Here is a 50981-nt window from a genome sequence, read left to right as displayed (position 1 = left end):
ACAGCCAAACGCAAAAACGCGGCTTATTACTTAGGTTTATCATCTTTATGGCATGGGTTATAGGCATTGGCTTACTAATATCATTAGTAGCTTGCCAGCAAGTAAAAGCGCAAGGGGTAACTTATGAGCAGCGATAACCCTAAAACATTCATGGACGCTCAACTGGCCTATGCTAAATCAATACATGGCAGGGAACAGAAAAGGCGTGATAAAGAGATGCAACGCTACCACCAAATCAAACGGGCAGCGGACAAGATACAGCAATCATATGTTGATGACGGCAAGGAGGGTGACAGATGACCACACCACAAACCGACAGCCAAGAAAAAACCCGCGGCAAGGCGGGCTTAGTTAGCATTTTAGGTGAACATCAACCAGCAACGGCGCAAACGCTACAAGATGACGAACTGCTAAAGAAATTACACGATATTTTAGAACCTAACAGGCTATTAGATATTAAGACTAATTTATCAGTAAATCAAGGTGAACTACTAACCACTGACATGGTGGGCCTAGTATTGCATAACAAAGACTATGAGCCGGTAAACTTGTTATGCATGCCACCAAACGGCAAGCCCAAAGACTATGTAGTGACTGATCCTTTTGAAACGGCCGCTTTTATCATTGGCACGATGGACAGCGCTCACGAACGAATAGCCGTTAATAGCATAGCTGATGCCGTAGAGCTGTCTTATCTTTTGTTAGGCGAACCGGTAACAATACTAGCTAGCCGTGATGAGTGGTCATTTAATGATATGGTTAAGCATTTTTCACAAGATGCACCGGTTACCGTGATGACCACTTTAGATATTAAAGATAAGGTTACCAAGCCATTAATAGGCTCAAACGTGAGGGCCATTATTACCAGTGACAGAACAGTATTAGAGCATTTAGAATATGGCAACTTAACTTATCAGTCTATATTAGCCCTTGATGATACAAAGATAATCGACCTTAAAACCGTAGCATGGCCCACACCTGAACCATTATCAAGCGACCCAAGCAAACCGACACGCTACCCAATCGAAGCATGGCCGCCAATATTAAGAAAGCCAATAGAAGCGATTGCTTACTATACGCAAGTACCGTTAGCAATGGCAGGGCAAGCCGTTTTAGGTGCAATAGCCCATATAGGGCAAGCGCATATTGATGCACCGATGGGCAGCGAACACAAGCCAACGAGCCTTATTATCATTACAGAGGGCGAAAGCGGTACAGGCAAAACACAAGTAATGGGCCTAAGTCACTTTAAGATAGATCAGCATGAGAAGCAGCTATATTCTAATTATTTAAGTGACGTATCATCATGGGAAAATAATTTATTAAGTCTAAAAGGTAAAGACAGAGCCGCTTTTTTAGATGAAAACCCAAAGCCGCCTAACCCCGTTACTATGTTTGATGATGCAACGATTGAACCGCTTATTGATCGTTTTGTTGATGGTGAGATGTATAACGCCAGTTTATCCACTGATGAAGCAGGCCAATTTTTTAATGGCCACACTATGAAAAGTGACACCGCTGGCAGCGCGTTAGGCGCGATAACCAAGCTTTATAGTAGTGGCGTAGCAGGACGCACACGCTCACAAAAGAACGCTTACGCCAATCCAAGAACCAAAGCTTATGATGTGCGTATGACTTTTTTACTACAAGGACAGCGCGTAGTCTTAGAGAAAGCATTAACCGACCCACTAATGAGCGGACAAGGATTTTTAGCACGGGCTATGATTGCTTGCCCTGAGGACTTAAGAGGTAAAAGAGTATGGAATGATCCAAAGCGTAGGAATGACAGGCCACATGATAACCCTTGCTTAATAGACTACTGGTCACGCTGTCAAAGCTTACTTGACCCACTGCCAGCCAATCTACCAAACGACAGCACAGGCGCACCTAGTCGCATTAAAATGCAATGGGCAAGCAATGAAGCATTACAGGCTTTTGAGGACGGTATGCAAGCGATAGAGAACCGCCAAGCAAGCGGACAGGTTTTAGAGTATCTCAAAGCTTACGCCTCACGTATGGCAGAAAATGCCACGCGCATAGCCTCACTAATGGCATTCTTTGATGGACGCAAAACCGTTACCACTGATGATATAAAACGCGCCTTTATGTTAGTGGAGTATTCAACTACTGAACGCTTACGTTATCTTGATGCAATGCCCACAGGTGAACAGAACGACAGCGAGAAGTTAAGCAACTGGCTAGTGGATAAAGCAAAAGGTAAAACACCGCATAAACTAGGTAGGACTTATATATCAAATAATGCACCTAGTCCGATGCGTAAGAATACTAAGCTATTGCAAAATGAGCTTGATAAGTTAGAAGCCGCTGGACATATCAAACAAGAATTAGAGGGCCGCATGAAAGTTATCTCTATTAATCCAAAACTTTATAAGTAATGTTTGATACCTAAGAAACCTTGCTTAAACTGCTTAATTAGCCTCTATCCTTTATGGTTAGGGGCTTTTTGTTAAGACAGCCAAATCTTAAGCTTGCTTAAACTGCTTAAACTGAACTTAAAAGGCATTATTTAAAACGAACTTAAGCAACTTAAGCAGACTTAAGCAAACGCCTATCTTAAGCCAATCGCTTACCATTCATACGTTACAGCCAATTTAAGCAACTTAAGCAGCTTTTGATAGGGTATAAAGTGTTATTGCAGGCATGACTATCATCTAAGTATGGAAAACATGAGGTTAAATATATTCACTATGCTATGATAAAGATGAATTTACCTAATGATTTAGATAACAATTAGAGATCATCATGCCAGCCATTGCCACCACTCGCAGCCTTAGCGACTATTCAAAGATTAATATCTCAACATATCGCCAACAGATGAAACAAGCGGCCGAACCCTTTTTAGATATTAATTATCAATACCGCGGCAAGGCTTATGACTACTCTATCCAAGTATCAAAGACCCCATGCAATTATGGCGGCTATCGTCATTGGTTTTTATGCCCGTCATGCTCAAAGCGTACAAGCGTTTTATATTTTGCTGGCTTGTATGTTTGCCGTCATTGTATTGGTGCAAATTATGGCAGTCAGCTACAGCAACCAATAGACCGCTTATTCAGTCGCTTACATACGATTAGACAGCGTTTAGGCTGGCAAGCAGGGATTGCCCACGGCATTGGTGAACGTCCTAAAGGCATGCACCACAGCACGTATAACAAGCTGGTGAACGAGCATGAGCAGCTAACAGCTAAGGTATGGCAATCAACACTTGATAAACTAAATTGCACCCATTGAGGCTAAAAGATGCGACTACCTGACATTAACGACCTGATACAAGATTTACAGTTAGCCAAGCAGATAGCGATTGAGGATAGAAACCCAAACGCCTTAATCATGGCAACCATTAGCCAAGCAAAGTTACTAGGATTAGATAAGCCAGTGATTAGAGATGTTAATGCCGATGCTGTGCAGTCAATTAGTGACCTGATGAACGAATTGGCAGACGATGAAACTACAAGGGCGGTAACTTATGAAAGTAACGATTAATGACTTAATAAAAGAATTAGACGATGCAAGGCAGACAGCCAAAGAGAACGGGCAAGCATCTGCTATGGTGGCATCAATACTAGCTAAGGCTAAATTACTAGGACTTGATAAAGCAGACAGCGAACTTAATAACGAACCACAGCCAGTACAAATCATAGTTAATGTTAAGAACGCTCGCAAACCTGATAGAGTGTGTTAGTTTTCGGACACGTTAGAGGGGGGCTATAAATCGAGATTAAACAGGCAAACCACATAAGAGCGCCACTATTCACACGCTCAAGAAAAAAACCGTTTCAAAAAGAGGTTAACACACCAAAACATAGCTGAACCCTTACAGGTCATAGCCTAATGCCTACAATTAATTGAAGTGGCTGTGTTAACAAAGTTAAAAGAGGTTAAAGCAAAGAGCAATAGCTAAACTTTTAATTACGCGAACGCATAAAAATCACTTAGGCAGCGGTCACCACTAATAAAGACCTAAACAATTATACCGCCCTATGGCTACAATCAAGCATAGGTAGCTATAAAAATGGCTACCAAAATGGCTACCAATTTATACCAAGCGTTAAAAATTTATATTAAAAACAATCACTTATACATATACAAAAGACTGGCAATAGCCAGTCTTTTGTATATCAAACGATTAAAAGTTAAGCAGGTTTCTGTGGCTTCTTTAGATCCAGACCAACAGTACACTGTTGCAGATCTTTTTGCATTGCCTTCACATAAGGCAGGCCAGATGGATCCTTTTTATCTTGTGCGTAGCTTTCTATTTCCCACATCTGACCGATGGTCATGTTACTACGTACGTCAATAGTACAGTTGCACAGTTTGGTCGCGTTGCTTTTGTCAGCGACCTTGTATTTGACTGCGCCATCGACACATGAGTTGATATTTTGTTGCTTAATGTCGGCGGCGTTGGCTTGTGGCATTGCAAATAGGGCAGCTAAGGCTAGGGGTAGTACTGGCAACAACTTCATAGATTTCCTCTTACAGGTGGCGTCAATTTTGTGTATTTTGTTCAATGCAAAGTCAACTCATTAATATATGAGTGACTAATATTGTTATATACATCGTTCGATAGATACAATCGTCCATACGATAGCAAGTATGTCGATTAAAATACAAGAACGACATGCTGTGTTAATGCAAGCGAATGTTGCGCAAATGTTGACGGGCAACATCGCTGAATGCAGTATTTAACGTTAGCGTGTAGTTTGCTCAATATAATCTGGATACAAGGAAGGCAAGTAAAGGTACCGTAACTAGCCTAAGCGCGCCTGATAGCGTATCCAGTTTATATAGGATTTACCCAAATTAATTAAGATTGATAATGAGTAGGGTCGGTTACGCCAGCTTGGGCAAAGCCCTGACGACGCAATGCGCAGCTGTCACAAACGCCGCAAGCAAGACCATCGGCATCTGCGCGATAGCAAGAAATTGTCTGCCCGTAATCGACACCTAACGATAGGCCAAGCTCGATCGTTTGTGCTTTTGACAATTGCTGTAATGGTGTTTGAATCGATAAACGATGACCAGTAACGCCTGCTTTTGTCGCAAGGTTGGCCATATGTTCAAAGGCAGCTATATACTCTGGGCGACAATCAGGATAACCAGAATAGTCAACTGAGCTGACACCGATGACGATATGATTGGCATCAGCCACTTCGGCAACTGCTAACGCGTACGATAAAAAGATAGTATTACGCGCAGGCACATAAGTATTGGGGATAGCGTCGTTGTCAATTTCATCGCGTTTTTTGCTAGGGAATTTATCTGAATCCCCATCTGGCACGATCATGCTGTGATCTGTTAGTGATGAGCCGCCCAATTGTGCGATATCAATATCAATGATTCTATGATTGACGCCTGCTGTATCAGCGATGGTCTTCGCGGCGACAAGTTCACTATTATGACGTTGACCATAGTCAAAGCTAACGGCTGTCACTGATGCATAGCGTGATTTTGCCCAATATAAGCAAGTCACCGAATCGAGACCGCCTGATAAAAGGACAACCGCATTTTGGCTTTTGGTAAGAGCTGCTAAGTCAGCATCTGATACTTGATCGGAGGTATTTTGCAAAGTAACGTTAGTCATAGTGTTGTCTATTATTGGTTTACGAAAACGGTTATTTTAGCAAAAATACGTCTATTACAGAACCATGAAGCGACCAATCACGCGTCACTAAGCTGCCAAAGCCAATTTAAACAGTATCGTCATAAAATAAAGTTTGTATTACTGCCATCTTTTCAATCTGTTAGCAATATTTGTTATAATCGCAGCTTTTAAAGCATTGGTCATCTGATACCGCTGACAATGTCTTTAAATATTTATCGTAAATCGCTTTATAGTAAAATCACCCTTATAAAGATATTGAGTAACTTATGACCGCAGCAACCTTATTTACGCCAAATACTCCTTCTCAAGCTGATGATGCATCTAACGCAATGAGCTCTGATAGTCAGGCTTTAGACCTCGATACTAATAGTAAAGAGTACGATGACATCTCTGAAGATGGCAGTGATGAGGACATGATTGACGAGCAGTATGCTAATGCGCAGTCACCTACCGAATCAGCGTACTTTCGTAAACTACAAAAGAAGCTACGTCGCCAAGTTTCTTGGGCAATCCGCGATTTTAATATGATCGAAGATGGTGATGTGGTGATGGTCTGTGTTTCAGGTGGTAAAGACAGTTATACCTTACTTGATATTCTATTATTATTAAAACGCATTGCACCAATTCATTTTGATATCGTTGCGGTGAATCTTGACCAAAAGCAGCCAGGATATCCAGAAGATATCTTACCTGCGTATCTAAACGAGCAGGGCATCGCTCACTATATTTTAGAAAAAGATACGTATAGCATCGTCAAAAGCGTGGTACCAGAAGGTAAGACTTACTGCTCGGCTTGCTCACGTCTGCGCCGCGGATCACTATATGGTTTTGCTAAACAAATTGGTGCAACTAAGATCGCTCTTGGTCATCATCGTGACGATATGCTTGCGACGTTCTTTTTGAATCTATTCCATGGTGGTGCACTCAAATCAATGCCGCCCAAGCTATTGAGCGATGATAAGCAAAATATGCTGATTCGTCCATTGGCGTATGTTGAAGAAAAAGACATTATTGAGTACGCTAAATTAAAGGAATTTCCAATTATTCCTTGTAATTTGTGTGGCAGCCAAACCAATCTACAACGCGCTATCATCAACGATATGCTGCGTGAATGGGATGATGCTCACCCGCAGCGTTTGGCGTCTATTTTTAAGGCAATGCAAAACGTAGCGCCATCACAGTTGGCTGATCGCGAGCTGTTTGATTTTGAAACACTCAGCCTTGACCGTGATAATGATGAGCGTTTATTTGAGGGTGATAATATTCAGGCTGGGCAGACGGATAGTCTTGCTGAGATTGGTTTACCTGTAACACCAAAGACGCAAACGTTTAATCCTAAGTTTGCTAGTGACAAGTCTTATTCAGTAGAGGCGGACGAAACTGCGCAAAACGAGCGAAAATCCCAAAAAATCCCAACGATTAATCCAGTAATTTAGTAGTTTGTGAATTAGGGTGTGTTGAATAAATTTTATTAAATAGCATAAAAAAACCAGCCACTCATAAAAGATTGGCTGGTTTTTTTATGTCTACATATTATTGATAGCGTTAACTCTTAGCGAAAACTGGTAGTGGGTCAAAGCTGACCTCTGAGCGAGGTAGTTTTGCAACATCTTGCATGCGCCAATCATCTTTACCATCATTGCTAACCTGTAGATAATACTTAGCTTTTACAGGATCAATATCAACTTGCGCACTGTATTTATTGCTCTCAACATGCTTAAGTACAACGTCGCGGTCTTTTTTGATATCTGTTGCGTGAGAAATAGAAAGCTCTAACGTATCAGGATAGGTGAGCGGTGTGCCATTTAGCAGCTTGCCTGACTGGAGGCTTTGCTCAGGATAGTTGAGATAAAATACAATATCGCCATTTTCTGCAAATTGCATTTGTCCATGTAAGTCTAGGTCATAGGTGAGTTTGTCACGAGACACATCATGATAGAGCGTCTTACCATCCATATACCAATCGTCACGTACCACGCTATCACGGATTTGGTAGGAGTAATAAACAAACCAAATACAAGCAATGACGACTGCAGCTGGCATGCCAATCACAAAGATAACGACCATGTAATTTTTATACCATGGCTGCGTATCTTGATGTTTAAAGTTCGGTGTTGGAGTAGACATAAAATACCTATGCATCAGATACGTATTCAATAAATATCTATTAAATAGACATCTATAAATTGCATCAACGGATAATTTGGCGGCTAAACGCTGCCAGTTTAATGATAAAACATTTATTCGATAGCCTTTAGTTAGAATAACTAGCTATAGACTACCGAATGACATACATGAAGTTAAATTACGGGTGTTTTAGTCGTTTACTGACCTTGAGTCGTAAAGATATTTTGTTTACTTACCTTATACTCATCATTTTCGCTGTTCACATTTAGCGTTATAGGTGTTTGGCCAAATTCTATCACATCAGGGTCACCATAAATACTAACTGGCATATCAAAGCTTTCACCCGCTTCTAATGGTACATCATTAAAACGAAGTTCTAAACTCAACCCATCTTGCGGCGCAAGCGTTATCTTATAGGTATGAGCTTCTTGTGTTTTATTGGTTAGCTTGACGATATAGCTGTTTTCGATCATACCTTGATTATTGATAGAAGACAGCTGATTGCGATCGCGGCGGATATCAATTTCTAATGGTACACGATCGGTCAACGCATATATGACGCCGCCACATAGTACGGCCAACAGCGTTAAGTATGCAAACAGTCGTGGACGCAGTACGCGGCTCGGTTCTTTTTCTGCTAGCTGACGCTCGGTCGTATACCGAATCAAGCCACGCGGATAGCCAACCTTGTCCATTATATCATTACAGGCATCGATACAAGCAGCACATTGGATACAGGCAACTTGCAGGCCATCTCGAATATCGATACCAGTAGGGCAAACCTGCACACACATCGTACATTCAATGCAGTCGCCTAAGTGCTCTGGATTGGTGCCTTTTTTACGTGCACCGCGCGGTTCACCACGCTCATAGTCATAAGATACGATCAATGTATCTTTATCAAACATCACACTTTGAAAGCGACCATAAGGACAAATCTGTACACACATCTGCTCACGCATGTAGCCTGCATTGGCGTAAGTAGCAAAGGTAAAGATAAACATTGAGACCCAGATCCATGTTGGCCAGTCAGGAAAAGGAATCACGCCTATTGATTGCCAACTATGATATAGAGAATCTGTCCCTGCCACATAACTAACAAAGGTCGCCGCTGTAATCACAGAAAGCAAAAACCAAATTGAATAGATAATTGTGCGTTTGAATATTTTGCTCGCACTTAACGGTGCTTTATCAAACTTGTTACGCTTATTACGATCGCCAATCACCCATTTTTCGACATATTGATACAGATGCGTCCATATCGTTTGAGGACAGGCGTAACCACACCAAACGCGCCCTGCATATACTGTCACCATAAACAGCGTAAACGCAGCAATAATCGCAAAAGCTGCAATAAAATAAAAATCTTGCGTCAAAAACGTCATGCCAAAAATATAATAATGCTGCGATGGCACATCAAACCATATTGCTTGTCTATCATTATAGCGCAGCCATGGTAGAAGTAAAAAAGCCGCCAAAAGAGCATACATCGTGATGACGCGAATATTTTGATAAAAACCTGTGACGAACCTCGGGTGCACGCGATGCTTAGTTGCATCAAGATCGACTTGTTGTACAGGAATTTTATTGGGTTTTTGTGCTGACATAAACGTGCCTCTTTAAAAAAAGAATCAGTCTGCTGGCATGATGAACAAACACCTCTAGTGTCGAGGTATAGGGTTTTATGATGTTATCAATGTCAGTAAATAGCGGATAGAAAATTCGATAGGAAACCTTCTAATCTGCTTACCAAATGATCGATTGTAAATATAGTCGGTTCAACAGAGTTTCGATACAAAGGAAGAGGGGTGAAGGTACTATAAGTAGTAGACTAAACGCGCCTGTATCTGAGTTATGTGAAATTGACTATTGCTGTGTGTAATAAAGTCATAGCTATATAAAGCAATGACCAATAGACTATTTTAAAAAATAGCTATTTTAACATTCTCCTTTCTAATAATGGGTTGATAATCCTAAAAAGCAATAAATATATGAGAACGATTTCTAGTTGTTTATAGCCGCTCAGCATTGTTATTTCTAAATGAAAATCAATACCATTATATGCAAAAAGGAGAACTGCAATAACAGTTCTCCCTTCATTAAATCTCACCCATATTTAGTGCAGGAGCAGCGTTTTAGTTAGCAATTGCTTCTTCAGTTGCTACAGGCTGAGTAGCTGCAGCAGTAACAGGCGTTGCGCTTGTTTTATCTGATAGTGAGTAGATGTAAGCGGCAAGCAGCATAATGCGCTCATTACCTAGCTTAGTTTCCCACTGAGGCATAACACCAGCACGACCATAACGTAGTGTCTCACGAATAGTCTCGCGATCGCCACCATACAGCCAAATATTATCAGTTAAGTTTGGCGCACCTGCTGAAATCATACCTTTGGCATCAGGACCATGACAAAGAACACAATTGGTCGGTTCATTGAAAATAACTTTACCTTGAGCCACTTTAGTTTGATCAAGCTCATAGTCATTTTGGTTGCCAGATATAGCTAAAACATACTCAGCAACGGCACGAACACCATCTTCACCAATTTGATCACGCCATGCTGCCATACCGCCAATACGCCCATTGTGCAGCGTGGTCAGAATATTGCCAGCTTCGCCACCATATAGCCAATCATTATCAGTTAGGTTAGGGTAACCAGGTGCACCTTTGGCGTTAGAGCCATGACATACAGAACAGTTCTGTAAGAACAAACGGCTACCAACTTTTAGGGCATTTGGGTTTTCAGACAGTTTTTCGACGTAAGGAGCAAGTTCTGTTACTTTCTCGTCGATTTGAGCCTGCAAATCTGCTGGTGGATTTTCACTACGACGCATAGTCGCTTGCAACTCGTTTAATGTTGCCAAAGTCGTCGTCGCGCCTGCAGCATCTGCTTTTACCAGAATACTTTTTTCAAAGTTATCGGTAAATACTTTATTATTACTTTCAAGCTCACTGAACAACTCGTTTTTAGAGGTCCATGGTACAGTCTCACCGTCAACTTCTACGGTAGCGATACCTTCCCAGTGTTTAGGGAACATAGCTGGAAAGAATACCCAGTACGCGACACCCCAAACGATCGAGCCAAAAAATATCACCAACCACCATTTAGGAAGCGGCTTGTCGTATTCTCGGATACCATCATATTCATGACCAGTGGTACCGTCTTCCTCAACGTCTGGTTTGTATTTTAGTACAAACAGCAGAACGCCAAGAATAAAAAGCCAGCAACCGAAACTGATTAGCGTGATCCAAGAACTCCAAAAAAATGTCATCATTTATCCTTATTGCGCTGCTCTTCAGACAGAGATTTTATATCCTCGTCATCAAGCGCAAGTTGTGCATCTTCTTCGAAGCGTTTTTTGTTTTTTGGCGAATACGCCCACCATGCAACGCCTACGAAGGCAATAAAGGCAGAAACGGTCGCAATTGTTTGTAATTCACCAATACCCATTAGCGCTGTCCTTCCATTGCGGTACCTAACTGCTGTAGATAGGCGACCAAAGCGTCAAGCTCAGTAGCACCAAGCACTGCATCAGGAGCACCTTCAATGTCTTCTTCAGTATAAGGAACACCGAAGCGATCGCGGAATAGACGCATTTTAGTTTGAACGTTTTCGCCATCTACTTCGTTAGTAGCCAACCAAGGGAAACCTGGCATCACTGACTCAGGCACTAGTGAACGTGGCGCAATCAAATGCTGCTTTTGCCAGTCTTCAGAATAACGGCCACCAACACGTGCTAAATCTGGTCCAGTACGTTTCGATCCCCATAAGAATGGATGATCCCACGTTGACTCAGCGGCACGTGAATATGGTCCATAACGTTCAACTTCTGCACGTAGTGGGCGAACCATTTGAGTATGACAAACGTGACATCCTTCACGAATATAGATATCACGTCCTTCAAATTCAAGCGCTGTCCAAGGCTCCATGGCAGGAAGGGGCGCATTCACGCCACCTTCTTCAGGACCCTTGTTATCATAGATCAATGGTACGATTTCGACTAGCGTTGCAAAACTAATAGCAATCACAATACCAATGACTAACAAGCCTGTATTTTTTTCAATAATTTCATGCGGTGAACCAGCCATGATCGCTCCTTATACGTTAGCTGTCGAAGGTTTTTCGACACTAGGTTCATGATCCGTTGGATCAGCGACATCTACAGGCTTACCTTCTGGCATTTTGAGTGTTTTATAGCAGTTGTAAGCCATCACAAACATACCCGATACATATAAGAAGCCACCAAATGCACGACCAATATATGGAAAATGTGAGAATTCAACAGTATCAACGAAGCTATATACCAAAGTACCGTCTGGATTAGTAGCCAGCCACATCATGCCTTGGCCAATACCTGATATCCACATAGAGACGATATAGAAAATCGTTCCTGCAGTCGCTAGCCAGAAATGCGTGGTGATTAAGCTGATAGAATACATCTTTGGTTTGTTATAAATACGTGGTAACAGTACGTATAGCGAACCAATCGTAATCATACCAACCCAGCCAAGTGCGCCTGAGTGTACGTGACCAACCGTCCAATCAGTGTTATGCGATAGTGCATTCACTGTCTTGATAGACATCATTGGGCCTTCGAATGTTGACATCGCGTAGAACGACAATGCCACAATCATAAAGCGAATGATCGGATCAGTACGTAGCTTATCCCAACTACCTGATAGCGTTAGTACACCGTTAATCATACCACCCCAAGATGGTGCGAATAGGATGATTGAGAAGACCATCGCAAGAGACTGCGTCCAATCAGGAAGCGCTGAATAATGCAAATGGTGACCACCAGCCCACATATATGAAGCAATTAATGCCCAAAAGTGAACAATAGATAAACGATAAGAATAGATAGGACGGCCAATCTGTACAGGAACGAAGTAATACATCATTCCAAGGAAAGCTGCCGTTAAGTAAAAACCTACCGCGTTATGCCCGTACCACCACTGCACCATCGCATCAGTTGCACCGCCAAATAGCGAATAAGATTTGAACGCACTAACAGGAATCGCCATGCTGTTTACGATGTGTAGTAGTGCAATCGTAATAATGAAGGCGGCAAAGAACCAGTTAGCCACATAAATATGTGAGGTTTTACGTTTGATGAGCGTACCAAAAAATACAATGGCATAAGAGATCCATACCAAGGCAATTAAGATATCGATAGGCCACTCAAGCTCAGCGTATTCTTTTGTTGAGGTTAAGCCTAGAGGAAGGGTAATAACGGCGGATACAATAACCGCCTGCCAGCCCCAAAAGGTAAACCAAGCTAAGTATGGCGCAAATAAACGTGTTTTACAGGTACGCTGAACGATGTAGTAAGACGTTGCGAACAGGGCTGAGCCACCGAACGCAAAAATCACCGCATTGGTATGCAGTGGTCTTAAACGACTAAAGGTCAGCCATGGAATGTCAAAGTTGAGTGCTGGCCATGCTAACTGTGAAGCAATGAACACACCAAGACTCATGCCGACGATGCCCCAAACGACAGCCATGATCGTAAAAAATCTTACGACAGTAATTTCATACTCACGGTCAACTGGGGCGACTGCTGTGTTTTGTAAACTCATTGGATGATTCCTTTACAGCCCGAATTATCAACAGAATTAACCAACAATCTATGCTGTCTGCACCATAAATACTCTCAAATTCATATTTATACTAGCGCCAACGCATGTTGTTTTTTGACTTACTTAACGCAATGATGTCATTAATTATCAATTTAAACCTTTGTTATCTATCAGTTGATACTAATAAATAGAAATAGGCACTTCATGCACCTTGCTTAAGGTCAATCGATAGTAGGATTGTTAATAGGTCATCAAGGTAAGTAAGAATACGCGCCGTTTTCAGCATCAAACATCTTATAAGGCTAAATATGTATCTTAATTATTACGAAAAAATCTGTACTAATGAAGATAGATACCCATATCTATAGGGCTATTAAAACGCATTGACCATAGATGTATGCTAGCGGCGGCTGACAAAAAACACGATTATGTAATGTTTGGTTAAAACTCCCGACTCTGTTTAAGGGTATTGTAACGCAATCCTAATCAAATATCATCAGAACTGTGTGCCAAAATACAAACTCTTTGGTATAAATGTTAGCGAGCAACTTATTATTGCTATGCTACTCCTCTATTTTATACACAATTTTGTCACTATTCTAGATGCTCACTTTAATTCAATAGGGGAAAAGGTCTTTAGACATAAGCGCAGGCCTGCAAAGAAGTTTTGTAACAATAATATTGCTGTGCTAATAAATAGGTTTTACTTCTTATCAAGTCGCCATTTATAATGAGGTTGAACGTCATTAATGGCTATGTGTTGCATAGATCTATTGATAGCAATCATTTTAATAATTCTACATTTTAATAATTTTAACAGTCAGGCTAATTGTATATTGAATAGTATTGGTCTGACAGAGTATCAATTAAGGATAATATAGTATGGCAGTTTTTTTGACAGATGAATGGTTTGAGCAAGTAGAAACAATGGGCAGCGAAGCAGGTGAGTTAAACTTACCACCAGTACTGGCAAATATGGTCGTTAATCTAAAAGTAGCTGAAGCTGATAAAAATATCGAAGCCAACTTTGCAAATGGCCTGTTGCATCGCGGATTAAATGATAATGCAACGACGACATTGCTATTAGATCGCGATATTCTACAGTCTATCATTACTGATTTTGATACCAATCAAATCATGGGTGCCTTTATGAGTGGTAAAATCCGTGTTGAGGGCGATATGTCACAGTTGATGGCAGTACAGACTGCACGTCCAAGCGCAGAGCAAAAAGAGCTATACACTCGCATTAAGTCAATGACGACAATGGCTTAATCGCATATTCATACGACTTTTACGTTACGTTTTTAACTATAAGAGTTCATAAGATATAAAAAAGCCCCTAATTCATATTAGGGGCTTTTTTAATGGATAGAATATGTTATGCATGTATTGGGCAGGCCAATTAACTGGCTTTTGATTGTTGTGATGTGTCTTTCTGGTTTTGTTTGTAGATTGCTGCTTGCAGCCAGACGTTTGCTTGCACATAGTCGTTTACTTTAATGGCAGCAGTCTCTGTAGTATTGAGTGCACCAATGCGCATCACAAATGGGTCTGCATCTTGTTCACGCAGTACCACCACGTCGAACAGAATAATTGATTTGCCGTTAAATACAGTGTCTTGCTTACCGAGTACTTGACCTTGACACCATGCTTCATCTTCTTGTCCTAGCGTATCGCCGAACAAGTAAGCGCACATATGGCCTAAGTTAATCTCAACAGGTGCCATTTGCTCTTTAGTTTCAGGTTTCCATTCACTGATTTGCTCTTGCAAGTCATCAGGGATTTTTCCATCATTTGCTGCCACGATGTCGTTAAAGGCGCGGTGATAACGGATAGACTCTTGGTCTTCGACCATGATGACTTCGTTTTGCTCGCTTGGCTTAATTTCATGCGCCCAAGCACTAAAGTTCACATAGTAAGAAGTGTCGCGTTGATACAAATGACGGTTGGTTGTGTAGAGTTGATCAAACGCATAAATGATACTGCCATCAGCGGTACGTAAACGTAAAACAGCATCATGCGAGTTGTCATTGGCAATGACACGCTCAATTTTACAGTTCAATCCATAAGGACTATCGACACAAGGGTAGGCATTAATAAAGCATTCAGGCTTGCCATCTTTCATTGCGAGCACTTGATTGATATGACAAGGCTGATCTTCTGATAGAAGCAAACAGCTGTCTTGTGCGCTAACGTTATTGTTCAGGCCTTTGGGCATTGCAGCGACTTCGATCATCTTTTGTAGCCATTCAGGCACATCGTGACTCATATCATCGGTCAGAATGCGCCAGTGATCAGCGTGACCTGCAGACTGCTCATCGGTCAACGTAATCTTGGTGGGAGATTGAATGTTTTTGTATTGATAATTTATGGTCATGAAAATACTCAGAATTAAGTCAACGTGAGGTTTTTATCTAGTACTGTATTTGCTTATATACTATCCAATATTTTAAATGATTAGTTTATGATGGTCAGCGATATTATCAGTAAATAGTGCGTAAACCTCAATGAGGGGTTAATGACAATTGTCTTTAGCATATAATATATAGGTATTGGTACAGTTAATAGCAAGCCCCCTATAAAAAATAATAACAAAACCCAGTTTTTTGGTAAAAAATACTCTCTGTTGTTGCTAATGACTGGCACATATCAGCTAGTTTGTGTCAAACTAGCTCCCTTTTGACAGCTGTTATTGGCTCGTCTGACACCCTGTTTTTGTGTTTGATTTATATGTGAGTAGGGGTAACTGTATGATGCATTTACTGCTGCTCGTTATGCAACCTATATAAAGTCGCACGTAGATAAGATAAAGAGTTTGAATATGTTTCGTCCTTTAGCGTTATTTATCGGCTTACGATATACCCGAGCAGAACGTAGTAATGGCTTTATCTCCTTTATATCACTCATCTCGATGATTGGTCTAACGCTTGGGGTTGCCGTATTGATTACGGTGCTATCAGTCATGAATGGTTTCGACCGTGAACTGAAAACCCGTATTTTGGGGATGGTGCCACAGGCTACAGTGGTCTCATCAGAAATCATTGGTGACTGGGAACAGCTAGCCGATGAGATTAAAGAAGACCCAGAAGTGGCTGCTGTGGCACCTTTTATTCAACTGCAAGGGATGCTGACATCAAACGGTCAGGTCGCAGGTATCATGGTGACAGGTGTCGAGCCTGAATATGAAAAAAACGTCTCCATCATCAATGAGCATATGATTGAAGGTAGCATTGATACCCTACAAAGTGGTGATTTCAGTATCGTGTTGGGCGAAGAGATGGTGCAGTCTTTGGGCTTGCAGATAGGGGATAAAGTGACGCTTGTATTGCCAGAAGCGTCACCATCGCCAGCTGGTGTGATACCGCGTTTTAAGCGTTTTACTTTGACAGGTATTTTTACGATCAGCCCAGAAGTCGACAGCCTCATGGCGTTTATTCCGATGGGAGATGCGGCAAAATTACTACGCTTGCCAGAGGGTGCGCAGGGCGTACGCATGAAGCTTAATGATATCTTTACTGCGCCGATAGCTTCGGAAAAAGCGGCTGCTATAGCACCTGAGAGGTTATATCCAAATGATTGGACACAGACTCATGGCAATCTATTTGGTGCAATTCAAATGGAAAAAGCGATGGTCGGTCTATTACTATTTTTGATTATTTTAGTTGCCGCTTTTAATATTGTCTCAAGCCTAGTCATGTTGGTTACCGATAAAAAAGCGGACATCGCAATTCTGAAAACTTTTGGTGCGTCTCCTCGTTTGATTACTCAAGTCTTTATGGTACAGGGTGTGGTCATTGGTGTGATTGGTACTATCGCCGGTACGATATTGGGTGTGATATTTGCGCTTACGGTTAGCGATATTTTAGGTTTTATTAATCAAGCCTTTGGCCTGAACCTATTTGATGCGTATTTTGTCAATTACTTGCCATCGCAGTTACGTTTGTTGGATGTGCTATTAATTACAGGTGCGTCGTTTGTATTGAGCTTTTTGGCGACGATCTATCCAGCGCGCCGGGCGGCTAAGATTCAGCCTGCTCAAACGCTACGCTATGAGTAATCCCAAGCGCCTAAATATCGAAATAAATACCGACACAAATAAAATAAAGGAAGCGTTATGTCTGCCATTTTAGAGGCGACCAATATCAACAAGATATATGATGAAGGCGCGGTCAGTACGCAAGTATTGACTGGTCTTGACCTGACTGTTCACGCGGGCGAGCGCATCGCTATCGTTGGAACCAGTGGTTCGGGTAAAAGTACGCTGCTACATTTGCTGGGCGGTCTAGATACGCCAACCAGTGGTGAGGTTTGGTTGCATGGTCAGTTATTGAATAGCATGAATGAAACTGAGCGCGGGGCAATGCGTAACAAGCATTTGGGCTTTATTTATCAGTTTCACCATTTATTGGCAGAATTTACTGCAATCGAAAACGTCGCCATGCCGTTACTGATGCGTCCAAAAGTATCAACGACTGATGCTCGTAAGCAAGCGGTTGAGATTTTAGAAAATGTTGGCCTCGAGCATCGTTTGATGCATAGACCCGGTGAGCTATCAGGTGGTGAGCGTCAACGTGTAGCGATTGCACGCGCGCTAGTCACTAAGCCGTCGCTTATCTTGGCGGATGAGCCAACAGGTAACTTGGACTACGACAATGCCCAAAGCGTCTTTGGCCTATTGTCAGAGCTACAAAGCACCCTGCAAACGGCGCTACTTATGGTGACGCATGATCGCAATTTAGCAGCGCTTGCTGACCGTCAGCTGTTGCTACGCAATGGACATTGGGAACAGTATTAATTTTATAAGGATGCGTAAAATGAGTGAAGATGACAATCCAATTGCGGCTTTTGGCAGTGCCGAAGAGGGTGATGAGCCGTTAAAACCTTACATCGATCCAACTTTGTTTGAAACGCTTGATAGACAGGCGCAAACCGAGTTGCTAACGCCTGTGTTTGATGCCATCACTTTGGCTGGGGTGGATTATGACCTGAAAGTCCAAGACAGCGCGGCAGGCAAGCGTTATACACTCTGTAAAAATGATGAAGTCATTGAGATCGTGCCGATGGATAGCAATTTCACTGACAAAATCTTAAATGCTATAGAGAATAGTAAAAAAGAATGAGCTGTGCTGGCTAAAGTGTAAGCGTTATAGCAGAGTAATAAAATCAGATGAATTTATAGTTTCTCAGATTTTTCAGAAGTCTTTGGCTGTCGCTTCTGCCAGCTCGTCACGGTCTTGTAACGCCAAATGGCCTTAAATGCCAAGCCACAAATAAGACTGGTGACAACGGCCAAAATGGTTAGCCCTATACAGAATGCAGCAAGCGATACTGTACCACGATAAGTAATAAACGGATTGGCACCGTTGGATAATGCCCATAAGCTAAAATCAGCAATCATTCTACCGATAAAACGCAAGCTAATCATGGGCGCATCAATAATCTTTGCACCGATATAGTAACCAGCATAAAAGATGGGCAAGCTAGTGACTGGGTTGGTAATCCATGTTAGACCGAGTGCCATAGGAACATTGGCGCGAAAAATAAGCGAGCCAATGAGTGCCAGTAACATCTGTCCTGGCAACGGAAAAAATGCACTTAGTACACCGATATAGACGGCCTTATTTAGGCTGTGTCGATTGAAATGCCATAACCTTGGATCAGCCAAGTGCGGTGCAAACAGCTTTAAAGTTCGACTTTCTAAGATTTTCTCTGGTGTAGGAAGTAGGTCTTTTAGACGTTTTTGGGGCACAGGATCGCCTTTAATCATTAACTACAGTCTACTCAATGGTGTTGAGAAGCTGGTATAGAGTAATATATGGTGAGTAGGATAAAGGTTAGAATACACAGAATGGTGGTGTCAGATAGTTACCACTTAATACGTTGCTTCAGTATAGGGTAATATAAATATAAATGCTATTGCATCACGTGTCATTTGCTATGGTAAGTAACCATATCTGGTAGAATAATATGTAAGTCATCAAGCAAGGAGTGCTGGTGTACTGGTTAATTGGTAGCCTCATAATTATAGTTATGATGGGTGTATTGGCAGCCTCAGATAATGTGAATTTGCCAACTGATCTATCCTTGCTAGATATGGTTAGTACGACCAGTCTGTCTTTGGTGCTTATTGTTTTTGCCACGATTCTGATTGCGTCTACTCAATTCAGCATACCCTCGATAGGCCGCCACAACGCTGATAAAAATACCTCTAATGGTACATTTCGTCGTAACAAATTTCCTTTCCGAATTATTAGCTACTTGGTCTTAGCTTTGTTAGCAACTGTGCTAGTAATAGGTAGTGCACTGCAAGCTTTGATTACTCATCAACAAGCAGAAACCACTGAAATTACTGTGCCTATACGTGTGCAAGCGCTCGTGCGTATCGAAGGGTTGAGCGACAGTGTCTACGATGCCACTACAGATAGCAGTTATCGACAAGTAGCAGTAATAACGAATATCGCTCCATTGGTCGCTGAGCTCACACCGACAGAGTTAGCGGCTAAAACCTCCGACTACTTAGATGTTAATAAAAATAGCCTAAGTATTAATAAAAATGTTAATTTCAACGAAATTGGTATCAAAGTCAGCGAACACCGAATCTTACTTAACGCCTACCCAAGAAAGTCTACAAATGATAACCAGCTTTCATCCTTAAACGATTTGCAGCCCGGTGATGAAGTATTCATGAGCCTTGCACTAGCGCCGTTGGCTACTTCTAAGCAAGCATCAAACAATCCTACTGGTTTTGACAGTTATCGTTGGTTACGAGGTCGGCACATTGATGGTGTTGCAAATATTTTGGCTGTTAGTCCTACATTGGTAAATAGCAATGAAATCAGCAATGAGAAACAAGCCAAGCAGTCTCTAGATTCTGATTCGTATCTTCAGCGCTTCCGTACTTATATTGATCAAGGGCGTTGGCGATTACGACAGCATTTCTATCAAGACTGGTCAGCGCATACGACAGCAGAGCAACAAGCAAAAGCCGTTACATTAAGTCTGCTCACGGGTGATCGTAGCTTAATTAATCGTGATACTAAGGATTTATATCAACTGGCGGGCATTTCGCACTTGCTCGCTATTTCAGGCACACACGTACTATTTTTAGCGATTGTGCTAGCAGGTATAGTCGTACTGCTGTTTGATCGTAACTATTCAGCGATTTATCGTCGCACTCCGCGTTGGCAAGTGCGCTGGTGGGTGATGATTGGTGCTGCTTTTATTTATGCGCTATTTACTGGTTTTGACGTGCCGGCTGCTCGTACGGCTTGGATGTTATTAGCGATTGGATTTGTCAGATTAACATTGCTTCCTATCAGTACGATGCGCGTGCTATTGGCACTGGCTGTATTGATGGCTTGGCGTGACCCGTATGTATTATGGCAGGCGGGGTACTGGCTGTCTTTTATCGCAGTGGCTCTACTGCTCAAGTATGACGATAAATCGTATGAGCACCAGACTACTGCTGCTACGACTATATATGATGATAAACAGCGTACTCATATTAGTAGCGCACTATCTAGCCGTATTTGGCAAATGGTCAAGCGTGTATTTAAACTACAGTTTTGGCTGTTTTTGACTTTACTCCCTGTTACGTTGCTTTTATTTGGTAAGGCATCGCTATGGGGGATTTTTATCAATTTATTTGCCATTGGGCTATTTGGCTGGGTGATTGTACCGTTCAATTTATTAGCAGGGCTGTGTTACCTTTTGGTGCCGAGTATCGCTGATATTCTTTGGATTATTATTAGTACGATTGTCGGTCATCTACACGATCTGATGAGTTGGCTGACGTCATTGCCAGCGCTGTCGGATGCGTGGCTCTATACACCAGTTAATATCGCGTTACTATCGATGGCTTTGCTAAGTGCATTGCCTTGGCTGATGCCACGAGGTTTGCTCAGTCGTTGGTTAACGTTGCCACCATTAACGTTGCTGATGATGACGGTATACGCCAATCATCAGTCATTTGTAACGGTACCGACTCTATATATTTTGCCAACAGGTGATTCGTATGTAACAGCGGCATTGCTGCAATATCCTACCGTCAATGAAGATAGTACCAATTGGTTGTTCTTAGCCGATCATAGACCAGCTTCTACACGAACGATGCCAAGCAGCCTGATAGCCGACAAGTTATCTGAAAATTTAAAGCAGCAATTAGGTGGTTTATCTGTCAAAAAATTAGAGAGCATTGTCGTACAGAGTAGCAGTGTCGGCCTGACTGATACGTTAACTCCTAACAATAAGAATATTGCTGCTGATACTAGAGCTTCTAACTTACTACCGATGACCGTTGTACAATTAAACAAGCAATTGCCTATTAGCCAATATTGGCAAGCAGGGCGCTCTGATCGCTGGCCTACATTTCAGCAAGCTTACAAAACAATCAGACAATCTGAAAATAAGCCCACTATCAGCGCCCAACATTGCAAGCAAGGAAAAATATGGCAGTCGACTAACGATGAATTGTCATTACAGGCCATCACTGGTTGGAGCGAGATAGGCGATGCCAGCGTTTGGGACTGTACGATTGCTCTTGATACCAACTTGCCTATACGAGTTCTAAGATACAATGCAGCAGATCCACTCAACTCGTTACCTGTTAGCCCTCAAGCGCAAATAGCCACTAATCAGGTAACTGGCAAACAGTTAGAGTCCTCCCAGTCACGTTTGATTTTAAATACGGATACTCATCAACGCGTTTGGCAACTGTGGTCATTATTATGTTCAGCTGAATCGAAACATGAGGACATACTATTCAAAAATACAAGGTGGCTTGGTCATAGTACCTCGCAAATTACAGCTGACGTTATAAATAGTCAGAGAGTCGACGAAGTTATAACTTATGACAACAAACCTTCAGGGACGGCGTTATCGCTAGACAACATTGATAGTATTCGCAATGCTGGAACTGCTAACCCTTAAAAGTAAGGCTTATATTATCAGCGTTACAATATAGTGATATTTCACAGTTATACTATTGAACCATTATCGAAATACCACCATACTTAGCAGCCTGTTAATACAGGTCATTGACTATTAATATAGTTAGCTGATTATTAATACAAGTCACTGGTACTGTGAGAAAGTGTCAGATACAAACCACCGTTCTAACTGTATTTCTCGATAACCTCATTTTATTGTTTTAGATTGTTTTTAACTTAGGAAGTTATATGCCCAACTGGCCACCAGACCCTAACAAACGTCCTGATAACTCGGCAAATCAGCCAACGCAACAGCAGCAACCAAGCCCGCCAAGTGGACAAGAATGGAAAGTGCTAGAAAACACATTGTTAGCGAGTGTCGTTGAGCAGCGCCGCGCCCGTCGCTGGAGTATCTTTTTTAAACTACTGACCTTTGGTTATATCCTATTGATATTTTTGACCCTTGGTCGTGGTTGCAGCAGTGCACCAACAGGTATGGATGCAGTCGATACGAGCACTCCGCATTTGGCAGTGGTTGAGCTACAAGGTGTCATTAGTAATGACGATGTGGCCAACGCATATGATGTTAATGAAGCTTTGAGAGACGCTTTTGCAAACAGCAACTCAAAAGCAGTAGCATTAGATATCAACTCACCTGGCGGTTCACCAGTACAGTCTGATGAGATTTGGCAGACCATGATGGACTTACGCCAAGAGTACCCAGAGAAGAAGCTTTATGCTGTCATTGGTGATATCGGTGCTTCAGGCGCTTACTATATTGCGTCTGCTGCAGATGAGATTTATGTCAATCCTTCGAGCTTGGTTGGCTCTATCGGGGTCATCATGCCAAGCTATAATGTTGAAGGCTTGATGGACAAAGTTGGCGTAGAAGACCGTACCATTACAGCTGGTGAGTATAAAGATATCTTAAGCTTGTCTCGTCCATTGACTGACTACGAAGAAAAGCACGTTGAAGGGGTGCTTGCCAACACGCATAAGCACTTCATCAATGCTGTCAAAGAAGGTCGCGGTGACCGTCTGAAAAATCCTGAGCAAAACAAACTGTTTTCAGGGTTGTTCTGGACAGGTGAGCAGTCTATTGAACTAGGTTTGGCAGACGAAACAGGTAGTATTACAAGTCTGGGTAAACAACTAGACCTTGATACTATCATTAGCTATAGTCCAGCTGATCCGTTCCAAATGTTTATGGATCGTTTTGCAGTGAAGTTAGGTGCAGGTATCGGCTCTAGCGTTAGTCTTGATGTATTACCACAAGAAAGCAACACTGGACAGATGCGTTAAGCGTTTTATGTTTTAAATATAATGTGTATGATTGTTAAGGCTGAGCATATAATTGTGCTCAGCCTTAATTGTATGCAATACCAAATAAAAAAATCTTGGTCTGTGTGTTAGTCTGATTAAATTGGATATACATCTATAACCATCAAACACAGTCGTCAAATTTGCCATATAAACATGGTTGGTTTTGAAGAGGTTAGTTTTGATGTTATTGATTTTAATAATGGCAAAAGGTTCAATCATTAAAAATAATATATAACATAAACGATCCCACGAGAGTCTGTCATGAGTGATGAAATAAATTTGCAGTCCTTCACTGCACTACCTGTCTCTAAAATAACCAATAAACCTGTGCTGCATTTTGCTCATGCTAATGGAATGCCAAGCGCTGTATATGAGCCGTTTTTCGAAGGCTTATCAGAGTTTTTTACGATTGAGTATATTGCGATGTTGGGTGATACGCCGGATTATCCAGTAGATGATCATTGGCGTAGTCTGACGCAGCAAATCATTGATAGCGTGAAAAATGCCTGCGAAAAGCATGGCGTCGCACAGGTAGTAGGAGTGGGGCATTCGCTTGGGGCTATGTGTACGATGCAGGCCACGTATCGTCAGCCTGAGCTATTTGCACAAGCTGTGCTTATGGATCCGCCTTGGGTTTATGGCAAAGTCAGCTTGTTGTGGCATTTGGCAAAGACAGCAGATAGATTACCGCTGATGAATAATCGTCTGATGGACAAACTATCACCAGCTGGCGTGTCAAAGCATCGCCGTGATGTGTGGGATAGCCGCGACGATGCGTACGAAAAAATGCGACATAAAGGATTTTTCAAAAACTTTGATGAGCGTAGCTTTCAAGGATATATCGATCATGGCCTACATGAGCGTGCGGATGGTAAAGTGACGCTAGCTATCCCTAAAGCCAATGAGGTCGCTGTGTTCCGTACCAATCCGTCTTGGTATTGGCTTGCACCAAATCATGGCCCTAAAGTGCCTGTGACTTTAATTATTGGTCAAGACAGTATCTTTTTAAAACGTCGCTTTCCGCAGCAGATAAAATCGCGTCTGGGTATTCCTTACGAAACTCATGAAGGAGGACATATGTTTCCACTTGAGCATCCAGAATCTGTCTCAACGCAGGTTTTAGGATTGATTAAGCAGAAATTGTCCAAATAAACGCAACATACCCTCAGTAATGTTTGTAATATATATGAGCTGCCAGAGCATTTTTAAGTGATACCTTTATGCCAAAAAACGTAATTGCTCCATCTAGTGCAACCGCTTCACCTAAGCCTATGCCGCTATTTTCACGCGTGGGTACATTCGTGCTAACCGTAGGGATGGTACTTGCATTTTTTATCAGTCAGTTGATAAGTATTTATATCGCTGGCAAGCTGGTGTTACCTGCCGATGAAAAAACATCGATAGGGCGGATATTCTTTTTTGGTAGTAATGATGGAACAGTAGTGAGCCTGTCTATACTCATTGGCAGTGTATTGCTAGTGGCAATTAGCGTACTTATCATTCGTTTGAAAGGTGGTAGTCTGCGTCAATATCTAGCCTTAAAGCCGTTCTCACTATCGGTGGGTATAGGAATGCTTGGGTTACTGCTGATATTTATGATTGCCAGTCAATCGCTGACGTATGTACTTGATATGGCGCCGTTGGTGTTCGTTGATCCGCTCTATCAGTCAGTCAGTTCGGTTTGGCTATTAATCTTTGCAATGGTCGTCGTCGCACCTATTTATGAAGAGATGGTCTTTCGCGGTATACTGTGGTCTGCTATCGCGGAACAGTTTACAGCACCATCATATTCAGAAAACTATGGTGCGATTGTCGCCAGCATTGTGACAAGTTTGATATTTGCTGTTATCCATGTGCAGTATGGTATCTATGAGATTAGTACCATCATGGTATTGGCATTGATATTTTGCTATGCCCGTATCAAGTCAGGCTCGCTATTACTGCCAATCGTGCTACACGTTGTTAATAATGGCGCAGCGATGTGGCAGTATATTGCGCAAGTCGCATAGATGAGATGCTAGTCATAACGACGGCTGGCATGTAAATGCTATCGAGCCAGTCAGATACCAAATTTGGCTATGTATCAGAATTACGCATCAGGATTTAGCGATAACACTTCATCAGCAGCTCGTTTAATATCATCGATTGTCAGATGAGGTTTACCGCTTAATGCTTGGCGCCATTTACGTGCGCCCATCAAGCCTTGGAATAGTCCTAAATAATGCCGTGTCATCGTCGGCAACGCTTCGCCTTTTCCAATTTGTTCTTCGAGATATGGGTAAAGCTGCGCTAAAATCTCCGAGCGCTTTGGTATCGTCTCAGGGTTTGCCTCTCTCCATAAGCTATTGGCTTCTGCTAATAGATATGGGTTGTGATAAAACGCCCGACCAATCATAACGCCATCGATGTGCTGCAAGTGCATTTTTATATCTTCAATTGTATCGATACCGCCATTGATTTCGATATCTAATTCAGGAAAGTCCTGCTTTAGACGGTACACATCATCATAACGTAGCGGTGGTATCTCGCGGTTCTGCTTAGGGCTGAGCCCTTGCAACCATGCCGTACGCGCATGTACGATAAAGCGGGTACAGCCTGCCGCTGCGACTGTCTGCACAAAATCTACCATAAACTCGTAACTATCAAAGTCATCAATACCAATACGATGTTTGACCGTCACTGGAATATCGACTGCGGCTTGCATATGCTTGACTAAGTCAGCAACGATTTTAGGCTCAGCCATCAAACAAGCACCTATCTTGTTGTGCTGTACGCGATCTGAAGGGCAACCGACATTAATATTGACTTCGTCGTAGCCATACTGCTGAGCAAACTCCGCGCACTGCGTCATCTCATTGATATCTGCACCACCCAGCTGCAATACAAGAGGATGCTCAAGCGTATCAAAGCGCAAATGCCGTGCTCGATTGCCATGTATCAATGCACCAGTACTGATCATTTCTGTATATAGATAGGTGTGCGGATTAAACAGCCGCGCAAAATAGCGATAATCTGTGGTAGTCCAATCGATCATCGGCGCAACTGAGAGACGTTTGTTGGTCATATCAACCATGGTGGTTAAGCCTTAATATTTGTGTCTTAAATAAATGGAGAAGGTGCAATGGATGAGACATACCATTGCACCTTATTTTCAAGAGTTTCAAGCGCTTCAAGCATTATGCGAAGCGGTAATTGATCATTTACCTATAAAATAACATGATCAATCTTTTTCAATTCAGGTAAATTATAAAAATAAAGCCCCATGATAATACCGATAAAGCCAATGAAGGCAATGTACAGTGCTGGCGAGAAGCTTATTAAAGTTGTAGCGTAACCAAGACCAAAAGGTATCAAAACGCCAATAATACCCTGTGTGACATTATTGCAAAAAGCGACGCCGGTGAGACGTACATTAGTCGGGAAAAGCTCTATCAAGATAGCAGGAACCATACCAATCACGCCAGCACAGAAGCCTAAAATTGCATACATAATCAGGATATAGTCACCACCTGCTTGCAGATGATAAAAGAACGCCAGCATTTGGGCAATCAGCAAAATAGAACCGATTACCAACACTTTACCAAAATTCTCATGATTAGAAATCATCCCATAAAATATACAGCCAAAAATTATAAATATGATAGCCAAGCTATGAGAAAATCCGAATATATCACTGTCCAATGAGAAGTTGATCTCTATTAAATCTGGTAATAGTAAAACGATAACCGTAGAAATGCTAGAGATGACTAGTGTCAAAACCATACCAATGAAGATTGAATGTTTACAGTGTTTAAAAAGTAGGGTCAGCGGTTTGCCTGAATTTTTGCCCGTCTTCGGTTTTACGAGTGCCAAGAAAAAAGGCGTCTCTCCAACCATCCGCCACACTAATAATGGCAAAGCACTTAGTACAGCAGCAACTAAAAATGGCAAACGCCATCCATATTCAGTTAACTCAGCTGTCGTCATAAAACTAGAGAGCCACATAAAAAATGTATTTGAAAACAATACGCCGACAAAGAAGCTGGCTGTAACATAGCTACAGGCTACTGATAGATACTGCCTGGGCACATGCTCCGCTACAAACACCCAAGATAAGGGGACATAGAGTCCGTATGCCATTCCCTGTATTATTCTCAATAAAATGAACAAAACAGGGGCAACGATGCCCCATTGTGCATAAGTTGGCAAAAATGCCATGGCTAGAAGACTGCATGCGGTGACTATTATACTTAGCAATAAAACTGGTTTTCTACCTTTTATGTCGCCATAACGACCAAAGAGAATGCCTCCAATTGGACGCGCTAAATAACCAATGACAAAAAGCCCCATCCCTTGCAGCTTAGCAACTCTAGGGTCAGCATTAGCAGGAAAAATTGCTGCTGTCACAATATCTGAGATGTACAAATAAATCAAAAAATCGAAAAATATCACAGCGCTGATGAGGCTAATGAACATCACTGTGTTTCTGTCTTTAGTAGACATCAAGGCGTATTGAGAACGAGACGGCATAATAAATCACATATCCACAGAGTAAAACGGTTATTAGGACGATCATCATTTGGATAACCGCCCATGGTAAAAACGGCAAATCAAGATATATAAAAGATGATTTGCCGAAACAATAGGTTGGGTGTCTTAAATAAAATTCTTTGAGTGGTACTTTGCTTACTTAATACAACTGAATTACAAAATTAAGTGTTCTAGAGTTTTTTAAATTAAAAAACGGAGTATTTACAGCAGCCAGTCAATAGGTAACCAAGACATAATGGTCAACCAAACATGGTCACTCATATCTACTCGTGGCTCTGAGTCGTAGACTACTTTTTCACCTTTTTCCATGGTATGCCATTGCAAGTAACCATTTTCTAGTAGCTTGACTTCATACGCTTGGTTTAACAAGTTATCGCTCAACGCGCCGTGTAGCTGCCTCGCTAGCTCGTCATCATTGATAATCACACCCATTTCGGTGTTGATGTTGGCAGAGCGTGGATCAACATTGTATGAACCAATAAAGACTTGATAGTCATCTACTGCGAACGTTTTCGCGTGTAGGCTAGTCGATGATTGACTACGTGCTCGCCACAATTTGTTGTCACGTTTTTCTTCAGCAGCGGTTGATTTTAGTTCGTATATTTTGACGCCTGAACGAAGCAGGCGTGGTCGCCACTGGCTATAGCCAGAATGAACGGCTGTCACATCGGTCGCATCAAATGAGTTAGTCAATATCTTAATATCAACACCATTTTCAGCCAGCTTAACCAATGTATTAACGCCATCTTTGGTCGGTACGAAATAAGAAGAAATAATTGTCAATTTCTTGGTTGGGCTACCAAGCAGATTGCGCAGTTGATGAACCAAGTTAGTATTGGTAGGAACTGTTTTGCTTAGTTTGCCGACATCATCACTCAAAAACTGCATATCTGTCCAACGAAAAGGTACACGCTTATTGACCAAGTCACTATCTATCGTAGAGTCTTGAATTGCAGCTTTATAAACTGTCAAGCTGCTACCTTCGTTGTTTTTCTCATCTAGGCCGAGCTTATCTAACGCCTCTATAAAATCAGGTGTGACATCGCTATCGAATTTAGCTAAGGTTTCGATGTCGAATGATAAGGGCGATGACCAGTAGCTATCAAAACTATTGTCGATATCTGCGACGACTTTACCAATTAGTAAGACATCCAAGTCTGCAAATTGACTACTTTGGTCATTGCTGAGATATTCGTTGCCGATATTACGGCCACCGATGATGGTAATCTGCTTATCAAAAGTCATGCTTTTATTATGCATACGGCGATTGATACGTGGCAGACCAGTTACATAGTTCAACGTTGGGAACTTACGATGCATCAAAGGATTTATGATACGCACTGCAATGTTAGGATGGCTGGCAAAGCGTAATAAATGCTGATCGAACTTGGCACTATTATTAAAATCGTCTAACAATAAACGCACAATAACGCCGCGCTCAGCCGCGTCCCATAAATCTTTCAATAGAAGCTGTCCAGCCTGATCGTTATGCCAAATATAGTACTGTGCATCGATATTGCGTGTGGCCATATCCGTCAAGATGCTACGAGCGGCAAAAGCATTCGCTCCTGTTACGATTGGATGATAACCAGATAAATCAGGGTGAATATCTTTTTGCGCACTAATAGCCGAGACTAGATCAGTGCTACTGGCTTTAATAGTCTCATCTTGCGTCGTCTGCTCTTCTGAATATAGGGCTTCTACACGTGCTGATAGTGCTTGGCTTTCCGGTAAATGCGGCTTTTTGGGCAAACTTTGGCAAGCACTAAGACCTAAAGTCAGTCCTAGTGTTAGACTCAACGATAAGCTGCTTGGTTCTATACTGAACATCGACATAACAAATTTACCTTAAGGAGCCTAAATGTACTGATAAATAATCATTCTAAGTGTTCAACTCACTCTTTTTAGATGAATTGCCAGACTGTTGTTGTATTACGCGAGGCAAAATCTAAATCGTCGCTAAGCTTAGCAGCTGTTATGATATCTGCCTATTATAAATACGTTATTTTTGTTAGATTTGATGCACGAAATCATTGTTTTTTAAGTATTGTTTAAATGTATATGTGACAAATTTTAAGTAGTCAAATTGGCATATCTTTGGTATTCAAAAATAATATTTGGTCGCTATTTGAAACCAGCTGTATGGAATAAGTCGTCATGATATGATAACGCTGATGAATTCGGTCAACAATCAGAAGAATAAGCAGTCACTTTATATCAATTAACATAATAGCAATTAACATACCAACCAACGTAATGGAACGTTTATGAGTCAGTCGAAAAACCATGATGAGAGTAGTTTGAACCAAAAAAACCCAAATGATGGGTTAGATCCAAACTGGCGTAACGATGCCTTAGATTTAGGGCTTGATTATGGTATGCAGACCATTGCCGTGCGGGCAGGTCAACATCGTACAGACGAGGGCGAGCATTCAGAACCTATTTTTACCACCAGCTCTTATGTTTACCGCTCAGCTGCTGACGCTGCTGCTCATTTTGACGGTACAAAAACAGGCAATGTCTATTCTCGTCATACCAATCCAAGCGTACGTACCTTTGAGCGTCGCTTAGCCGCACTAGAAAACGCTGAACGTGCGGTTGCAACGGCTTCTGGTATGGGCGCTATCTTGACCATGTGTTTGGCATACCTCAAAGCGGGCGATCATTTGCTAGCAGCCAACCAGTTATTTGGCTCATCTATCGGTCTGTTCAACAACTATATGGCCAAATTTGGTGTGGAAGTTAGCTATGTGGATTGTTTCGACAATGAGGCATGGGCCAATGCCATTCAATCAAACACTAAGGTGATTTATTGTGAAAGCCCAAGTAATCCATTAGCGCAGATTTGTGATCTTGGTTATCTGAGTCAATTATGTAAAGCCAATGATATATTACTTGTCGTTGATAATTGTTTTGCGACACCAGCACTGCAGCGCCCTCTGGACTTGGGAGCTGATGTAGTGATTCACTCTGCGACCAAATATTTGGACGGTCAGGGTCGAGTGTTGGGCGGTGCGTTGGTTGGTAGCGACAAGCTGATGCAAGAAGCATTTACCGTGGTGCGCTCAGGCGGTATCAGTATGAGTCCCTTTAATGCTTGGGTATTTACCAAGGGGCTTGAGACACTCAAATTACGTATGCAAGCACATTGTCAAAATGCCAACCAAGTCGCAGAATTTTTGGTCAATCACCCTAATGTGAGTACTGTACATTTCTCAGGACTGAGTGATCATCCTGCGCACGAACTTGCCACACGTCAGCATCATATGAAAGACGGTTACGGTGCTATCATGGGTTTTGAAGTCAAGGCATCTGATAGCCGTGACACAAAAGAAGCGGCGTGGCACGTGATTGACTCGACACAAATGGTCTCTATCACCAATAACTTGGGCGATGCCAAAACGACAATTACCCATCCTGCAACCACTACGCATTTCCGTCTAACTGCTGAGGCTCGTGCCGAAGCTGGTGTTAAAGATGGTCTGATTCGTCTGTCGGTAGGTTTGGAAGATGTGGAAGATATTATTAAAGACTTAGCATGTGGTTTAGACAGTTTGTAAAGATAACGGTATAATTGCAGTTAGCGCTTTATATTAGCAAAATATCAATCATTTATTATTAAAAAGCAAAAGAGGTAGCTATGAACATTCAAGCATTGATGCAACAAGCACAAACGATGCAAAAGAAAGTAGAAACGAACGTTGAAAACGCTAAAAAAGAGCTTGCTAATAAAGAAGTACAAGCAGAGGCGGGCAGCGGCTTAGTTAAAGTAACGATGACAGGTCGTCACGTGGTTAAGCGCTTGACCATCGATCCTAGTCTACTAGAAGACGAGCCAGATATGATCGAAGACTTGATTGCGGCTGCTATCAACGATGCGGTTCGCCAAGCAGACGAGTTGTATGAAGAAACTATGGCTGGAGCGACTTCAGGTATGGGTCTGCCACCAGGTATGCAAGGCATGTTTTAAGCGGTAAATATGTCATACTGAAGACAAAAATGGGGTTGTTATCGACATGATACGACCCCATTTTTATAGCTACGATTTATAAATTCAGTTAGATAAAGTCAACTAAAGGAAGCTACTTTGCTTACAGCCAAATTTGATCAGCTGGTCAAACAGCTGCGTATATTGCCAGGCGTCGGTCAAAAAAGTGCCCAACGAATGGCGCTACATCTGCTTAGCAAAAAACGCCCACAAGGCATGGCACTCGCACAAGCACTAGATGAAGCCATGCGTGATATCGTCGAATGTCAGAGTTGCCATAGTTTCAGCGATGAGGCAGTTTGTCCGCTATGCCAAGATGTTAGACGTGATGACAGCCTGTTATGCGTGGTCGAGACGGCAGCAGATGTCATGGCTATTGAGCAGACAGCGGGCTATCGTGGGCGTTATTTTGTGTTAGGGGGGCATTTATCTCCCATTGATGGTGTTAGCGCCGATGACTTAAATATTGATCAGCTGGTATGGCGAGTGAAGCAAGAACCCATAGAAGAGCTAATCCTAGCAACGGGCACGACAGTTGAAGGCCAAACTACCGCACATTTCATCAGTGAAGCGGTCAGTCGTCATGTCAATAAAGTGACGCGATTGGCTCAAGGTGTGCCGATGGGCGGCGAGCTTGAATATCTAGATAGTATGACGCTCGGTCAAGCTATGCAAAATCGTTCTTTTTTATAACGTTTTGATTGCCTCAAAGTCTTACCCAATTCATTTCTTGAAATTGTTATAATTACTTTATTATTGTTTTCTCTTTTAATTTTATTAAGGCGCGGTTTAGCGTTTTATTTTCTTCTATTAATGCAGGTATCTGCCCGTGTCCAACAACGTCTCAAACCCATCAGCTCAATCAAATGCTCCTGATATCAATGATAGCTCATCGCAAGAAGCTGCTAATATTGAGCCAATGTCAGTAGCAATACCCTCCGAGCCAGCTACTAATACTCCAGATGTTGAAGTGCCTGATATTGAGGTGCTAGGTACTGAAGTATTAGATATTGATGCACTGTTGGATACTGCTGATGACGTTGCTATTACATGGGTGCGTAAACAAAGCGAGTTAGATGAAGTCATCGGTGACTTAGCGACTTGCGGACGTGTGGCATTAGATACTGAGTTCATCAAGCGTGACACGTATTATCCGCGCTTGGCACTCGTACAACTAAATACTGGCAATCATGTTTATCTGCTGGATGCACCGCAGCTACAACTGGATGAACTGTGGGAAGCGCTACGCAAAGTAGATGTGGCTATCTGGCATGCTTGCGGCGAAGATTTAGGTATTTTCTATCTATTGTCTGGCTGTCCACCGTTGACCAATATCTTTGATACGCAAATTGCGTTGTCTTATTTAACGGGTCAATTGCAAATGGGGTATCAGCAAGCATTGGCTGATCAGCTAGACATGCATATCGATAAAGAACACAGCCAATCTGATTGGCTCCAGCGCCCGTTGACAGATGAGCAGGAGCAGTATGCCATCGATGATGTGCGTTATTTGCCAGCGCTGTATCTCAGTATCGAGCATGCGCTTAAGGCGCAAAGCTTATACGATTATGTCTGGGCTGATTGTCAGCTCTATGCCAGTGATCTCTATGACTCGCAGTACGTCGAAGATGAAGCGATGTATCTCACGATGGCAGATTATCGTTATAACTCGCAAGAGATGGCAATACTAAAAGGGGTGGCCACGTGGCGAGAAGAGCTGGCACGTGCGACCAATCAACCGCGCACCTTTGTGATAAAAAAACAAGCGGTACGTGAGATTGTCACCGAAAAACCGAAAAGTATGCGAGAGCTGGCACATAAAACGACCATGCACCGTAGTATGTTGCGACTCTATGGTGAAGAGCTGCTGAAAGTAATCAGAGATGCCAAGAGTCTACCGCCTGCTGAGCATCCAGACTGTCTTGTACCGCCGTATCGCTCGAAAAACAAAGTGTTGTCAAAAGCAGTACAAAAGGCGATTGATGATCATGCGCGCGAGATCGGTATACCTGCCAGTGTATTGATGCGTAAAAAATGGCTAGGGCAATTGTATGAAGTGGTTGCTCTTGATAAAGACGTTAGCGAACTGCCGCAAGGGCTAAAAGGCTGGCGTAACGACTGGGTTATTAAAACTTTAATTCCAGTTATTAAAAAACATAAAACCGAACTGCAGCAGGGCATGGGTATCCGTGTTCAATAAATAAGCATTCAATAAGGTAATACCCGATAAGATATAGAGCTTACATTAAAGCATTTATGTCACTGCTAGCGTTTAAATCGTCCATGCTCTAAAAAGTATCGAGTCTGCTCGGCGACATCTGGATTCACTAGCATGCCGGTGTGCGAAACTGGCATGACGATATGATCAGCTGCGGCTTCTATTTTTGTTTCTTCTATATAAACTGTTCCATCATGTGCAAGCTGCTCGTTGAGTAGCGGCTTGTTAGATTTGCGCAGTTTGCGATTGTGATATTGCAAAAATAGCTGACCCAGACCATAAGGTCGATTACCAGCGATGATGCCTAGCGTTACATGTTTGGGCAATGGCGCAACTGTGCCATCTAGTGCGTCGACATATGAGCGACCTACGACAGCAGGAGTTAATCGCCAGATATAGTCGGCACAAACACTGCCTATATGCGGTGTTCCTAGAGTCACGCAACGTCCGATTTGCCACTTTGGATACTGAGCAACAAAATCACGAATGATTAAACCACCCAAGCTGTGTCCAACCAAGTCTATAGGATGATCTGGGTGGTGGTTTGTTTCTAGCCAGCTATTTAGGCGGGCGCTATTGGTTTTGATACCATCACGCATACTACGATAGCCATACTGATGGGTATCAAATCCTGCTGCTTGTAAACGCTTGGCTAATGGTCGCATGATCCACGGGGTTTGATGCAACCCATGTATTAGAATGACGCGAGTTTTCTGTTTAGGCGCTTTGTGTTGCATAGCAGAATCCAAATGATGACTGTAGAAATTTGAGATAAGTAGCTTATTGTTGATATGTGTTTTTATCGCACTAATTTCTTATCGTTTATTTTATTTATAATATTACCTGCTAATGTGATAGATAAAAAGTCAGCATAATAAAAACCTCCAAGTCAGCTACTGACTTGGAGGTTTTTTACTACAGAGAATAACGATCGAAAATGATGATTACATATAGTTTTCGATACTTGGGCAAGAGCACATTAGGTTCTTATCACCATACGCATCATCGACACGCGCGACACTTGGCCAGAACTTATTTGCACGAATGTAAGGAAGTGGGAATGCAGCGGTATCACGGCTGTATGGATGCGCCCACTCTTCACTAGTAATCATAGCAGCAGTATGCGGTGCATTCACCAATGGGTTGTCTTCTAAGGTCCAGCCGTTTTCACCAGCTTTGGCTTGTAGGGCTTCAGCCTTAATAGATTTTAGCGCACTGATAAAGCGATCCAACTCTTCTTTTGATTCAGACTCTGTTGGCTCAATCATAAGCGTACCAGCGACTGGGAAGCTCATCGTTGGTGAATGGAAGCCATAATCCATCAAGCGCTTAGCGATATCGCTTTCTGTGATGCCAGTCTCTTCCTTTAATGGACGAATATCGATGATACATTCGTGAGCCACACGGCCGTTTTTGCCCGCATATAACACAGGGTAGTGACCTTTTAGTTCGGCAGCCACGTAGTTAGCGTTCAATAATGCTAGCTCCGTCGCTTTTAGCAAACCATCACGGCCCATCATAGCAATATACATCCATGAAATAGGCAAGATGCTCGCTGAACCATAAGGTGCTGCTGATACTGCTGAGCAGTCCTTTTGTGCATTGTGCACAGGACTCAAGGTATGGTTGGCCATAAACGTTGCCAAATGCGCTTTCATCCCGATAGGACCCATGCCTGGACCGCCGCCACCATGTGGAATACAGAATGTTTTATGCAGGTTCATGTGCAATACATCAGCACCAACGTCTGCAGGCTGCATCATGCCTACCTGAGCATTCATGTTTGCGCCGTCCATATAGACCTGACCACCATGCTTGTGAGTCAAATCACAGATATGACGGATGCCTTCTTCAAATACACCATGCGTCGATGGATAAGTGATCATTAGCGCACCTAGGCGATCGCTATATTCTTCACATTTGGCCGTTAAATCTTCGATATCAACGTTACCGTTTTCATCCGTTTTGACCACGACCACTTTCATACCCATCATCATCGCAGTAGCAGGGTTGGTACCGTGCGCCGACATTGGGATCAAGCAAACATCACGATTGGTTTCACCCAGTGACTCATGATAACGGCGAATCGCTAACAGACCCGCATATTCACCAGAAGCACCAGAGTTTGGTTGCATAGAAACATCATCGAAACCAGTAATGGCTTTTAATTGATCCTGTAGGCTATCGATCATTGCGATATAGCCAGTGACTTGGTCACGCGGTGCAAAAGGATGCACATTGGCAAACTCAGGCCAAGTGATTGGTAGCATCTCACTAGTGGCATTCAATTTCATAGTACAGCTACCCAGTGAAATCATGCTGCGGTTCATCGCTAGGTCTTTGTCTTCAAGCGACTTTAGATAGCGTAGCATTTCATGCTCGGTGTGATGCGAGTTGAATACTGGATGGGTCAAGATATCATCCGTACGTAAGTGTGCGCTATCTAGAGAAATACGAGCAGTTTCAGGTAGATCACGTGACTTATTAACAAACAATTGAGTCAATGTGTTGAAGTCTTGCTGATCGCTGGTTTCACTGAAAGCAACGCTCAATTTGGTATCGCTTAGACGCCATAAATTGTAGCCAACGTTGTCTGCATTTTTAAAGATTTGCGTAGCCAATTTCTCTGAACCACAATCAACTACGACTGTATCGAAGAATTGATCATGTACCACGCTCAAGCTGCTGTCGTTAGATTCTGTGATGGTATCAGAAAAAGCAGTAGCAAACGCATGAATACGAGTGGCAATACGCTTCACGCCGCCTGGTCCGTGATACACAGCGTACATACCAGCGAGGTTAGCTAGCAATACTTGTGAGGTACAGATGTTTGAGTTAGCTTTTTCGCGGCGGATATGCTGCTCACGTGTTTGTAGGGCCATACGTAGTGCTGTATTGCCTTGTGCGTCTTTTGATACGCCAATGATACGACCAGGCGCTGAACGCTTGGCTTTGTCAGAGAAAGCAAAATAAGCGGCATGTGGACCGCCGAAGCCCATTGGGATACCAAAACGCTGAGTACTACCTAGTGCTACGTCAGCACCCATATCTGCTGGTGATTTTAATAACACCAAGCTCATGATGTCACTGACGACACTCACGTAGGTTTTGTTTTCTTTTACTGCACCGATGACGTCTGTTAAGTCTTTAACATCGCCTTCAGCACCGACATACTGGAATAGCGCACCGAAATAATCTCCTGATTTAGCCGTTTCAAAATCACCAACGACGACTTCCCAACCGAAGTATTTAGCACGAGTATTGATAACATCTAGCGTTTGTGGATAGACACGCTCATCGACGAAATACTGCATTGATTTGCTTTTGCTCACACGCTTTGACATCGCCATGGCTTCTGCTGCTGCCGTCGCTTCATCAAGCAATGACGCACCAGCCAGCTCAAGACCAGTCAAATCGATACATACTTGTTGGAAGTTGAGTAATGCTTCTAAACGACCTTGAGCGATTTCCGCTTGGTAAGGCGTATAAGCAGTATACCAGCCTGGATTTTCAAGAACATTGCGCTGAATGACAGCAGGCATACGAACTGGAGAGTAGCCTTGGCCAATATAGCTTTTGTTGACAGTGATATCGTCTGCCATCGTACGCAATTTGGCAAGCGCAGCGTGCTCACTCATCGCTACTGGTAAATCCAACTCTTTGTGCAAACGTACTGGCTCAGGCACAGTGTCATTGATAAAGCTTGGCATATCTTTATAACCAACAGCGCTGAGTAGGTCAGCTTGCTTGGTCTCATTCGAACCTAAGTGGCGATAGACAAATTCAGCTTCGTTGAACAATCCTTGAAAGGTATCAAACGATGGGTTTTGAGAGATAGTCATGACAATCCTTGGTTAAGGGAGTAATAAACAAAATAGCAATTAAGGGAATAGTGTGAGCGGTACGTTATACGTAATGCACAAACTGTGTTTGATCAAAACGGAACTGGGTGTTGTAAACGCCATTGTCAGCACGTTCACCTGCGCCAATCATCATAATGATATGCTGATCGTCACCCAAGCCTAGTAGGCGCTTCATAGCAGGCTCATCAAAGCCGCCCATGGCACAGCTGTCAAACCCATGAGCACGAAATGCTAGCATAAGGTTTTCGGCGGCAAGTGCGGTGTTATTGGTCGCCCAGTTTTTGGTGTCTTCAAACGTATAATAAGGTGATTTAATTGGGCCTTTTACGCGTCTAACTACCTGAGTTGCACCCCATTTTGCAGCCGAAACTACGTTGGCTGGGCCGCGCAAAAAGTCCATCGTGACGACTTTGTTGTAGTAGTCTTTCACTTTTTTTGGAACTGGCTGATCAGGGTACTCGCGCAATACTTGCTTAGCGTGATCGTGCCAAACATCAGTACGAGCAACGATGGCAATCAAACGGGCTGATGTTTTAGCTGCGTTTTGATTCATGCAGTTTTTGACGGCACGTTTGCGATTGTCAGCGTCATCGATAACATAAAATTCCCACGGCTGTAGATTGCTAGAGTTCGGCGCTAGCATGGCCAAACGTAGACAATCTGCCAACACGTCGTCAGGGATGGGCGTGTCAGTAAAGCGGCGCACTGAACGGCGTGATTCTACGATATCGCGAAACGCTTGTAGCTGCGGCGTATGATTTGGCGTAGCGATGGGGTCTTTATTATCGGTGTTGGCATTCATATTAGGATCCATGCTGAAAATTGGGTTATCAGTTTGAGTCGTTATTGATGACACGTATTCATTGGGATTCGAATAGGTGATCAATACGAGTCAATGAGATAACGCTTGGAAGCAATAACATCGAACGATAATGATTGTTGGAGATCTACATATAAAGCTACTTTCAAATAACAAGCATGGTCAATGAGCCAGTACTTTTAATTAGAAAGGCTTTTAAGTCGTTTAAATAGAGAGTATAGATACCAACTGCCGCCAGTATCTATGATGTTCAGTCGGGGCTAATACTTTGTTCTAGCTGAGGTCTTACAAGTTCTAATGTCTTACTAGAGCAGGCTTAGCTTATAAGTCGCTTTCGTACTCGTCAGCAGTCATTAGTGCTTCGTAGTCAGCGATATTGTCAGGCTTCATTCTGAAGAACCAACCTTCGCCATACGGGTCAGAGTTGATGATTTCAGGATCATCTTCTAGTACTTCGTTGATAGCGATAACTTCACCTGAAATAGGGGCATAAACGTCAGAAGCAGCTTTTACTGATTCAACAACTGAGATTTCGTCATCAACAGCGATGATATCACCCACATCTGGTAGTTCAACGAATACCACATCACCCAATAGATCTTGAGCATGGTCAGTGATACCAACAGTGACCGTACCGTCGTCTTCTAGGCGTAGCCACTCGTGACTAGCAATATATTTTAGCTCTGCTGGGATGTTGCTCATGGTCTCTCTCCTAAGTGATAGAGGTTAATTAACAAAAGTAATAGAGGGTAGGCGTGTCGTTATTTTCAGAGTTATTTGTAAAATAACAACGCGCCCTAATGATAGAATTTATAAGACCTAAGAGTCAAACTGTTGCTTGCCGTTACGGACAAAAGGTAGCTTCAATACGCGTACATCGACGAATTTACCTTTACCGCGTAGATCGACTTGTACACTGTCATCTTCTGATAAGCTAGCAGGTACACGAGCAATTGCGATTGAATTTTTTAGGCTAGGGGAGAATGTGCCGCTGGTGATAATACCAGTCTGCTCGTTGTCTGTGCCTTGATTGATAGTCACCGTCATGCCTTCACGCAAAACGCCACGTGTGGTCAATAGTAGACCTACTTGCTTCATAGCGGTGTTGTCTTCTTTTGACTGCTTACGTTTGCTGACCAATGCTTCACGGCCGACAAAGGCGCGGTCGTCTTTGAGCGCTAGTGTCCAACCCATGTTGCACTCATAAGGACTGATGGTCTCGTCCATATCATGACCATAGAGGTTCATGCCTGCTTCCATACGCAATGTATCACGCGCACCAAGACCAGCAGGTTTGATGCCATTCGCTTTTAGCTGCTCAAAGAAAGCAGGAGCATCATCGGCATGCATAATGACTTCGACGCCATCTTCACCAGTATAGCCAGTACGAGCCACAAACCAATCAGTGCCTTCGATATCGGTCAAGTCAGCACCAACGAAAGGTTTTAGTCCTGCTAAGGTATCTGCCCAATCTGGTTTGGCTTGAGCCAGTTTTGCAATCGCATTTGGACCTTGGACAGCTAGCATGGCAAGCTCAGGACGCTCGGTAATCGTAATATCGAAACCTTCAGCGACTTTATTAAACTGCGCTAAGTCTTTGTCACGAGTGGCTGCGTTAGAGACAATACGGTACTCAGTTTCTTCTGCATTCATTAGGTAGACGATCAAATCATCGATGACGCCACCTTGCTCGTTGAGCATGCCAGAGTACAGCGCTTTACCAGCGGTAGTGAGTTTATTGACATCGTTTGCGAGCAGTTTTTGTAGCCATGCTTTAGTATCAGCGCCTTTGATATCTGTCACAACCATATGTGAGACATCAAACATACCGGCATCTGTACGTACCGCTTCGTGCTCTTCGATTTGCGAACCGTAATGAATTGGCAATTCCCAACCAGAAAAATCGACCAGTTTGCCCTCACTATCAATATGAGACTGGTAAAAAGGGGTGCGCTGAGGGGCTTGGTTTTGGGCGTTTTGAGAAGTGATGTCTTGAGAGTGGGTATCAGTCATAACAAATCCTTATGTGTACATCAGTCATACTTGGTAGAGTAGGAAATGATGCGCAACGTAAAAGTAGCGAGAAGCAATATCGCAAGGTGCAAATATCACATCAAAGGGTGACACAGAAAGCAAAGATAAAGACGTAAGCCAAACAGACGCTGAACGTCGGTTTGAGCTAAGCCCTATCTGTCCTGTGACCTGAGATTTTCAATACGAATCATCATTTTTGAGCAGTTATATGAGCCCTATTATTGATAATAGCGTATTTTCTCCCCTTCGGTGGGTAAGACGTCGTCCGTTCTTACCACTCTCCAGATTTGTTATGCCTTATGTCTGATAAAGTATGTGCTATGAGCGTGATGCTACCACACGCTATCAAACAACAGTGGCATGCGTTTTTCAGTCCTTTTACCTGAGCGATTGGCAGGGTAGATGCGCCTTCGGTGGTTATCTAGCAATTGCGAGTGTTGTATAACCAATAGGGTTCAATACAAAATCGATGCCGTCAAACTCTCTCCTGAAAAACGCTTTTATTATGAAAGGTTCAAAGCGCTTTTACAAGTCATCAAAGCCATTAAAATGAATAAATTTGGCAAAAACGATGTTTTGATAGATGAGTCTGCAAATAGACGACATTTTAAGATAGTTTTTTTATTCTCTATATTAGCGTTTTATCTGTGTTTTTGGCAAAAGTTACGATAGCAAAACGCAAAGCGACTACTGGTGTTTGCTTGAAATATGCTAACCTACGCGCATAGTTTCTGATAGGTGGTTTTTATGCATTGCGATATTTATAAGTTTCCCAAACATGATGACATGTATATCTACATTGCGCGTCCTAATTATCCTGATGATACTGACGAAATCAAAGACTGGCTTGGTGTATTACCAAAAGATTTTCGTGCAGGTTTAGGCCGTAGTAAGTTCGTCATGCATTTGGACTTGGCGACGACGGATAAGCTTGCTCGTGTTGATAAAGAAGAAGTACTGACAAAACTACAGTCTCAAGGCTACTTTGTGCAGTTGCCGCCGCAAGACGTTATGCGTCGTCAAGCAGAGTTGCGTGCTCGTGAATCACAGGACAGCATCTATAATTAATAGGCTTGTTGGCAAGTAAGTGTGGTAGGAGGTATCAGTATGCTACCTATAAAATAGCGTCGATAAAAAACTAATGACACATTTGCTCACATGCATTTGGGTAGAAAGTCATGATAAACTGACACCCTACGTAATGCACACACAAGCCTACATAATGCATAAGTTCGTTATGTACTTGGGCCCATTCTAGTTCTACAGAACGCACATATACCGCTAGACACAGATGGTGTCATCGGCGATAAACGCAGGTAAATAAACACGCATGGACTGGTTAAAAAGTATTTTATATAGCTTACCGCTAGAGTCTATCAGTGACATTCTCGGTGAGATTGCCATTTGGTGGGGCCAAATGGTGAAGGATGTCCCGCCCGCAGATTTGCCAATGTATGCTTATCTTGGTGGTGTTGTTTTGGTATTAGTACTATGGATACTCGTTGCTCGTGTAATGCCAAAACCGCTAGGCGGTATGAGCTGGATGGTTTTGTTTGCGGTATTGGTAGCACCAGGTACAGCGCTTGGTGATCCGAGCGAGCTTGCACCAGCCAGCATTAGCGTAGTCTACGCTGTGCTGATGAAAGATTACGCAGGCGCGGTTGCCAGTATGCTGCCAATATTGGTGATACTGGTCGCAGGATTGTTTGTTGGTTTTTTATGGCAGCTGATACGCAGCGCATTTGCATCGAGCTTGGACAAAGCCCGTAGCCGTAGCGCAGAAGATACGCAGGCAACACTACAAATGACCACAGGCAGTTATTTACCAGAAGGCGCTACTGTAACTGAACAGCCTGACACTAATGTAAGCCTGAAAAAAAGCAATACATTGGCTAAGAAACCGGATAATGATACATCTGATCAGTGATAAAAATAGGCTAAGCATTGAGACAAAATTATTGTCTTAAAAACTATTTGATACCCAAATAAAAAGACACCGCTGCGTGTCTTTTTTTGTGCCAGATTGTTTATTGGGCCTATAAATAATTGTTCACTATCCACTACACATAACAATTGTTAATAAATGCGAACGCATGAGTATTTTGGCAATGCATCAGGCTGTGCTAATCTAATTTATTCTTTACTAATTTATTCTTTACTAATTCATTCTGTATTAATCATTTATGTTTTAGACCTATCCATTTATAACAACTCATCTATAACAACAATCGAGATCTGATTATGACCACAGCTGATAATACTAAGAAAAACTTTACTGGTACCAGTAGTTATATTGCTACCGATGATTTGCAACTGGCAGTAAATGCTGCCATGACTTTACAAAAGCCATTATTGATCAAAGGTGAGCCTGGTACAGGTAAGACGTTGCTCGCCGAAGAAGTTGCTGAGAGTTTGGGTATGCCGCTGATCACTTGGCACGTCAAATCGACGACTAAGGCTGAGCAAGGACTGTATGAATACGATGCGGTATCGCGCCTGCGGGATTCACAATTGGGTGACGATAAGGTCTATGACATTGCCAACTATATCAAGCCAGGTAAGCTGTGGGACGCTTTTACTAGTACAGAGCGTAGCGTACTACTGATTGATGAGATTGATAAAGCCGATATCGAGTTCCCAAATGACTTGCTACATGAGCTTGATAAGATGTCTTTTTATGTTTACGAGACGGGCGAGACCATCACAGCAGCGCAGCGTCCAGTGGTTATTATTACCTCAAACAACGAAAAAGAGCTGCCAGATGCATTTTTGCGTCGTTGCTTCTTCCATTATATTGACTTCCCTGAAGAAGAAACCATGCGTCAAATCATCGAAGTACATTTTCCAGATATTCAAGAAAAACTGGTCAATGATGCATTGGATATTTTCTATAAGCTGCGCGGTATCCAAGGTCTTAAAAAGCCGCCATCAACGTCTGAATTGGTCGATTGGTTAACCTTGTTACTTGCTGATGATATGGCTCAGGATGAGCTAGAAGAAAATCTGCGCGGTGAAAAGTCTATTCCGCCATTATACGGCGCATTGCTCAAAAACGAAGCCGATGTAAGTTTATTACAGCGTTTTGCTAATATGATGCGTCGCTAATGTTTGTAGCTTGCGTTGACTTTAATTTCTTATGTCCAATATTGGATGTTTGATATAAAGCCAATACAAGCGTTTAGCCTATGACGGTACAATGAATGATATCAGCAATATCACCAGATAATAATATCAGCCAATAAGTGATACGACTCTTATGTTTATCAAACTATTCTACACCTTGCGTACTTACGGCGTGCCAGTTAGTACGCGCGAGCTGCTCGATCTCAATGCCGCGCTAGATAAAGGGCTGATGATGCAGCCGCATCCTGAAGATCCAGCGTTGACTACTTTTGCCAGCCGCGAAGATATGTATCGGCTGATTCGACTGTGCATGGTCAAAGATGAGCGCCATTTTGATAAGTTCGATCGGGCCATGGCAGATTATTTTGAAGGTGTCGATAGTCTTGATATGGATGAGCTATTAGCCAAGCTAACGGACGTACCTACAGAATGGCTAGATCTAAAGCTCGATCCAAAAAACCTAACCGAGGAGCAAAGACGCCTACTGAAAAAGTACGGCTCGCTTGAGGAACTGATGAAGGCGCTAGAGGAACGGTTAAAAGAGCAAAAAGAGCGTCATCAAGGTGGTAGTAAATGGGTGGGTACGGGCGGCACTTCGCCATTTGGTGCTTATGGTGACCATCCAGAAGGCGTGCGTGTCGGCGGTGAATCTCGTAAACGTAGTGCGGCAAAAGTCTGGGAGCAGCGTAAATACCGCAATCTTGATGACGACAATCAACTCGGTACTCGTCAGATTCAAATGGCGTTACGTAATCTGCGTCAGTTTGCGCGAACAGGCAGTGCTGACGAGCTGGATATTCATGAGACGATTAAGCGCACGGCAAAAAAAGGTGTGCTCGATATTCATATGCAGGCAGAGCGCCGTAACCGCGTCAAGGTTCTGATGTTGTTTGATGTGGGCGGCAGTATGGACATCCATGTCGAAGCGCTTGAAAAACTGTTCTCTGCGGCAAAAAATGAATTTAAAACCTTAGAGTTCTTTTATTTCCATAACTGCCTGTATGACTATGTGTGGAAGGACAATAATCGTCGCCATAGTGCACCGATGCCAACGTTTGAGCTACTCAATACATATGGTCGAGAGTATCGCGTTATCTTCGTCGGTGACGCATCGATGTCGCCCTATGAGCTGATGACGGTCGGTGGTAGCGTAGAGTATATGAATAATGAAGCGGGCGTTGTATGGTTGAAGCGCGTACTTGAGCACTTTGATAAAGTCGCTTGGCTCAATCCTGAAAACTCGAGCTATTGGCAATATACGCAAACCATCGTTGAGATCAAAAAACTGTTTGAAAACAAAATGTATCCGATGACCTTACATGGTGTTGAGGAAATGACCCAATATATGGCAAGGTAATTTTAATATACAGCCTGATTGATGAAGCCTGCTAATACAGATTGAATCCTTATAATAACAGCTGTTATGACGACATAGCGGCTGTTTTTTACTAAAGAAGATACGTTCTATATGAATACTATATTGGTCTGCCTAGTAAAGTGTGTTAACATTCATTTTAAATGAATGTTATAAGTGTTTCTGAATTGGTTAGCTAAAAGTATCGATGACGATGGTAAAAAGGTTTGATCATCGTTGCCAGTTTAGACGAATCATTTCTAACATCTCAATTTATCAACGTAGTTAATGATTAAGAGAAACAATATGGCCTCACCAAAAACGTTAGAAATCGTTACTGCAACCGTTCCTGTACTCGAAGAGCATGGCGTTGCAATTACCACGGTGTTTTATAAAAATATGTTTAATGAGCACCCTGAGCTGTTAGATATTTTTAATGAGACCAATCAAAAACTAGGAAGACAGCAAACAGCACTAGCGATGACGGTATTGGCTGCTGCCAAGCACTTGGATAAGTTGGCTACGTTATTGCCACAAGTGACTCAAATTAGCCACAAGCACAGAGCTTTACAAATATTGCCTGAGCATTATCCTATCGTTGGCAAGCATCTGATTGGGGCGATAAAAGAAGTATTAGGTGAGGCGGCTACTGATGACATTATTGATGCTTGGACAGAAGCTTATGATGAAATTGCCTCGGTATTCATCCAGATTGAACATGGCATGTATAAAGAAGCGATGTGGCAGGGGTTTGCACCCTTTAAAATCACTAAAAAAGAAGCAGTTGCTACAGATATCGCAGCTTTTACCGTGATACCAGTCGATAAGAGTGCGCACAATACAGGCAATGATTTAGCAAATACTCAAAATATTGATTTGAGCAAGTTGACCTTAACGGCTGGTCAATATATCACGGTGAAAACAGATCCAAAAGACAGCGACCATATAGCATTACGTCACTATTCTTTATATTCTGTCAGTACCGATGCAGGTATTCAGTTCGCTGTCCGACGTGATAACCGTCATGAGCATCATGGTTTGGTTTCTAACTATATGCATGATCAACTAGAAGTCGGTGATACGGTTTTACTATCGGCTCCAGCTGGTGACTTTGCGCTCAATCAAGAGCTGGTACAGCAAAATGATGTGCCCTTAGTATTAATGAGTGCAGGGGTCGGGGTTACGCCTATACTATCTATGCTAGAGGCGCAATTATCAGCCAATGCTAAACGTCCTATTATCTGGGTTTACGCCTGTCAGAACGTCGCTCATCATGCCTTTGCAGATCAAGTTAACGAATTACTCGGACAAGCCGCGCATGTAGAAAAGCATATATTTTACTTTGAGTCTGGGCAAATATTAGATGAAACATGGCTTGCTACTTTGCCTAACCCTGCTGATATCTATGTGTGTGGGTCGATGCCGTTTATGGAAAGTATGATTGATGGGTTGGTAGCATTAGCGCACGGAGTCGATAGCGTTCACTATGAACCGTTTGGCCCTAAAATGAGCTTGGGCGGCTAGTTTTTAATTTTGTTTAGTTAGCTAATTTTTACTTATTGCCAGTAATAAAAAAAGCACTTGGCTGACAATGTCATTTCCAGTGCTTTTTTATGCAACATACTATGAGAAAAAAGAGATTGAGCTAAAAATATAGATACGTATTACTCTTTATGTTCGACCAGTCCGATCATCACACCCATCTCCTTTTTATCTTGTTTATCGATACTAGGCGCATACAGTGCTGAGGCAATACCACCATCCAAAAATAGCGCATTTGGACAACCTAGCTCATCCTTGAATAGTTCTGCAAATTGATAAAAGGTCACAGGCTCATTGCTATTTACGAGCTGTATACTGCCGTCACGACAAACGCCTGCACCATTGCGTAGTTTGACTGAGCTACTATTAGGATTGAACTGTGGGTGTATTTCGTTATCGATGACCAACATAGGGCCAGATTGTGTCGCATACCAAGGTTGCACATCACTATTGTTCAGCTGCTCATTTAACGCATTACTTTCAGTAATTTGCACTTTACCAGCTTTGTCCCACCACATAACCCCATTAGGTAACAGATGAAAATTACCGCCACCTTCTTTTGTATTTAGCGATTTAACTTCTTTGCCTTCGATGACGGTATAGCCCATCGGCGCATAATTTTCATTATACATGCCTGCATTCACCGCAAAGTTCAGGCTCTCATTGTTTGGTAGTGTTGCCAATAACGCATCAAAAGTTAGCAGAGGTTTGTTACTATCAGAAGATTGCCAAAATAGTTGTAATGAATAACGCTCGCTCGTTAAAGCAGTAGTATCCACACGGCAAATGCTGTAGGTAAAAGGCGTGTCTTCAGTCTGACATGACCAATTGTCGGTATCGCTATTAGCTACGTCATTATTTGTCTGCTGGCAAGCGCTTAGGCCTAATGTCAGCACCATCACTGTTAATGGTAAGGTAAAAGTAGAACTTGGCATCAATCACGCGTCTTTTAATGTATAAGTTATCTGAGGTTGGGTACTATCTATTGGTCAATCGCACATTCATCACTACTTTTTAGGTACAACGATTCAGGCGCTGAGTCAGTCACTAGTAGGCGGGAAGTCACGGATTGTATTATTCACATTACCAATTAAGTGTCCACCATTGGCAGTTGATGGCTCAGAACCATAAGCTGCGCTGTGCTCTGTTGGCGCATTTGTCTCTTTGCCTTTGTCGCGCGAGTCCTTGTTATAAGCAATAAGCGCATCATTATTGGCTAAAAAGCTATCAGGATTTGCCATGACCCACATTTGGTTAAAGATGTCAGCGCGTGCGCTATGATCAAGTAAAGCACCTTCATCAGCAAAATAGAAGAATTTGGATAATAGCTTGATCTGTCCGTCGTCTAAGCGGCGTGCAATATGGTATGGCTGCAATTGGCTAGGATGCTGCAAACCAACCGAGCCTACGATACTGGCAAGCGATTTTAGCGTGTTTTTGTGAAAACTTGCAACACGTTCAGCTTTACTCGGAACATCGAGCGCCTTTTGACGGTAAGGATCTTGAGTAGCTACACCCGTTGGACAAGTGTTGGTATGACAAGAGCGCGATTGAATGCAACCGACCGCAAACATAAAGCCACGTGCTGAATTACACCAGTCTGCACCTAGTGCAATCATCCGTGCAATATCAAAGCCTGATACGATCTTGCCACTGACACCAAGCTTAATTTTGTCACGGATGCCTGCACCAACCAAGGTGTTGTGTACCAGCAAAAACCCTTCGACCATTGGCATGCCGACATTGTCCATAAACTCGACGGGCGCTGCACCTGTGCCACCTTCTGCACCGTCAATAACAATAAAGTCAGGATAGTTATCTGTCTCTATCATGGCTTTGACAATCGCCATAAACTGCCATGGTTGACCAATACATAGTTTGAAGCCAACTGGCTTGCCGCCTGATAAATCACGTAGCTGCTGCCAAAAGGCGATCAACTCGCGCGGGGTGCTAAATGCGGTATGCGAAGAGGGCGAGATGCAGTCTTGACCCGTAGGCACTTGGCGCGTGTCGGCAATCTCTTGCGTGATTTTGCTAGAGGGAAGGACGCCACCTTTACCAGGCTTGGCACCTTGTGAAAGCTTGATTTCAATCATTTTAACTTGAGGATCAACGGCTTTTTCAGCAAAAGATTGTGGATCAAAATTGCCCTCATTATCACGGCAACCAAAATAACCTGTACCCAACTCCCAAATTAAATCACCACCGAACTTGCGATGATAAGGGCTGATTGCACCTTCGCCTGTATCATGAGTAAAGCCGCCTAGTTTTGCGCCTTGATTAAGTGCCATGATGGCGTTTGCTGATAGGCTGCCGAAGCTCATCGCAGAGATATTAAATACCGACATATCGTGCGGCTGCTGGCAACGCTCCCCGCCGACCATAATACGAAAGTCTTTGTTTTCTAGTGGTGCACTGATGGCTGATTGCAAGAACCACTCTTTACCATGAGTATAGAGGTTATCTAACGTACCAAAGGCGTTGGTATCACTGACATTCTTAGCACGTTGATATACGAGCGCGCGCTGCTGACGTGAAAACGGTACTTGTTCTTTATCGTCCTCAAGCAAGTACTGGCGAATCTCAGGACGGAAGTCTTCCAATACATAGCGGATATGCCCAGCCACAGGGTAGTTGCTCAATATCGCGTGCTTAGACTGAGTCAGATCATAGATACCAAGTGCCACAGCCAAACCACCGATAACAATCAACCACCAACTTGCCAATAATAAACCCGCTAATAGAATTAAAATCGCCGCGCCAAACGTGCTGTACCGGAGTAATAATCCGATAAAATACGGCGAGCTGGTTTTGGGTTCAGGGTTTAGATTGGTACGAGATTCAGGCATAACGAGGCTCAATAGTAATGATTGATATAGATAAAATGCTTACGTTTATCGCGTACATCATACACGTATGACATCATTACGTCGGTATCAATGGGTAACAGGAGAGTAGTAATACTAGGACGTGTCCTTAGTCCTATCAAAGTCCTGTTAATCACTATTTGTGAAATAAGGATGTCTCTTTATAATTTTTAGCAGACAATTAGTACTAAAGTTTGATTGTTATTTATAGTGTTAAAAGTAATTTTAGCGGGCAAAAATTATTCAAGCAGCCATACTTGGGTTTCGGCATGTTGTCTGATGATTCGTGCGGTAAGTTCACTGCTACCACCGATGGGTTCAAAGCCTGCTTGCAAGCATTCGATCGATATTCACTTGTATACCAAATAAAAGGGTTTAAAAAATACCGTATGACGCATATTTTTTAAACCCAATAAAACGGTGCTCTTGATAACTAAGTACTTGATAGTTAAGTACCTAGTGTTTTAGTGCTTAATTATCACTGGCCTAGCTGTTGAATTTTTTCGCTATCAGATCTTTGATAAAGGCAATAACAGTTGCGCTGTGCTCAGAGTTTTTGATCTCATCTAATAGCTCAGTTTTTGACATGCTTTGGTATCTTTGGATGTCTTCGCTACTGATATCTTTTGCGCTATTAATCAATGCTGATAAGCCATTGTTGTCAGCATTATCACCGCCAGTTACAGCGCCTAACATATCGTTCATGTTTATCATTGGTATTTCCTCATACAAAAATAATTATTAAATGGTTCAATGTGAAAGTGATTTATCACTCACACTTTAGTTTACCGCATCTATATTCGCTTAGGGGCATTAAAGTTACTCTTTTTAGATAGCGATCATGTGTAGGGCAAACCAGTTTTAATTCACATTGCCATACTACTAAGTAAAAATACCTGTGCTAGAACTTTATTGTTTATTCTCTTCTAAACCCCACCACCAATCCGCTCCGCCAATGCCTGCAATTTTGGCACTATCATCGCGGCATAATCGCCTGCTTCCCAGTTAGCACTTGGCACACTGGCATTAAGCGAATAAGCGTATTGCCCAGTTGCGACATCATAT

44 protein-coding genes and 2 riboswitches are annotated in these 50981 nt (G+C 42.6%); of the genes, 23 read left to right on the top strand and 21 right to left on the bottom strand.

The genetic code is table 11. The features are described from left to right. Positions 1-123 precede the first annotated feature (123 nt). The 5 genes from ACT3QR_RS12610 to ACT3QR_RS12590 all read left to right on the top strand — a co-directional run bounded on the left by ACT3QR_RS12610 (position 124) and on the right by ACT3QR_RS12590 (position 3703). Positions 124-300, top strand: coding sequence for a hypothetical protein (locus ACT3QR_RS12610; RefSeq protein ID WP_444521674.1), 177 nt, complete (start codon positions 124-126; stop codon positions 298-300). Further along, positions 297-2396 carry a DUF3987 domain-containing protein gene (locus ACT3QR_RS12605; protein WP_444521673.1) on the top strand — a complete coding sequence of 700 codons (2100 nt, stop codon included), beginning with the start codon at positions 297-299 and terminating at the stop codon, positions 2394-2396. Before ACT3QR_RS12610 ends, ACT3QR_RS12605 begins: the two co-directional genes overlap by 4 nt. Before the next feature lie 367 nt (positions 2397-2763). After that, entirely contained in the window at positions 2764-3252 is a 489-nt protein-coding gene (locus ACT3QR_RS12600; protein WP_444521672.1) for a hypothetical protein, read from the top strand. Positions 3253-3261: 9 nt separating this feature from the next. Next, positions 3262-3504: a hypothetical protein gene (locus ACT3QR_RS12595; protein WP_444521671.1), complete on the top strand. Its 243-nt coding sequence runs from the start codon at positions 3262-3264 to the stop codon at positions 3502-3504. Further along, positions 3488-3703: a hypothetical protein gene (locus ACT3QR_RS12590; protein WP_101205717.1), complete on the top strand. Its 216-nt coding sequence runs from the start codon at positions 3488-3490 to the stop codon at positions 3701-3703. The genes ACT3QR_RS12595 and ACT3QR_RS12590 overlap by 17 nt, the downstream gene beginning before the upstream one ends. Before the next feature lie 451 nt (positions 3704-4154). On the opposite strand, the gene ACT3QR_RS12585 is transcribed toward ACT3QR_RS12590, so the two are convergent. Both ACT3QR_RS12585 and queC read right to left on the bottom strand, forming a co-directional pair. Next, a complete protein-coding gene (locus ACT3QR_RS12585; RefSeq protein ID WP_444521670.1) occupies positions 4155-4484 on the bottom strand; it encodes a hypothetical protein in 330 nt (109 codons plus the stop codon). Positions 4485-4825: 341 nt separating this feature from the next. Further along, positions 4826-5602 carry a 7-cyano-7-deazaguanine synthase QueC gene (gene queC / locus ACT3QR_RS12580; RefSeq protein WP_444521669.1) on the bottom strand — a complete coding sequence of 259 codons (777 nt, stop codon included), beginning with the start codon at positions 5600-5602 and terminating at the stop codon, positions 4826-4828. Positions 5603-6036: 434 nt separating this feature from the next. Here queC and ttcA point away from each other — a divergent pair, with 434 nt between their 5' ends. Beyond that, entirely contained in the window at positions 6037-7059 is a 1023-nt protein-coding gene (gene ttcA / locus ACT3QR_RS12575) for a tRNA 2-thiocytidine(32) synthetase TtcA (RefSeq protein ID WP_444521676.1), read from the top strand. A 109-nt stretch (positions 7060-7168) separates the two neighbouring features. Here ttcA and ACT3QR_RS12570 read toward each other — a convergent pair whose 3' ends face one another. From ACT3QR_RS12570 to ccoN, 6 genes are all read right to left on the bottom strand, one after another. Beyond that, on the bottom strand, positions 7169-7750 hold the full coding sequence (locus ACT3QR_RS12570) for a FixH family protein (protein WP_444521668.1): 582 nt from the start codon (positions 7748-7750) through the stop codon (positions 7169-7171). Between the two features lie 197 nt (positions 7751-7947). Then, positions 7948-9357 (bottom strand): cytochrome c oxidase accessory protein CcoG, encoded by a 1410-nt coding sequence (gene ccoG / locus ACT3QR_RS12565; RefSeq protein WP_444521667.1) that lies wholly within the window; start codon positions 9355-9357, stop codon positions 7948-7950. A gap of 528 nt (positions 9358-9885) precedes the next feature. Next, on the bottom strand, positions 9886-11019 hold the full coding sequence (gene ccoP / locus ACT3QR_RS12560) for a cytochrome-c oxidase, cbb3-type subunit III (protein WP_444521675.1): 1134 nt from the start codon (positions 11017-11019) through the stop codon (positions 9886-9888). Then, positions 11019-11198, bottom strand: a complete 180-nt coding sequence (locus ACT3QR_RS12555; protein ID WP_057760804.1) for a CcoQ/FixQ family Cbb3-type cytochrome c oxidase assembly chaperone — start codon at positions 11196-11198, stop codon at positions 11019-11021. Before ACT3QR_RS12555 ends, ccoP begins: the two co-directional genes overlap by 1 nt. Then, positions 11198-11836: a cytochrome-c oxidase, cbb3-type subunit II gene (gene ccoO, locus ACT3QR_RS12550; RefSeq protein ID WP_444521666.1), complete on the bottom strand. Its 639-nt coding sequence runs from the start codon at positions 11834-11836 to the stop codon at positions 11198-11200. The genes ACT3QR_RS12555 and ccoO overlap by 1 nt, the downstream gene beginning before the upstream one ends. Before the next feature lie 9 nt (positions 11837-11845). Further along, positions 11846-13327: a cytochrome-c oxidase, cbb3-type subunit I gene (ccoN, locus tag ACT3QR_RS12545; protein WP_058024766.1), complete on the bottom strand. Its 1482-nt coding sequence runs from the start codon at positions 13325-13327 to the stop codon at positions 11846-11848. 882 nt (positions 13328-14209) lie between these two features. Between ccoN and ACT3QR_RS12540 the strand changes: the two genes are divergently transcribed. Then, positions 14210-14599: an SCP-2 sterol transfer family protein gene (locus ACT3QR_RS12540; RefSeq protein ID WP_444521665.1), complete on the top strand. Its 390-nt coding sequence runs from the start codon at positions 14210-14212 to the stop codon at positions 14597-14599. A 130-nt stretch (positions 14600-14729) separates the two neighbouring features. Here the strand turns inward: ACT3QR_RS12540 and ACT3QR_RS12535 are convergent, their stop codons facing one another. Further along, the gene (locus tag ACT3QR_RS12535; RefSeq protein WP_444521664.1) at positions 14730-15704 is read right to left on the bottom strand and encodes a hypothetical protein; all 975 of its coding nucleotides are present in this window, start codon (positions 15702-15704) and stop codon (positions 14730-14732) included. A gap of 444 nt (positions 15705-16148) precedes the next feature. Here ACT3QR_RS12535 and ACT3QR_RS12530 point away from each other — a divergent pair, with 444 nt between their 5' ends. Genes ACT3QR_RS12530 through ACT3QR_RS12520 form a run of 3 tightly spaced genes read left to right on the top strand, consistent with a single transcriptional unit; the run spans position 16149 to position 18447 of the window. Then, positions 16149-17384 (top strand): lipoprotein-releasing ABC transporter permease subunit, encoded by a 1236-nt coding sequence (locus ACT3QR_RS12530; protein WP_444521663.1) that lies wholly within the window; start codon positions 16149-16151, stop codon positions 17382-17384. 57 nt (positions 17385-17441) lie between these two features. After that, positions 17442-18122 carry a lipoprotein-releasing ABC transporter ATP-binding protein LolD gene (gene lolD / locus ACT3QR_RS12525; RefSeq protein ID WP_444521662.1) on the top strand — a complete coding sequence of 227 codons (681 nt, stop codon included), beginning with the start codon at positions 17442-17444 and terminating at the stop codon, positions 18120-18122. A gap of 19 nt (positions 18123-18141) precedes the next feature. Continuing rightward, positions 18142-18447: a hypothetical protein gene (locus tag ACT3QR_RS12520; RefSeq protein WP_444521661.1), complete on the top strand. Its 306-nt coding sequence runs from the start codon at positions 18142-18144 to the stop codon at positions 18445-18447. A 53-nt stretch (positions 18448-18500) separates the two neighbouring features. Here ACT3QR_RS12520 and ACT3QR_RS12515 read toward each other — a convergent pair whose 3' ends face one another. Beyond that, on the bottom strand, positions 18501-19076 hold the full coding sequence (locus ACT3QR_RS12515; RefSeq protein ID WP_444521660.1) for a DUF2062 domain-containing protein: 576 nt from the start codon (positions 19074-19076) through the stop codon (positions 18501-18503). Between the two features lie 245 nt (positions 19077-19321). Here ACT3QR_RS12515 and ACT3QR_RS12510 point away from each other — a divergent pair, with 245 nt between their 5' ends. From ACT3QR_RS12510 to ACT3QR_RS12495, 4 genes are all read left to right on the top strand, one after another. After that, positions 19322-22255 carry a ComEC/Rec2 family competence protein gene (locus ACT3QR_RS12510; RefSeq protein ID WP_444521659.1) on the top strand — a complete coding sequence of 978 codons (2934 nt, stop codon included), beginning with the start codon at positions 19322-19324 and terminating at the stop codon, positions 22253-22255. A gap of 248 nt (positions 22256-22503) precedes the next feature. Next, complete coding sequence (gene sppA, locus ACT3QR_RS12505) at positions 22504-23556, top strand: signal peptide peptidase SppA (protein WP_444521658.1); 1053 nt, start codon at positions 22504-22506, stop codon at positions 23554-23556. Positions 23557-23838: 282 nt separating this feature from the next. After that, positions 23839-24729: an alpha/beta fold hydrolase gene (locus ACT3QR_RS12500; protein ID WP_444521657.1), complete on the top strand. Its 891-nt coding sequence runs from the start codon at positions 23839-23841 to the stop codon at positions 24727-24729. Positions 24730-24797: 68 nt separating this feature from the next. Then, a complete protein-coding gene (locus ACT3QR_RS12495; protein ID WP_444521656.1) occupies positions 24798-25586 on the top strand; it encodes a lysostaphin resistance A-like protein in 789 nt (262 codons plus the stop codon). 80 nt (positions 25587-25666) lie between these two features. On the opposite strand, the gene dusA is transcribed toward ACT3QR_RS12495, so the two are convergent. The 3 genes from dusA to ACT3QR_RS12480 all read right to left on the bottom strand — a co-directional run bounded on the left by dusA (position 25667) and on the right by ACT3QR_RS12480 (position 29943). Beyond that, a complete protein-coding gene (gene dusA / locus ACT3QR_RS12490; protein WP_444521655.1) occupies positions 25667-26650 on the bottom strand; it encodes a tRNA dihydrouridine(20/20a) synthase DusA in 984 nt (327 codons plus the stop codon). A gap of 131 nt (positions 26651-26781) precedes the next feature. Next, the gene (locus ACT3QR_RS12485) at positions 26782-28086 is read right to left on the bottom strand and encodes an MFS transporter (protein WP_444521654.1); all 1305 of its coding nucleotides are present in this window, start codon (positions 28084-28086) and stop codon (positions 26782-26784) included. Positions 28087-28308: 222 nt separating this feature from the next. Further along, positions 28309-29943: a phospholipase D family protein gene (locus ACT3QR_RS12480; RefSeq protein WP_444521653.1), complete on the bottom strand. Its 1635-nt coding sequence runs from the start codon at positions 29941-29943 to the stop codon at positions 28309-28311. Between the two features lie 431 nt (positions 29944-30374). On the opposite strand from ACT3QR_RS12480, the gene ACT3QR_RS12475 reads away from it, so the two are divergent. From ACT3QR_RS12475 to ACT3QR_RS12460, 4 genes are all read left to right on the top strand, one after another. Next, the gene (locus ACT3QR_RS12475) at positions 30375-31667 is read left to right on the top strand and encodes an O-succinylhomoserine sulfhydrylase (RefSeq protein ID WP_444521652.1); all 1293 of its coding nucleotides are present in this window, start codon (positions 30375-30377) and stop codon (positions 31665-31667) included. Positions 31668-31747: 80 nt separating this feature from the next. Further along, the gene (locus ACT3QR_RS12470) at positions 31748-32077 is read left to right on the top strand and encodes a YbaB/EbfC family nucleoid-associated protein (RefSeq protein ID WP_193005110.1); all 330 of its coding nucleotides are present in this window, start codon (positions 31748-31750) and stop codon (positions 32075-32077) included. A gap of 117 nt (positions 32078-32194) precedes the next feature. Continuing rightward, positions 32195-32788 carry a recombination mediator RecR gene (recR, locus tag ACT3QR_RS12465; RefSeq protein ID WP_444521651.1) on the top strand — a complete coding sequence of 198 codons (594 nt, stop codon included), beginning with the start codon at positions 32195-32197 and terminating at the stop codon, positions 32786-32788. A gap of 136 nt (positions 32789-32924) precedes the next feature. Then, positions 32925-34295, top strand: a complete 1371-nt coding sequence (locus ACT3QR_RS12460; RefSeq protein ID WP_444521650.1) for a ribonuclease D — start codon at positions 32925-32927, stop codon at positions 34293-34295. Between the two features lie 65 nt (positions 34296-34360). On the opposite strand, the gene ACT3QR_RS12455 is transcribed toward ACT3QR_RS12460, so the two are convergent. From ACT3QR_RS12455 to gcvT, 5 genes are all read right to left on the bottom strand, one after another. Next, positions 34361-35050, bottom strand: a complete 690-nt coding sequence (locus tag ACT3QR_RS12455) for an esterase/lipase family protein (protein WP_444521649.1) — start codon at positions 35048-35050, stop codon at positions 34361-34363. 207 nt (positions 35051-35257) lie between these two features. Then, a complete protein-coding gene (gene gcvP / locus ACT3QR_RS12450) occupies positions 35258-38155 on the bottom strand; it encodes an aminomethyl-transferring glycine dehydrogenase (protein ID WP_444521648.1) in 2898 nt (965 codons plus the stop codon). 64 nt (positions 38156-38219) lie between these two features. Further along, positions 38220-38978, bottom strand: a complete 759-nt coding sequence (locus ACT3QR_RS12445; protein WP_444521647.1) for a nitroreductase family protein — start codon at positions 38976-38978, stop codon at positions 38220-38222. 339 nt (positions 38979-39317) lie between these two features. Next, positions 39318-39698: a glycine cleavage system protein GcvH gene (gene gcvH / locus ACT3QR_RS12440; protein WP_444521646.1), complete on the bottom strand. Its 381-nt coding sequence runs from the start codon at positions 39696-39698 to the stop codon at positions 39318-39320. A 117-nt stretch (positions 39699-39815) separates the two neighbouring features. Further along, complete coding sequence (gene gcvT, locus ACT3QR_RS12435; RefSeq protein ID WP_444521645.1) at positions 39816-41009, bottom strand: glycine cleavage system aminomethyltransferase GcvT; 1194 nt, start codon at positions 41007-41009, stop codon at positions 39816-39818. 167 nt (positions 41010-41176) lie between these two features. Next, a riboswitch (glycine riboswitch) is annotated at positions 41177-41325 on the bottom strand. Positions 41326-41390: 65 nt separating this feature from the next. Next, positions 41391-41530: riboswitch (glycine riboswitch) on the bottom strand. A 247-nt stretch (positions 41531-41777) separates the two neighbouring features. Here gcvT and ACT3QR_RS12430 point away from each other — a divergent pair. From ACT3QR_RS12430 to ACT3QR_RS12410, 5 genes are all read left to right on the top strand, one after another. Beyond that, entirely contained in the window at positions 41778-42098 is a 321-nt protein-coding gene (locus tag ACT3QR_RS12430; RefSeq protein WP_444521644.1) for a YcgL domain-containing protein, read from the top strand. A 262-nt stretch (positions 42099-42360) separates the two neighbouring features. Further along, the gene (locus ACT3QR_RS12425) at positions 42361-42957 is read left to right on the top strand and encodes a hypothetical protein (protein ID WP_444521643.1); all 597 of its coding nucleotides are present in this window, start codon (positions 42361-42363) and stop codon (positions 42955-42957) included. A 314-nt stretch (positions 42958-43271) separates the two neighbouring features. Further along, a complete protein-coding gene (locus ACT3QR_RS12420; protein ID WP_101205695.1) occupies positions 43272-44135 on the top strand; it encodes an AAA family ATPase in 864 nt (287 codons plus the stop codon). 151 nt (positions 44136-44286) lie between these two features. Beyond that, positions 44287-45510 (top strand): vWA domain-containing protein, encoded by a 1224-nt coding sequence (locus ACT3QR_RS12415; protein ID WP_444521642.1) that lies wholly within the window; start codon positions 44287-44289, stop codon positions 45508-45510. A 303-nt stretch (positions 45511-45813) separates the two neighbouring features. Continuing rightward, complete coding sequence (locus ACT3QR_RS12410) at positions 45814-47031, top strand: globin domain-containing protein (protein ID WP_444521641.1); 1218 nt, start codon at positions 45814-45816, stop codon at positions 47029-47031. Positions 47032-47171: 140 nt separating this feature from the next. On the opposite strand, the gene ACT3QR_RS12405 is transcribed toward ACT3QR_RS12410, so the two are convergent. The 3 genes from ACT3QR_RS12405 to ACT3QR_RS12395 all read right to left on the bottom strand — a co-directional run bounded on the left by ACT3QR_RS12405 (position 47172) and on the right by ACT3QR_RS12395 (position 50630). Continuing rightward, positions 47172-47984 carry a phosphodiester glycosidase family protein gene (locus ACT3QR_RS12405; RefSeq protein WP_444521640.1) on the bottom strand — a complete coding sequence of 271 codons (813 nt, stop codon included), beginning with the start codon at positions 47982-47984 and terminating at the stop codon, positions 47172-47174. A gap of 105 nt (positions 47985-48089) precedes the next feature. Next, positions 48090-49898: an FMN-binding glutamate synthase family protein gene (locus ACT3QR_RS12400; RefSeq protein ID WP_444521639.1), complete on the bottom strand. Its 1809-nt coding sequence runs from the start codon at positions 49896-49898 to the stop codon at positions 48090-48092. Between the two features lie 504 nt (positions 49899-50402). After that, positions 50403-50630 (bottom strand): hypothetical protein, encoded by a 228-nt coding sequence (locus tag ACT3QR_RS12395; RefSeq protein WP_444521638.1) that lies wholly within the window; start codon positions 50628-50630, stop codon positions 50403-50405. Positions 50631-50981 lie beyond the last annotated feature (351 nt).

This window comes from Psychrobacter sp. AOP7-B1-25, assembly GCF_052376195.1.
Lineage (GTDB): Bacteria > Pseudomonadota > Gammaproteobacteria > Pseudomonadales > Moraxellaceae > Psychrobacter.
Note: the sequence above shows the minus strand (reverse complement) of the source record. Positions and strands in the feature narration are given on the sequence as shown.

Bases quoted from the DNA above. Each gene is read 5' to 3' on its own strand.
- ACT3QR_RS12610 (WP_444521674.1), top strand. From the start codon at position 124: ATGAGCAGCGATAACCCTAAAACATTCATGGACGCTCAACTGGCCTAT.
- ACT3QR_RS12585 (WP_444521670.1), bottom strand. From the start codon at position 4,484: ATGAAGTTGTTGCCAGTACTACCCCTAGCCTTAGCTGCCCTATTTGCA.
- ACT3QR_RS12540 (WP_444521665.1), top strand. From the start codon at position 14,210: ATGGCAGTTTTTTTGACAGATGAATGGTTTGAGCAAGTAGAAACAATG.
- dusA (WP_444521655.1), bottom strand. From the start codon at position 26,650: ATGGTTGATATGACCAACAAACGTCTCTCAGTTGCGCCGATGATCGAT.
- ACT3QR_RS12420 (WP_101205695.1), top strand. From the start codon at position 43,272: ATGACCACAGCTGATAATACTAAGAAAAACTTTACTGGTACCAGTAGT.
- gcvT (WP_444521645.1), bottom strand. From the start codon at position 41,009: ATGACTGATACCCACTCTCAAGACATCACTTCTCAAAACGCCCAAAAC.
- ACT3QR_RS12425 (WP_444521643.1), top strand. From the start codon at position 42,361: ATGGACTGGTTAAAAAGTATTTTATATAGCTTACCGCTAGAGTCTATC.
- ACT3QR_RS12595 (WP_444521671.1), top strand. From the start codon at position 3,262: ATGCGACTACCTGACATTAACGACCTGATACAAGATTTACAGTTAGCC.
- ACT3QR_RS12500 (WP_444521657.1), top strand. From the start codon at position 23,839: ATGAGTGATGAAATAAATTTGCAGTCCTTCACTGCACTACCTGTCTCT.
- sppA (WP_444521658.1), top strand. From the start codon at position 22,504: ATGCCCAACTGGCCACCAGACCCTAACAAACGTCCTGATAACTCGGCA.
- ACT3QR_RS12600 (WP_444521672.1), top strand. From the start codon at position 2,764: ATGCCAGCCATTGCCACCACTCGCAGCCTTAGCGACTATTCAAAGATT.
- gcvH (WP_444521646.1), bottom strand. From the start codon at position 39,698: ATGAGCAACATCCCAGCAGAGCTAAAATATATTGCTAGTCACGAGTGG.
- ACT3QR_RS12485 (WP_444521654.1), bottom strand. From the start codon at position 28,086: ATGCCGTCTCGTTCTCAATACGCCTTGATGTCTACTAAAGACAGAAAC.
- ACT3QR_RS12470 (WP_193005110.1), top strand. From the start codon at position 31,748: ATGAACATTCAAGCATTGATGCAACAAGCACAAACGATGCAAAAGAAA.
- ACT3QR_RS12405 (WP_444521640.1), bottom strand. From the start codon at position 47,984: ATGCCAAGTTCTACTTTTACCTTACCATTAACAGTGATGGTGCTGACA.
- ACT3QR_RS12495 (WP_444521656.1), top strand. From the start codon at position 24,798: ATGCCAAAAAACGTAATTGCTCCATCTAGTGCAACCGCTTCACCTAAG.
- gcvP (WP_444521648.1), bottom strand. From the start codon at position 38,155: ATGACTATCTCTCAAAACCCATCGTTTGATACCTTTCAAGGATTGTTC.
- ACT3QR_RS12410 (WP_444521641.1), top strand. From the start codon at position 45,814: ATGGCCTCACCAAAAACGTTAGAAATCGTTACTGCAACCGTTCCTGTA.
- ACT3QR_RS12480 (WP_444521653.1), bottom strand. From the start codon at position 29,943: ATGTCGATGTTCAGTATAGAACCAAGCAGCTTATCGTTGAGTCTAACA.
- ccoG (WP_444521667.1), bottom strand. From the start codon at position 9,357: ATGTCAGCACAAAAACCCAATAAAATTCCTGTACAACAAGTCGATCTT.
- lolD (WP_444521662.1), top strand. From the start codon at position 17,442: ATGTCTGCCATTTTAGAGGCGACCAATATCAACAAGATATATGATGAA.
- ccoP (WP_444521675.1), bottom strand. From the start codon at position 11,019: ATGACATTTTTTTGGAGTTCTTGGATCACGCTAATCAGTTTCGGTTGC.
- ttcA (WP_444521676.1), top strand. From the start codon at position 6,037: ATGATTGACGAGCAGTATGCTAATGCGCAGTCACCTACCGAATCAGCG.
- ACT3QR_RS12535 (WP_444521664.1), bottom strand. From the start codon at position 15,704: ATGACCATAAATTATCAATACAAAAACATTCAATCTCCCACCAAGATT.
- ACT3QR_RS12455 (WP_444521649.1), bottom strand. From the start codon at position 35,050: ATGCAACACAAAGCGCCTAAACAGAAAACTCGCGTCATTCTAATACAT.
- ACT3QR_RS12555 (WP_057760804.1), bottom strand. From the start codon at position 11,198: ATGGGTATTGGTGAATTACAAACAATTGCGACCGTTTCTGCCTTTATT.
- ACT3QR_RS12400 (WP_444521639.1), bottom strand. From the start codon at position 49,898: ATGCCTGAATCTCGTACCAATCTAAACCCTGAACCCAAAACCAGCTCG.
- ccoO (WP_444521666.1), bottom strand. From the start codon at position 11,836: ATGGCTGGTTCACCGCATGAAATTATTGAAAAAAATACAGGCTTGTTA.
- ACT3QR_RS12430 (WP_444521644.1), top strand. From the start codon at position 41,778: ATGCATTGCGATATTTATAAGTTTCCCAAACATGATGACATGTATATC.
- ACT3QR_RS12570 (WP_444521668.1), bottom strand. From the start codon at position 7,750: ATGTCTACTCCAACACCGAACTTTAAACATCAAGATACGCAGCCATGG.
- ACT3QR_RS12395 (WP_444521638.1), bottom strand. From the start codon at position 50,630: ATGATAAACATGAACGATATGTTAGGCGCTGTAACTGGCGGTGATAAT.
- ACT3QR_RS12445 (WP_444521647.1), bottom strand. From the start codon at position 38,978: ATGAATGCCAACACCGATAATAAAGACCCCATCGCTACGCCAAATCAT.
- ACT3QR_RS12475 (WP_444521652.1), top strand. From the start codon at position 30,375: ATGAGTCAGTCGAAAAACCATGATGAGAGTAGTTTGAACCAAAAAAAC.
- ACT3QR_RS12605 (WP_444521673.1), top strand. From the start codon at position 297: ATGACCACACCACAAACCGACAGCCAAGAAAAAACCCGCGGCAAGGCG.
- ACT3QR_RS12415 (WP_444521642.1), top strand. From the start codon at position 44,287: ATGTTTATCAAACTATTCTACACCTTGCGTACTTACGGCGTGCCAGTT.
- ACT3QR_RS12520 (WP_444521661.1), top strand. From the start codon at position 18,142: ATGAGTGAAGATGACAATCCAATTGCGGCTTTTGGCAGTGCCGAAGAG.
- ccoN (WP_058024766.1), bottom strand. From the start codon at position 13,327: ATGAGTTTACAAAACACAGCAGTCGCCCCAGTTGACCGTGAGTATGAA.
- ACT3QR_RS12530 (WP_444521663.1), top strand. From the start codon at position 16,149: ATGTTTCGTCCTTTAGCGTTATTTATCGGCTTACGATATACCCGAGCA.
- queC (WP_444521669.1), bottom strand. From the start codon at position 5,602: ATGACTAACGTTACTTTGCAAAATACCTCCGATCAAGTATCAGATGCT.
- ACT3QR_RS12590 (WP_101205717.1), top strand. From the start codon at position 3,488: ATGAAAGTAACGATTAATGACTTAATAAAAGAATTAGACGATGCAAGG.